Below are 57,671 nucleotides of genomic sequence, written 5' to 3'. Positions count from 1 at the left end.
CTAATTTGGTAGCTATAGAAAAAGAGGATTTAATTATAGATATATATTGTTAGCATAACTATCAATATTTATATTTGGTTACAATATTATAAATTAAAAAAGTTTATATATACTAACACACATACACATGAAAAGAATATACTAATTAAAAGGGGTATTTTAAGGCAAGAGTTTCGAAGTAGTTAAAGATTAATATATGGTTTAAAATAAATCATAAGTTAAAAATACTAACAATTACTTCATTACCTCCTTCGTAAAAGCTTTTACCAAATATTAAAATTTTAGTAATATTCTTTGATAACTATAATTAGTCGGTCTTAGGATCTAGAAACATTATAGATAAATTATAGGAGTTTATTATGAAAAAAAATAAAGTATTAGTAGGCGCACTCTCAATCACATTATTAACAAATACAATTTTACCAGCAACAAAAATAGCTAAAAATACAAGTCCAGTAATTTCAAGTGTAGCATATGCTGCAGAATCAAGTCAAGCAGATCAAGCACAACAAAAATTAGATCACTTAGGAGACTTAATAAAAGGCTTAGAAAATATAGCTGGTGGACTTGCAGGAGACCAATTAAGTTGGTTAAAAGAATTAAAACATGCTTATGAAGTAATAAACAAGATACTAACTAAAGGAATAGGAAGTATTTCAGAGATTAGAAACAAGATTATTCCTAGAATTGATCTTTTAATAAATGTAGCTGAAACAATAACAGCTGATGCTACAGAACTTGCTGACAGTGAACAACAAGCTCATGTTATAATAGGATTTTCTGTAACACGTGCTTTACTAAAAGCAACAGATTTATTTGAAAATGCAGAAGGTTTGAAGAAAGCTTCTGACAATTTAACAGCATCTTTAGAAAAAGCTCGTGAAATTCCAAAATTAACAGATAACTCAAAAAGAACTCACTATACTCTTGAACAATTAGATAGAGCTATAGCTAGAGCTAAAGAAATCAGAAATAAAGAATTACGTAATAAATTAGATCCAACTGAACTTTCAGAAGTTGATATGGTAATAAGAAAAGCTCAAGATGTTAGAAGAAATAGAGTTGCTACTGTTGGCGAAGTAAAAGCAATGACAGAAGAACTTAATAACAAAATTGACGAAGCTTACAAAGCAATTCCTGAAGGTGAAAGAACTGCAAATAAATCTTCAAAAGCAGGTCTTCAAAAAGATATCCAAACTGCAAAAAATCTACGTGATTTTAGATTAAAAGGAAAAGTAGAATCTGTAGTTATTGCAGAATTAAATAGAGAAATTTCAAATGCTAATAGAGTTTTAAACAATAGCAGATCAACATTAAATGAAGTTGCTGCAGCTGATGAAGCTATTTTAGCAGCTATAGAAAAAGCACAATCTAAATTAGAAGCTATTCCAGCGAAAGAAGAAACTCCAGAGAAACCAGCTGTTGAAGAAGAAACTTCAACAGAAGAAGTAGTAACTCCTGAAGAAGAAAATACTGAGGAAACTTCAGAGGAAGAAACCTCAGAAGCACCAGCTGAAGATGAAGCAAGTGCTGAAGAAGAGAATGAAGAAGTTCCTGCTGAAGAAGCTGAAACAGTTGAACAACCAGTTTTTGAAGAAGCTGAATAATTTCCAATTAAATATACAAAAAAGGCTCTACACACTAGAGCTTTTTTTGTATTATAGACTTAAATTATATTTTAACCTAAAATAAACAGTTATTGATTTATTAATCAATCTCCATAACTATTGGAGTATGGTCTTGTCTGTCTCCAGAGTCAATCATGTCACTTCTTTTAACTTTGTCTTTGATTCTATCGCTAACTAAAAAGTAGTCAATCCTCCAACCTGAGTTATTAATTTTACTTGTCTTAACCCTTTGTGCCCACCAAGTATATTTGCCTTCTATATCACCGTTGATATATCTAAATGTATCAGTAAATCCTTTTTTTAATAGATTTGTAAATCCTTCTCTTTCTTCATCAGTAAATCCCGCTGACATATGGTTGTTTTCTGGATGAGCTAGGTCTATTTCTTTATGAGCTACATTAAAATCACCTGTAGCTATTACTGGCTTTTCTTCATCTAGATTGGATATATATTCTGCAAATTTTTTATCCCATTCTTGTCTTAGAGGAAGTCTTACTAATTCATTCCCGGCATTTGGTGTATAAACTTGAATGAAATAATAATCTTCAAACTCCAAACTTACAATCCTACCTTCAAGGTCCATTGGTTCTGGAGCATTTATAAATGGGAAATCAGTATTTACATCTAGATCTTTTTTATAAAGAGTCATACATCCAGCATATGATTTTCTGGCACCTTCTTGAGAATTTACATTAACATATGAATAATCTGGAAAAAATTCTGCTAGTCTTTCTTTATGTTTTTTACTAAGTCCAGTTCGCGGAAGCTTGGTTTCTTGTAATGCTATCACGTCAGGATCTTCTTTTTTTATAGTTTTGAAAACCTCACGTGTCATAACTGCCCTGTTTGAATCACTTGTTAAAGCAGCATTTAGTGAGTCTATATTCCATGAAATAAATTTCAAATTAATCTCCTTTTTTAAGTTTTGGGTATATGTAATATTATAGAGGATGTACTAGTAAATTCAAGATTTCTTTACATCGATTTAACAAGCTAGATGTTATGATTAAGAAAATATAAGGAGGAATATATGAATAAGAAAGTTTTAAGTGCTGGCTTATGCGCTTGCCTAGTATTAGGAATATATACTAATGCTGATGCAAGTGAAACAAATATGTCAAAAGAGTCTCCAGTAGAAAGTCAAGAAACTAATGAAATCCATAATTATCTTTTCAAAGTAAGTGAAGTAAATGATAAAGAAGTTAAACTTAATTATACAGGTGAATCTACTAAAGATGCTACTGAAATAGATTTAGAAAGTGAAAAATCGCTAATACTTGATAAAAGCATGTTTGAAGATAATACCGAAAAAAAAGATATTTACCAAATTAAGAGCAGTAAAGACTTAAAAGATTTGATGAAAGATAATATCAAAAAAGAAGATATTAAGCTTGTCACTAAATATGAGAAACCGGTAAATATGGATGTAGATAAGTTACCTAAAGATAGTAAAGAAGCTATCTTTGAAGTAAAAGATTTAGGTGATGAAGATTCACAAACAGCTACTGTATTTGAAGTAGATAATCCAGATAACCTTTATACGTTATCCTACGATGATTTAAGAGATGAAGAAGTTAAAGTTGGAGATCAATATAAAATATATTCTGATGGTGTAGTTTTGGAGTCTTATCCAGCTCAATTTGGGAAAATCTACAGGGTAGAAAAACAAGAACAAAAAAATCCTAAAGCTGAAGATAATGATAAAAAAATGGACAAAACTCTAGAATTTGAAGTTACTGAAATAAATGATGGAGTTGCTACTGTTGCTGAGGTAGGAAATAAAGATAATATTTATACTATAAGTTTTAAAGAACTAAAAGATAAAAATCCAGAAGTTGGTGATAAATATAAAATTCACTGGAATGGAATTTCTATGAAATCTTATCCAGCTCAATTTGGAGAAATATTTGATGTAGAAAAAATCAATAACGAAGCTGAAACAAATAAAGATGAGCTTAAGAAAGCTATAGCTGAAGCCGAAAAAATTAATTTAAAAGATAAGGATTACACTAGTGAGGATATAGATATATTTAAACAAGCTTATGATGAAGCTGTTAAGGTAAATGAAGATTCTTCAGCTAGCAAAGAAGCTATTGATAATGCAAAAGATAATCTTAATAAAGCAATAGAAACTTTAAAAGCAAGAAAACAAGAAGAGAATAAAAAAACAGATAATAAAAATATTGATAAAGAAAAGAAAGATAAGCCAGTAGAAGAAAAAGTAGGGGATAAAAAAGAACCTAAAACTATAGAAGCTAAAAAAATAGAAGATAAGGCTAAAAAAAATAATGATAAGAAAGTAGGTTTTGGAAATCCTAGGACAGGCATAGAATCAGTTGCTCCTCTTTTAGGAGTAATTGCTGTTGCTGGTGGTTTACTTAAAAAAAGTGAAAAATAGAATATTATAGTTAAAATGCAGGTAGAATAACTACCTGCATTTATTTTGTTCTTCTTTCTATGCTATAATAATCTTATGAAACTTACAGCATATGAAAATATTAGACTTGATAAATATATATCTGATGAGTTTGAAGAAATTCCTCGTGAAAAGATAAAAAAATTTATCAAGGATAAGAAAATAAAAGTTAATATGGAAAACAAAAAGCCTAGCTATAAATTAGAGTTAGATGATGAAATATATATAGATGATGAGATTTTTGACATTCCAGCTATAGAGGCTGAGGATATAAATCTTAATATTGTATATGAAAATGATAATTATGCAATCATAGATAAAGATAGCAATGTAATCGTTCATCCAGCAGGTTCTATTATAAGAGGAACATTAGTAAACGGATTGTTATATAAGTATGGTTACGACGGACTTTCCCATATAGGAGGTGATGATAGGCCGGGTATTGTCCATAGGCTTGACAAAGATACTACAGGACTTATGGTTATAGCAAAAAATAATGAATCTTATAAATATCTTAAATCTCTTTTTGAAAAAAGACTTGTCGATAAGGAGTATTTAGCTATTGTTCATGGAAATTTTGAAAATAAAAAAGGTAGGATAGAAACTTTTATGGACAGAGATAGTAAAGATCGTAGGAAGATGGCAGTAAAACCTAGTGGACGTAAGGCTATTTCTGAGTATGAGGTAATAAAGGAAGTAGCAGGATACTCATTAGTAAAGGTGCACATAATAACTGGTCGCACCCATCAAATTAGGGTTCATATGACATATCTTAACCATCCTCTAGTGGGGGATCCTGTTTATGGGAATGTAAAAAATAAATTTAATTTAGACCATCAATTACTTCATTGCACTTATTTGGGATTTACTGATCAGAATGGGGAATATGTAAACTTTTCTGCAAGACCCCATCAAACTTTTCTTAAATATCAAAATGTCTTAGGACTTGGAGAATAAAATGTATTCAAAAACTAACACTTGTTCACTATTAGGCCTATCTGGTCATTTAGTAGAGGTAGAAAGTGATATAACAAATGGTTTGCCTAAATTTTTGATAGTAGGCTTGCCAGATTCCACAATTTCAGAATCAAAAGAAAGGGTAAGAGTAGCTATAAATAATTCTGGCTATTCCTTTCCTCCTGGAAGAATAACTGTAAACTTATCGCCAGCTGACCTTAAGAAAGAAGGAACACAACTAGACTTACCCATAGCAGTTTCCCTTCTAAGTTCTATGGGAGTTATCACTTATCCTTACGATGACTATGTATTTTTAGGGGAATTATCTCTAGACGGAAGAATTGTTCCAGTAAGAGGTGCACTAGCCATGGTTATTTCTATGCGTGAGCTTGGTTTTAAGAAATTTATAGTGGCAGACGATAATAAGGATGAATGTGCAATCATAAAAGATATAGACATATTGCCATTTAAAAACTTAAATGATTTAGTAGCTTTTTTAAATAAAGAAAAAAAAGTAAAGTCATATGAACTTGATTTATCTAAGGTAAACAATGAAGTTTATTATGACGTTGATTTTGCAGATATAAAAGGTCAAGAGAGTTTAAAAAGAGCTTTACAAATAGCGGCAGCAGGCAATCACAATGTGTTAATGATAGGGCCACCAGGAAGTGGGAAGACTTTTTCAGCAAAACATTTGCCTACAATTCTTCCAGATATGAGCTTTGATGAAAAGGTAGAAGTAACAAAAATTTACTCAATCATGGGACTTTTGGATAAAGGGAGTTTAGTTAACGAAAGGCCTTTTAGAAGCCCACATCATTCTGCAAGCGAAGTTGCTCTAATAGGAGGAGGCCATTCTATACCTAAACCTGGGGAAATATCTCTTGCTCATCGTGGAGTCCTATTTTTAGATGAATTTCCGGAATTTAATAAAAAAACAATAGAAGCACTTAGGGAGCCATTAGAAAACCGTGAAATAAATATTTCTCGTGCTCAAGCAAGTCTAAAGTATCCATCAGATTTTATACTAATAACCGCCATGAATCCTTGTCCTTGTGGAAATTATGGTAACCCATTAAAAGAGTGCACTTGTTCGCAAAATGAGATTAGAAGGTACTTAAATAAAATATCAGCACCTATATTAGATAGGATTGACATACATATAGAGATATCACCTGTAAAATACGAGGACTTAAGAGGGAATGCACCATCCAAATCCTCTAAAGAGCTAAAAGAAGAAGTAACAAGAGCTCGTATGATTCAACAAGCTAGATACAGAAATGAAAATGTTACATCTAACTCTCAATTATCTACAAATCAAATGAAAAAGTATATAAAACTTAGTCCAGAAGTAGAAAAAACAGCAAAACTTGCCTTTGATAAATATAACTTTTCAGTAAGAAGTTTTAATAAAATCATAAAAATGACAAGAACTATAGCAGATTTAGAAGGAAATTCTGAAATTGAACAAAAGCACCTACTAGAAGCAGTTAGATATAGATCATTAGATGATAAATATTGGAGTAACTAAATTAATAGAATATATAAATTCATTTATTAGGAGGGACTATGACTTTAAATGATATTATAGCAGCTTTAATTGTAGTAATTAATAGTATTCCTCAGGCACTTCTAGCCATTTCTGTAGGTTTTTCTGCTTTTCCAACTTCACTTGGTTTTGCTGTTGGAGTAATATCCTGTATGATTTTACAATCTCCAATTCCAATTTCTATGCAGGCAGAAACAATTGCTCTAGCTGGTTCTTATGGAGATAATATTAGAGAGAAATTATCAGTAGTATTTTGGTCAGGTATTATAATGACAATACATGGTATTACTGGAAGTCTAAATTTTATTGTAGACTTAGCAGGAGATTATGTATTAAATGGGATGATGGCAGGAGTAGGTTTAATACTTGCAAAAATTGCAATTGATGGCTTAAAACTTGATATAAAATGGTTAGCTTAATTTCCATAATATCAGCATTAACTACTTATTTTATTTCTGGAAGAAATCTTGTTTATACAATAATAATTTCTGTAATAGTTTCTTCGAGTTATGCAAATGTAATGAAAATGGAAATAGGGAAAGATATAAAAAAAGAAGAGAGAAGACTCTCAGTAAAAAAAACAGTTTTAAGTAAAAAAGTAATAAGAGGAGCTCTTTCTTTAGCTTGCTTGACAATAGTAGCGAATATAGCTTTTGGAAATATTACTGTATCTCTTGGGGATTGAAATTTAACTGCAAACATTGATCAATTAACAATTTATTCAGGACTTGCTGATTCAATTTCTTCACTTTTCGGTGGAGCGCCAGTAGAAGCAATAATTTCTGCAACAGGGGCAAGTGATAATCCAGTTAATTCAGGGATTTTGATGATGGCTATTCTTGGAATAATAATGTTCATGGGATTTTTGTCAAAGCTTGGAAAGTATGTTCCAGGAGAATCAATTCATGGATTTTTATTTGTATTAGGTGCCTTAGTTACTGTTCCAACAAATGCCAATCTTGCCTTTGCAGCAGGCGGTGATACAATGTTAGTTGCAGGAATAGCTATGGCTACCACTGCTGCCAGCGATCCATTTGTAGGTCTTGCGGCAGGTGTTATACTTAAATTGATAATTTTATAGGAGATGTTATGGATTATTATAAATTAAATGTATGTGGACTAGAAAGAAATTTACCAATTATACAAATATCAGATTGTTTAAAGATTGCGTCATTTGTTTTGCTAGGGGATACAGAACTTTCCACAAAGGCAGGATATGAATTAAGTAAAAAGATTGATTGTGACATAATCCTTACAGCAGAGGCAAAAGGCATAGAACTTGCTCACGAGATAGCAAGAAATTTAGGAGAAGAAGATTTTATAGTAGCAAGAAAATCTAAAAAGTCCTATATGAATGATCCAATAAATGTAGAAGTAAATTCTATAACAACTAAAAATACTCAAAAACTATTTTTGGATTCTAAAGATGCTGAGAAAATAAAAGGAAAGAGGATAGCTTTAGTAGACGATGTAATATCAACTGGAGAATCTATGAGTGCATTAGAAGCTTTGGTAGAAAAAGCAGGCGGAAAAGTCGTTCAAAAATTGGCAATTCTTGCAGAAGGAGACGCAGCGGATAGAGAAGATATAATATATTTAGAAAAACTTCCTATTTTTGAAAATTAGAAGTAAGTTTAAATATATTATCTTTTGTAATATAAATATTGGGGTGAAGTATGCTAGATCAACGTGATATAAATATAGATATTGACAAATTTATTTACAACCTATTTGATTTTGCTCTTAATAATAAGGCGAGTGATATTCATATAGAGCCAGAGGAAACTTATGCCAGAGTTAGAGTAAGGATTGATGGTAGACTCAATGAGATATTACATGTAAATAAGGATAATTATGGAAAACTTATATCAAAGTTAAAATTATTATCTAATATGGATATAAGTGAGCATAGGAGACCTCAAGATAGTAGTCTCAAGTTAGATGTTTATCAGAATATAGACTTTAGGGTATCTTCTATAGGAACTATCAACGGAGAAAAATTAGTTATACGAATACTTTCTTTAGAAAATCATAAGAATAATGCCAATCTCTTAGGATTTAATGAAAAATCTAAAGTAAGTTTAAGAAATGCTCTAAAAAAGAGAAGTGGCATGCTTATATTTTCAGGACCAACAGGTTCAGGTAAGTCTACAAGTCTTTATTCACTTTTAGATAGCTTAAAAAATGAATATGAAAATATAATAACGATAGAGGACCCTGTAGAATACAATATTGAAGGTATAAATCAAATTAATGTAAATGAAAAAATAGATTTTACTTTTTCTAAAGCGTTAAGATCTATATTAAGACAAGACCCTGATATAATATTGGTTGGAGAAATAAGAGATTATGAAACAGCACAGATAGCTATAAGAGCAGCTATTACAGGCCACTTGGTCCTTACAACACTACATACTAATAATGCTCTATCTTCAATAATTAGGTTAAAGGATTTAGGAATAGAAGATTATCTTTTATCATCAGCTATAAACACAGTAGCTAGTCAAAGATTGGTTAGAAAACTTTGCGATTGCAAAAAAAGTTATCATATGACAGATGTGGAATATGCGATAGCTAGTAAATATATGGACGTTGATAGAAATCAAGTAGTTTATAGGGCAAATGGCTGTGATAAGTGTAATGAAGGATATAGGAATAGAGAAGCAGTTGAAGAAGTATTTACGCTTACAGATGAATTTAGAGATATGATTAGAAACGATAAGATAGATTTAGTTAGTGTGAGTGAGTATGCTAAGAAAAATAACTTTGAATCCATGTTTTATAATGGATTAAAAAAAGTTTTTGATGGTACTACTAGCTTTGATGAACTTATCAATGTAATGTATGATCAAATATGATTTATAATTTTTCTCTTGCAAAACTTCAATAGTTTTTATATAATATCAGCTAGACAGTTCGAAACCATCCTGTCTATAAACAAAACTAGGGAATCTAAAAGGATAGGTATGTCCATTTATAGTTTTTCCTAGAGATGTTAAAGCATCTCTTTTTTAATGCGATTTTTAAGGAGGAATTATGAGAAAAGAAGATGATATGAAAGATATAACTCTTTTGGGTAATCAAGATAATAAATACCCAGATGACTATGCTCCAGAAGTACTTGAAGTATTTGATAATAAGCATCCTGATAATGATTACTTTGTAAAATTCAACTGTCCTGAGTTTACTTCACTATGTCCTATAACAGGCCAACCAGATTTTGCAACTATATACATATCATATGTACCAAGTGAAAAAATGGTTGAGAGCAAGTCTTTAAAATTATATTTATTTAGTTTTAGAAATCACGGAGATTTCCACGAAGATTGTATGAATATAATTATGAAAGATTTGATAAAATTAATGGCCCCAAAATACATAGAAGTATGGGGTAAGTTTACTCCAAGAGGGGGTATTTCTATAGACCCATATTGTAACTATGGGAAAAAAGGTACTAAGTGGGAAGAAATAGCCTTTAATAGACTAGCAAACCATGACCTATATCCAGAAAAGGTGGATAATAGATAAGTTTATGGAAAAAAATAAAGATAATACTATAGACAAGTCTTTAAAATATAGACTTTATCTATGGAGCTTTTATTCAGTTTCTATAGTGATGAAAAATATTTTTGCAACTAAGACTTTTAGAATTGGATATATGCAAGCCCCAACTGGTTATATTTTTGAACCGATAAGTTTCATAGCCCAGGATGTTGAAACAGAAACAAAAGGATACAAGTCTGCTAAAGTAATGATAATATTAGGCTTTGTTTTAAACCTCATAGTAGCCTTAGCAGGCCAGCTTGCTATTTTACTTCCAAATGCAAGTGGACCTACTATACAATCGTCATTTGAAGTTATACTTGGCAATATGCCTAGGCTTTTTGTAGCAAGCTTAACCGCATATCTTGTAGGCGGTACTTTAAATTCTAAGATCATGGATAATCTCAGAAAACGTAACGATAATAGTTTATTTTTCAGAGCTATAACTTCTACAATTGTAGGACAATTTGCAGATAATATAATTTTTACAACTCTTGCTTTTGCTGGAACTATGCCATATGGACAAATAGTTAGCATGTCCTTATCAATGACGGTTCTAGAAACGCTTTATGAGATAGTTTTTTATCCTATTACAAAATTTACAATTACAAAGATAAAAGAAATTGAAGGATAAAAAAGCTGCTAGGGATACGATTTACTAATTTTAGTTATTTGTATACCAAGCAGCTTTTTCGCTATTTCAAATTATTTTTATTTAATTCATAAATGTATTTTAGACCATTAAGTCCTAAAGTTGTATCTTTTTTTATATCAAACTTACTATTAATTAATAAATCGGAATGTACACCAGTGGTCAATATTACGGTATTAGATTTTTTTAATTCATATTGATCTACAATATTATTGACAATTCCCAAAACCGCATTTTGATATCCATAATATATACCGCTTTGGATTGAGCTAATAGTATTATTTCCTAAAAATTTATCAGGCTTTTTTATCTCCACTTGAGGTAATTTTGCACTTTGTCTGTGAAGTGAATCTTCAAATAAATCTATACCTGGTAAGATTAATCCTCCCAAGAATTCTTTTTTTGAATTAATATAATCAACTGTAGTAATACTTGAAGCTGATATTACTATAATATCACCATCATAAGTTTTACTAGCTGCAACAGCCCTTATAATCCTATCTGAACCAACCTCTTTTGGACTCTCACATTTTATATTAAGTCCAGTCTTAACTCCTGAAGATATTAATATCGGTTTTTTATTGGTAATCTTTTGGGAAATTTCTTCATAGCGAATTGACAGCTCTGGAACTACTGAAGAGATTATTATATCATCAATATCGCTTAAATTTATTTTTTTATCTAATAATATTAACTTTATCGTAAGTTTGGTTTCTTCAATAGATCTATTTTTATCTGTTACTATTGAAAAGCTATCGAGCATTTGATCAAAATTAAATATTCCAAATTTAGTAAATTTATTATCTATATCAATTGCAAGTAACACCTTACCTCCTTGATCTTTTTACAGCTTTAACAACTGCAGTTGTTATTATAACTGAGAAAATAGCCTCTGGAATACCAGATGTAACTGAAACTCCAAGTATTGCAGATTTTGCATTTTCTAAAGGTATATTTAGCGCTTCTACATATTTTTGTGCATAAATTAAATATATACCACCTAATACTAAAATTGTATTGGTCATAGATCCTACAAAAGCTCCTATTGCTACTGGAAAATCTAGGGATGAAGATTTTCTTGAATAGATAAACAAAGCTATGCTTATCAAAAGTAATATAACTACTATAGTTATATTTAATGGAGAAGCACCTGTTTTAATATCTTTATATAGGACATATACTAAAGCTAAAGATATAAGTATCCAAATAACTCTGGCTATGGTTTTAGAATTTTTAGTACTTGCTTTTTTTACTCCATTATAGGCGTAATAAGAAGTTATACCGATTAATATTCTAGGAAGTATTGATATAAGTGGGTTATAGAATACAAAAGAAATTGGACCTGGTCTTAAAAATGCGTTTGCTAGTGATGATATACCAAAAATAAGCCCAACTAAAGCCCCTACTAAAGGTCCTTCTACTATGGCTGCAATAATTACAGGTATATGCATGGTTGTAGCATTTATTATCCCAAGTGGTATTAGTCCAAGTGGTGTTAATCCAAGTACAATTGTAATTGCACCAAGTACTGAAGCTGTTACTAGCTTCTTGTTATCTAGTTTTGTGTTTTTCATTTTTCCTCCTGATACGGTTCTATTTGATACCGTTCTTTGCACTAAAAGATGCTTAACTAATTATTATATTTACAAAAAAGTGATTTGATTAAAAGCTTGGATCTATTAAAGTATCCTGCAATATCACTTATATTGTATTATCCACATAAATTATATCACAAATTTACTTTTGGTAAAGCATATGGATATATAAATAACTTATTTTTTAAGCTATTTTACAAAAATAAACACAATTAAAAATGGTATAATACCATTAGACTTTATAAAGAGGTTATTATGGAAGATATAAACATACCAAATCATGTTGCGATAATATTAGACGGAAATGGTCGTTGGGCGACAAAGAGAAATAAGCCTAGGACTTTTGGCCATAAAAATGGGGCTGATAATGTCGTAGATATTGCAATTCATGCAAAAAAAAGAGGAATTAAATATTTAACAGTTTATGCCTTTTCTACAGAGAACTGGAAAAGACCAGCAAAGGAAGTGGACTATCTAATGAAACTTATGATCAAGTTTATTAATGATAAGATAGATCAGTTAATGGAGGAAGATTGTAAACTAAATTTTTTAGGAAACTTATCGATTCTTCCCAAAACTACTAGAGATGCTATAGTAAGGGGAATTAATAAAACTAAAAATAATAAGTCATTATTTGTAAACATTGCTGTAAACTATGGTGGCAGAGATGATATAGTTCATGCTTTAAAAGATATAATAGATGAAGGATTTAATAAGGATGATATAAATGAGGATCTTATATCTAAGCATTTATATACTAAAGATATACCTGATCCTGATTTATTAATAAGACCAGGTGGGGAGATTCGTATTTCAAATTTTTTGATTTATCAAATAGCCTATTCAGAATTATATTTTTCTGATGTATTATGGCCAGACTTTAATGAGGAAGAATTTGATAGAGCTTTATTAGCATATTCTAATCGCAATAGACGATATGGAGATATTAAATGAATCTATTAGTGAGAACTTTGGGAGGAGCATTAATCCTTTTAATATTGTTAGCTATAACATATTTTGGACATATAAGCTTAGCTGTTGGTTTTACAATCTTTTCCTTAATTGCTATTAAGGAAATAACTAAAGCTTTTGAAAATATTGATGTAAAAGTACCAAAGATGCTATTATATGTATGTGATTTATTAATAATGGTTTTAACTATTAATAGTAATCCAGATGCTTTTAATTTAGCTATTATATTTTCTGTTATAGCTATATTAATATATATGTTATTTAACAAAAATAGAACGTTAAATGATATATTTGCTAGTATTTTTATAATAATGTATGTGCCAACTCTTATGGGAAGTATTATTAAAATTGCTGATATAAGCTATGTATGGTCACTTTATATAACTGCTTGGGGATCGGATACCTTTGCCTACTTGACTGGTTCATTAATTGGTAAAAACAAGATAAAGTCTATAGCTCACATTAGTCCTAATAAGACTTTGGAAGGATCTATTGGTGGAATTATAGGTGCTCTTATATTAAATATTATCTATGTAAAATATGCTCCTCTTAACATTAACTTAACATATGTTATTATATTTTCTATAATAGGGGCTATCTTATCTCAATTAGGTGATTTGGTAGCTTCATATATAAAACGAAAAACAGGTATAAAGGATTTTGGGAATCTTATTCCAGGTCATGGAGGTATCATGGATAGGTTTGATTCTATGGTATTCATAGCTCCTATATTTTATTTATTATCTGTTTTGTAAGGAGAATCAATGGGAACAATTATTATTGCCCTTATAATGTTTTTAGCTCTAGTAACTATTCATGAGTTTGGACATTTTATAGTGGCAAAGTTATCAGGTATAAAAGTAAATGAATTTGCAGTAGGGATGGGTCCTTCTATAAAATCATCTCAAAAAGGAGAAACAAAATACTCTCTTAGAGCTTTACCTATAGGTGGATATTGTGCTATGGAAGGAGAAGATGAAGAGTCAAATGATCCTCGTAGCTATGATAATGCACCAGCAGGTAAAAGATTTTTAACTATTCTTGCAGGCCCTATGATGAATCTTATTTTAGCTATTATTATTTTTACAATAGTAGTCTTCAATACAGGCACTAGCACAACTTATGTAGGAGGTTTTGCAAAAGATTCTTCTGCTAAGGAAGCAGGTATAAATATTGGTGATCAGATAGTAAAAATAGATGATAAGAATGTAAATGAATTTACTGACATTTCTAAGATTTTATCTGATTATTATTCAAAAAATGATAGTAAAGAGCCAATAGAAGTTGTTGCTAAGTCATCTGATGGCAATATTAAATCATATGAAATTAAACCGGTTTTTAAAAATGATATTCCGCTTTTAGGAATTACTTCAAAAATGAGAAACGTAGGATTTTTTGAATCAATTGGACTTGGCTTTAAGGAAACCTGGCGCAATATAAAGATGATTTTTAGCATTTTAGGCATGCTATTTACGGGAAAACTTTCCTTTGGAGCTTTAAGCGGACCAGTAGGAGTGGTAAAGGAGATAGGGAATCAAGCTCAAAATGGAGCTATGAGTGTCCTATACTTTTTATCATATATTAGCGTAAACCTTGGAGTATTTAACTTGATACCATTTCCTGCCCTTGATGGGTCTAAGTTATTTACTAACCTTTATGAGATGATTACTAAAAAAAGGGTTAATAAAAAAATTGAAGAAAAAGTTACTGTTGTTGGATTTGTGATATTAATAAGTTTAATATTAATAATCACAATTAAAGATATATTTACACTTTTTTAAGGAGATGTAATGAGAAAAGAAACTAGACAAATTTATGTAGGAGATGTTGCAGTTGGAGGCAACTCTCCTATTTCTATCCAATCAATGACTACAGCAAAGACCAGTGATATAGAAACTGTAGTTAGTCAAATAAATGCATTAGAAGATGCAGGATGTGATATTTCACGTTCAGCTGTTAATGATATGGATGATGCCAAAGCAATTTCCGAAATAAAAAGAAGAACCAATCTACCATTTGTAGCAGATATTCAATTTGACTACAAATTAGCTCTAGCGGCTGTAGAAAATGGTTGTGATTGTTTAAGATACAATCCAGGGAATATAGGTAGCGAAGATAAGGTGAGAGAAATAGTAGAAGCCTGCAAAAAGCGTAATATACCTATTAGAATTGGGGTAAACTCAGGTTCTATTTCTAGAGAAATATTAGATAAGTTTGGTGGGGTCAATGCAACTTCTTTAGTAGAAAGTGCCATGGAAGAGATTGGGATTTTAGAAGATACGGATTTTTATGATATGAAAATATCTGTAAAATCTTCTGATGTAAATACAATGATAGATGCCTATAGGAAGCTAAGTAGTTTAGTAGATTATCCACTCCATTTAGGAGTTACAGAAGCAGGTCCATTGTATCAAGCCCTTGTGAAATCATCTATTGGAATTGGATCTCTTCTAAAAGACGGCATAGGGGACACTATTCGTGTATCAATTACAGGAGATCCTGTAGAAGAAGTAAAAGCAGCAAAAACTATACTAAAATCTTTAAATCTTAGCCATGATGGTCTTGATATTGTATCATGCCCAACTTGTTCAAGAACTACGGTTAATTTAGAAGAAATAGTAGCAGAAGTTGAAGAAAAAGCGGCGGGCTTAGGTGTAGATGCAAAGATAGCTATTATGGGATGCCCTGTAAATGGACCTGGAGAAAGCAAGGAAGCAGACTATGGCATTTCCGCTGCAAATGGTATGGGATTTCTTTTTAAGAATGGTGAAACCATAAAGAAAGTTAAGGAAGATGAAATAGTAGATACTCTCTTAAAAGTATTAAAAGAAAGTCATTTAAATGAAAATTGATTTAAGCAAATTTGTAGATATTAAGGAAAATGAATATACAATTACCAACGCTGTTTATTACAGAGAGAAAAATGAGCTCAAACTTACTGTAGAATCAAATCTAAATTACTTAGAGGATAAGGTGAGAGCGGATCTAGATGATTATTTATCTTATGTGAATCTTACTATAGAGTTTGTCATGTTAGAACCTGATACAAATGATGAAATTTGCGAAGATAAAAATCCAGAGATAAATGAAGTGGAAATTATTGATGATATAGATTTAAATATTAAGCCAAGAGAAGCTTTAAATAATAGCAAAGATAATTGTAAGAATGTAAATAATCCTTGCTCTAATTTAATTGAACGAAAAGAAAAGGACTTACAAGCTAGGATAAGTCACGCTATGAGTCATACTAAGGAAGAGAAAAAAATAGATGTTCCAGTCGATGGATTAGATTATGGAAGAAAAATTAAGAATGATCCGATTGTTATAGATGATATTTATGATAAAAAGGGGATAACCGTTTCTTTAATAGGAACGGTTTATGGTCTTGATGTATTTGAAACTCGTAATCACTCATTTATATACACCTTTGACCTAGAAGACAATACAGATGCTATTAGTTGTAAGATTTTTGTTTCTCAAAATAAAAAAGATTGTTTAAATCTATTGGCTAATGGTATAGCTGTTCAAGTAGAAGGTGTACTAAACTATGATGATTACGCTCATGATGATGTATTTACAATCAACTCATTAAAGGATGCTGTCGTTAGTAAGAAGATAGATACAGCTTATGAAAAGAGAATAGAGCTAGAGTTACATACTAAAATGACCAACCTAGATGGTTTTGTAGATAATAAGGACATAGTTAGTATTCTTGATGATTGGGAATGGGATGGTCTAGGGATTACTGATACAGAAACTCTTCAAGCTTTGCCAGATCTTTATGATGCTATAAGTAAAACAGGTAAAAAAATGCTTCCAGGAGCTGAACTTTTGCTTGTAGAAGATGAGCTTAGGATCCTAACAAATCTATCTGATAAAAAAATTCCTGAAACTAGTGATATTAAAGATCAAGAATTTGTTGTATTCGATTTAGAAACTACAGGACTTTCAAGATTTAAAGATAAGATAACAGAAATAGGTGCTGTTAGAGTTAAAAATGGAGAAATTACTGAAGAATTTAATGAGCTAGTAAATCCTGAACAGATAATACCAGAAAAAGTAGTAGAACTAACAGGCATTACTAATGAAATGGTAATGGATAAGCCTAAGATAGATAAGATATTGCCAAAGTTTTTAGAATTTGCAGGAGATACAATCTTAGTTGGTCAGAATTCGGATTTTGATATAGGGTTTGTAAAAGAGAATTCTAAGCAATTAGGATTAGATTTTGCTCCAATTTACATGGATACTTTACCTATGGCAAGAGCTTTGTTTACTGATATGGGTAGGTTTTCACTTGATAAAATAGCGAGAAAATTAAATATACCAGCCTTTAATCACCATAGGGCAAGTGATGATGCTCGTGCTACAGCCCAAATTTTTATAAAAATGTATGATATGATAATGAATCAGGACTTAAATTTAGCTAATATAAATACATTGAATACAGAGTACCCTAAGTCTAAATTCGAGAATTTTTCAACCATAGTATTTGCTAAAGATGAAACAGGTCTCAAAAATTTATATAAGTTAATTTCAAAATCTAGAATGGAGAACTTTAATACTGAAGCTAGAACTCCTATTTCAATTTTAAAAGAGTACAGAGAAGGTATTTTAATAGGTAGTGGTGGACATGATGGTATACTTTTTAGATCATTATTAAACGACTATCCAGAAGAAAAGATTAGTGAATTATTAGAGTTATTTGATTTTTTGCAGGTAGAACCACTTGGGATTTTTGCAGATGAAATTACAAATGGACGAATTAGAGATTACAATCAAGTAATTGAGATTAATAAAAAAATCATAGATCTAGGGAGAAAGCATAATAAATTGGTAGTGGCAACGGGTGGAGTAAGGTATTTAATGCCAGATGATTATATGCTAAGAAATATCTTACATAAAGGACAATATTTTAGATATCATGAGAATGAGCCTTTATATTATTTAAGAACAACTAATGAAATGCTTGAAGGGTTTTCTTATTTAGATAAGGACCTTGCCCATGAACTTGTCATAACTAATCCTAAAATAATAGCCGATGAGATTAAGGATATCAGACCAATCCCTCCAGGAACTTTTCCTCCGAAGATAGATGGATCTGATGAAAAGCTTAGAGAAACCTGTTATAATAAGGCGAAATCAATATATGGAGAGCCATTGCCTAAGATTGTAGAAGATCGTCTAGAAAAAGAACTTAATTCTATAATCTTTAATGGATATGCAGTTCTTTATATAATTGCAAAAGAGCTAGTAGGAAAATCTAATGAAGATGGCTATTTGGTAGGCTCTCGTGGATCTGTAGGTTCGTCGTTTGCTGCTACTATGGCAGATATAACAGAAGTTAATCCTCTATCACCTCATTATGTTTGCCCAAAGTGTAAGCATAGTGAGTTCTTTGAAGAGGATAGGCTGGGAGCTGGAATAGATTATCCTGACAAAGATTGTCCAAAGTGTGGTACTCCTATGAATAAAGATGGACACAATATACCATTCGAAGTTTTTTTAGGTTTCGAAGGAGATAAAGAACCAGATATAGACTTAAACTTTGCTGGAGAATATCAGCCTATAATCCATAAATATACAGAAGAATTATTTGGTAAAGGCAAGGTATTTAGAGCTGGAACTATTGGTGCTATCCAAGATAACACTGCTTTTGGCTATATAAAAAAATATAGTGAAGAATATGGTGAAGAATTTACAAATGCTCAGATTAGAAAACTTCAAAGAGGACTTAAGGATGTAAAAAGAACCACAGGTCAACATCCAGGTGGCTTAATAGTAGTACCTAATGATATTGATATATTTGATATAACACCTATTCAATATCCTGCAGATGATCCTAATGGTGATATAAAGACAACACATTTTACTTATAATATGATGCATGAGACTTTATTAAAACTGGATCTTTTAGGTCATGATGTGCCATCAATCATACGTGCTCTGCAAGATTTGACAGGAACAGATCCTCTTAAGATAAGAATGGGCGACTCTAAAGTTATGAAGATATTTTCAACTACTGAACCTTTAGATATTAAGCACGATTTCTCGAATAATGAGATAGGAACGCTGGGTATACCAGAATTTGGTACAAATTTTGTTAGAGGAATGTTAAAGGAAGCATATCCTACTAAGTTTTCAGAGATGACAAGAATTTCAGGACTTTCTCACGGCACAGATGTGTGGAATAATAATGCTAGAGATTTAATTTCAGATAAAACTGCGAATTTTGATGAAATAATATCAACTCGTGATGATATTATGAACTCTCTTATACAAAAGGGTCTAGATAAGAAGAAGTCTTTTCAAATTATGGAGATTGTAAGGAAAGGAAGATCCCTATCAGAAGAACAACTGGAGTATATGAGAGAAAATGGAGTGCCAGAATGGTATATAGAATCTTGTCTAAAGATTAAATATCTATTCCCAAAAGCCCATGCAGTTGCATATTGTCTTATGAGTTATCGTATAGCTTATTATAAAGTTTATTATCCTGCTGCTTTTTATGCAACTTACTTTAATACAAAGCTTTCAGATTTTGTTTATTCTATTATAATTAACGGATTAGAGTCGATTCAAGTGGCTCTTAAATCATATGCTCAAAGATTTGATCTTACAGCTCGTGATGAGGGCATTAGAAAAGTTTTAGAAGTAGCTGAAGAGATGTATGCTAGAGATATAAAAATAGATAGGGCCGATCTATATAAATCTCATGCTTCTAAGTTTATTCTAAGTGAAAAGGAAGGATATATACTTCCACCACTTTCATCTGTTGATAATGTATCTGAGGCTATGGCTATTGATATAGTAAACGAAAGAGATAAAGGCGAATTCATTTCTATAGAAGATTTAAACAAAAGAACAGCTGTAAATAAAAATGCTCTAGAAAGTCTTAAGAATTTTGGAATTATAGATGGTCTAGGCGAGAAAAATCAAATGAGCTTATTTGATGGAATATTTTAAAATAGTGGTTTTTTAATGTAATTATCCTATATTATTGAATTGGTTATAAATATATTGCACAACATTATAGAGGTGTTTATGAAGATAGTATAAATAAAAAAGTAATAATTATTTTACTGATTATCCAATCTATTGTATTTGCAATACTAGTAAGCATATTTTTAGATAAGAAATATAATGAAAATTTTAAAAATATTTCAAGTGATTATAAGGAAGTTTCTTAAATAATATTGATACTAGTAAAAGCAATGAAGTGGGAAATTATATTTCAAAATTTTTAGGTAAAAAATGCTGTTTTGCTAAAAGAAGTTGAAAGCCTTGACTTTACTGGTGTAAAAATAGTTCATATTTACTGGATGGCTAGTGATTGTAAAGTTAATAAATATAAGTTAAACCCTAAATTCTGGGGAAAAACAATATGCTAAAGATAAAAGTTTTAAAACTTTAGTTAACTATGTTGGTATTAAGAGAAGTTCCCTTTAAAAGCCATAGAACCTGTTATTAATTTATTGTGCAAAGATAATATGTCATGGTTTGAAACTTCTAGTTTATTAGCAGGTGGTGAAAGAAGATCTTTTATCAAATTTAATCAAAAAGCTTATGATAAATATGTAAATAAAGATTATTATAAAAAATTTCATTTAGAAGATAATATGACAGAGTTTGTAAAAATAAAAGATTTGATAGGCGGTAGGATTCAAAGTTTAGGTCAATCTATATTAACGTTTGTATTAGTAGCTGTACTATTTACAGTAATTTGTAGAATAATCTTATATAATTTAATAACGTATATAGGGAAGTTTATCTAGAAGAAGTAAACATCAAAAAATTTCTAGGTTATAATAATAAAAAATATATAGTCCTATTTTGGCAGTGATTTTAATTGCGGCTTTTATAAATTTATTGATTGCAATAATTAAGAGATCAATTTTTGGATTTATAATTTCTCTAATAATTGGCTTGATAGAAATAGCTTTACTAAGAATGTTTACAGATAAAAATCAATTTAAAGTGATAGTAGAGTTTTTAAAATAGGGGAGAAAATTATGAAACAAAGAATATATCAAAGTTATTTGGAAATAGAAATGGAATAGATGATCTAAAATTTTCTGTTGATGAAAAAGAATTGTAGCCATAGTTGGTAAAAGCGGTTCTGGGAAGTCTACAATTTTAAACATGAATGGTATTTTAGAGACTTATGATAATGGAGAGATTTTATTCAAAGGCGAAAACTCCCTGATATAGATAGCAAAGAAGCTACTCTGCTTCGGAGAAATGAAATAAACTATATTTTCCAAACGAATGTTTTAATAAATGAAAAAATTGTTAGAGTAAGTCTTTTGATTTGTATGGAATATGCAGACTTAAAAGATGAACCAACAGGATCTTTGGATCCAATTATGAGTGAAGAAGTTTTTAAAATTATTTTATCACTAAAAGATGAATTTAATAAACAATTATTATTGTTATTCACGATATGGACTAGCTAGTAAAAGTGATAGGGTTATCAAAATAAATTAATTATACAAAAGGGGTTGTTGCAAACTACGAATAATTATCGTCCCATCATTAGAAGCTTCTATTAGTAAACTTTTTACATAGCCTGACGGTTAGTGTATACAAAATTTCCATAGAGGTTCCTTCTAATGATTTTTAGACGATTTATTAATTATGCACTATCCTCTTTAAGAATTAAGTGGTGAGAATTCAGTTGCTGTATAAAATTTTTTCTTTTTTCCGAATCCAAACACTGAAATTTCAACTTCTGGATAATTCATTAGTAAGGATTCTAACCTAGGATCGTAGTATGTTGTGACTAGTTTGGAAGTTTCTTTTTTTAACATATCTTCGTTTTTTCCTTTTGGACTTATTCTAAGATTTATAGATCCAAGATCACAGCAACCCATCCCTCTTTCTACATCTTCTCTGATAAAAATTTTATCTATATTATTTTTTCTTATATAATCCTTAGCTTTGTCAGTATATATAAATTTCATAAATTTTCCTTTGAAAAAGGGAGAGCAAACTCTCCCAAAGACAAGTATCTAATTAATTTAATACAATAGCTGCAATACGGTCTTTATTTTTCTTTGCTTTTTTAACTGTAAGAATTGCTATTACAATGCTGATAATCGCACCAATAATATAAGCTACCTTAAAGTCTGCACCAAACCCTACTCCCTTATCACTTATAATAAATGAGAATACTATAAATGTATAGAAAAGTTCAGGAATAAGTGATATCCAATAATTTTTGCCGTTATTTAATAAGTAGCTAGTTCCAGTTGCTAGAGCAAATAAGGCAACTAATTGATTAGTAAATCCGAAGTATCTCCATAATAGGTTGAATCCATTTGGATCGTTTTTAGCCCATGCTAATATTAATATAGCTGGAATAAATAATACTGCAGCTACACCAATTCTTTTAACTGGAACTTTTTGATCTATATTAAGTTCTTCAGCTACGATTAGTCTTAGTGATCTAAATGCTGTATCACCAGATGTGATTGGAAGAACTATAACACCTATGATAGCAATGAGTCCGCCGATATTGCCCATAAAGTATTTAGAAATTTCACCAACCATTAAAGTTGCTCTAGTATCTAGTGGTACTATTCCTTGAGAGAATATTACCATTGCTCCAGCAGCCCAAATCATAGCAATAACACCTTCAGCAATCATTGTTGAATAGAATGTTGCTCTATTTTCTTTTTCTGAAGCGACAGTTCTAGAAACAAGTGTTACTTGAGAACCGTGGAAACCTGAAAGTATACCACAAGCTACAGTTATAAAGAATGCAGGTATAAATTTTTGTCCAAGTGGATGCTCGCTAATATAGCCTGCTCCTGCAAATTCTAGGTGAGCTGATCCTTTTGTAAATATGCCTATAAGAACTCCAACTGCTGATACAATTAAAAACGCTCCAAATAATGGATAAATTCTACCTATAAGCTGATCGATTGGAAGAACTGTTGATAGTATGTAATATAAGAATATTATAGCGTATATAATCCAGATTCCCTTTGATCCTTCAGCTAAACCCATAACATCATTTGCGAGCAAGTCTCCAGGAGTATAAACAAATACTGTTCCTGTTAGAAGTAAAAGAATACCAATAACAACGTTGTAGACTTTTCTAACTCCATTACCTAAGTACTTACCTACAAGCTTTGGTACTTGAGCTCCACCATTTCTCATTGACATTGTTCCAACTAAAAAGTCATGTGTTGCTCCAGCTATAACACAGCCTATTGGAATTGCAATAAATGCTACTTTACCAAATAGTATACCTTGTATAGGTCCAAGAATTGGTCCAGTACCAGCTATATTAAGTAGATTTATTAGCCAGTTTTTCCATTTAGGCATGGCTACAAAATCTATTCCATCTGCCTTAGCGACAGCTGGTGTTGGTCTATCATCTAAATCTAATTGGCTTTCTACATATTTTGAGTAGAAATAGCCACCAACTAGGAGTACGACTAGACCCATTAAAAATAAAGTCATAAAATACCTCCATAAATATTGTATTTGTTTCATTATAAACAAATTATGTTCACATTGTCAACATGATTTATATTTTATTTATTATGTCGAAGCAGTACTATGACAAATTGAAGAATTAAATATTTAACAATAATTTAGCAATTGAATAAAAGCTATAAAAAGGTATAATTTATCCATATAAGAGTGGGCGTGATATCCGCTCTTTTAATATGTATAGGCAAAGGATGGTAAGATGGATTTAATCACAACACTTAGAGAAACCTTTGATGATGATATAAAAAATCTAGGATATGAATTAATAGATATTGAACTTAGAACTGGTAAAGATGGTAAAGTACTTACATTTTATATATATAGTGAACAAGGGATAACTATAGATGATTGTGAGAGAGTAAGTAACTTTCTAGATCAAAAATTAGATGATCTTGATTTAGTGAAAGGGCAGTATTACTTGGAGGTATCTTCTCCTGATCTTTCAAGATCTCTTAAAACAGATAGAGACTTAGAGATAAGTAGTAATGAGCTTTTGAAAGTTACGCTAAAGAATGGAGAATTTTTTCTAGGCTATATAGATGAAATTAAAGATGATAGTTTAGTTTTTTCTCTTAATGAGCAAGAAGAGATAGAAGTAAATAGAGAAGATATAAAACAAATTAAAATAGAGATTGTATTTTAAGGAGATCTTATGAATGAAGATTTTATACTAGCCTTAGACGAGCTAGAAAAGGATAAGAATATAGACAAGGAAGTTATCCTTGAAGCACTAGAAAAAGCTCTAATCAAAAGCTATCAAAAAAACTATGACAATGCAGAAAACGTTGATGTTATAGTTGATAAACAAACTGGTGACATTGAGGTTTTTGCATTAAGGGAAGTTGTAGATGATGTTAATGATAATATTAATCAAATTTCCTTAAAAGAAGCAAAAGAAATAGATAAAAATCTCGATATCGGAGATGTAGCTAGGATAAAAATAGCTCCTAAAAACTTTGGACGTGTAGCAGCTCAAACTGCAAGAAATATTGTTATACAAAAGATAAGAGATGCGCAAAGAGATTCAGTTTATGGTGAATATCTTGATCGTGAAAATGAAATGATTACTGGGACTATTCAAAGAGAAGATAGCTATAATCTTTATGTGAATTTAGACAAAATCGAAGGGGTAGTACCTCTTAAGGAACAAGTTGTAAGTGAAAAATACATCCCTAATGAAAGGATGAAGTTTTTAATAAAAGATGTGAAAAGTTCATCTAAAGAACCACAAATAGTTTTATCACGTTCTAGTGAGATTCTCGTAACTAGATTATTTGAATTAGAGGTTCCTGAGATTACCGAAGGAGTTATAGAAATATATTCTATAGCTCGCGAAGCGGGTTCTCGTACTAAGATAGCTGTATTTTCTAATGACGAAGCTATAGATCCAGTTGGAGCTTGTATAGGATATAAAGGAGCTCGTGTAAACTCTATAGTAGAAGAACTTCAAAATGAGAAGATTGATATAATAAACTATGATAAGTCTATAGAGGAATTTATATCAAATGCCTTATCACCAGCAGATATTGTTGAAGTTCTCATAAATGAGAAGAACAAACAATCATTGGTAGTAGTAAATGATTACCAACTTTCATTAGCCATAGGTAAAGAAGGTCAAAATGCTAGACTTGCAGCAAGGCTTACTGGCTGGAAAATAGATATAAAATCAAAAACTGATTTTGATAATATGAGCGAAGAAGAGATTGATCAAATTCTAGGTTTAAACCAAGAAGAAAATACTTTAGAAAAAACTAAAGAAGATATTGATTTAATTTGCGTTGAAGATCGTAGTGAGAATCAAGAAACTATAGATAATGCAAGTGGAAAGTTATCTGATAAAAAAGCAGATGATATAGAAAATTGTACTTTAGAAGATGCCTATAATGGTAAAGATTTATTATCAAGTCAAGACGATTTAAAAGAAATTGATCTTGATGGAGTGTATGAAGCAGAATCTGATTTAATACTACATGGGCAAGAAGATAAATCAGAAGAGGATTCTGAAATATGAAAAAAGAAAAAAAGATCCCTCAAAGAAAATGTATAAATTGCGGGAATCTTTATAATAAAAATGATCTCCTTCGAATTGTAAATAACAAAGAGATGGGAATTGTAATTGATGAAAGTGGCAAGCTTAATGGACGAGGTGCATATATTTGTAAAAATAAAGAATGCATAGAAGAAGTTAAGAAGAATAATAAGCTTAATCGTGTATTTAAACAAAAAGTAGATAAAAAAATTTACGAGGAGTTAGAAGCTTATGAAGTAAAATGAGGTGAAATAGATGGCTGATAAAAAAAGAGTTTACGAACTAGCAAAAGAACAAGGCATGCCAGCAAAAGAGATGGTTGAGTTATTAAATAAAGAATTTGGATTAGGTATAAAGTCTCATATGTCAAATGTAAGTGGTGATGACTTAGAACTTATTAGTGAATATTTTAAAGAAGAGAATAAGAAAGCAGATACTCAACAAGATCAAAAATCTAAAGAAAATAAAGATAATAAAACTGATATGAAAAAAAATAATAACAAAAAACATTCAGGTAGAGATGATTATGATGAATTAGATGATTATGATGATCATTATAAATCAAAACAAAAGTTTAACAAATCAAATAAATCTAAGAAATCTAAAAATTTCGATAAAGAAGATGATGATTTCTATGAGAATAAAAATAGAAAGAACCGTAAGAAAAAAAATAGAAAAAATAAATCAAACAAATCTAATAATCAAGCTGCTAAAGCAAATAAAGAAGAGAATAATAAGATTGAGATTCCAGAAGTTATAAATGTAGGTGCTTTTGCAGAGAAGATTGGTGAAAATTCTAATGCGGTTATAGGTAAACTTATCCAACTTGGAGTGATGGCAGGATTGAACGATCCAATTGAGTTTGAACAAGCAGAACTCATAGCAATGGATTTTGGTAAAGAAATTACTCTTGAGCAGGAATACTCAGCTATAGAAGAGCAAGAATTAGACCTTGATTATGAGGATGATAAAGAAGATCTTATAACAAGAGCTCCAGTAGTATCAGTAATGGGGCACGTAGACCATGGTAAAACAAGTATCTTAGATTCCATTAGAGATACTCATGTAACAACTGGAGAAGCAGGTGGAATTACACAACACATAGGTGCTTATTCAGTAAATTTAGAAGGTGGATCAATTACATTTTTGGATACACCAGGACACGAAGCATTCACCGAAATGAGAATGAGAGGGGCTCAATCAACAGACATTGCAATCCTAGTTGTTGCTGCAGATGATGGTGTAATGCCACAAACAGTTGAGGCTATTAACCATGCTAAGGCAGCGGATATTCCAATAATAGTAGCTGTAAATAAAATTGATAAAGAAGAAGCAAATCCAACAAGAGTAAAGCAAGAACTTATGGAACATGGTCTTGTTGCAGAAGACTGGGGTGGAGATACAATAACAGTTGAGGTTTCCGCAAAAACAGGTGCTGGCATAGATGAACTTTTAGAGATGGTTTTACTTGTCGCAGAAATGAGAGAGCTTAAAGCAAATCCTAATAGGGATGCAGTAGGTCTAATAATAGAAGCTCAATTAGATAAGGCTCGTGGATCTGTTGCCACAGTTTTAGTACAAAAAGGTACCTTACATGAAGGAGATAATGTTCTAACAGGTTCAACCTCTGGTAGGATACGTGCTATGTTCAATTCTTTAGGTGAAGCTATAAAAGAAGCTGGTCCATCAGTTCCAGTTCAAATCTTAGGATTGTCAGAAGTTCCAGAAGCAGGAGATAAATTATTTGCTGTTGAAGATGAGAAAATTGCTAGAAGTTATGCCCAAAAAGCTGAAGACCAAAAAAGAGAAGAACGTCTTATGGCTAAGGGAGCAAGCCTTGAAGATATTTCAGGATCAGCAGCAGAAGGTGAGCTAAAAGAACTTAATATAATTGTAAAAACTGATGTTAAAGGAACAGTTGATGCAGTAAGCCAATCACTTATCAAACTTTCAAATGATGAAGTTAAAGTGTCTGTAGTGGCAGGTGCAGTTGGTGGTATTACAGAATCAGATGTACTTTTAGCCCAAGCATCCAACGCTATTATCATAGGATTTAATGTACGCCCTACCCAGGGAGCTATGGAAAGAGCCAAAGATAATAATATAGAAATAAGAACTTATAGCATAATCTATGAAGCTATAGAAGAAGTAGAAAGTGCTATAAAAGGTATGCTTGATCCAGAATTTGTAGAGGAAGTACGTGGTCGTGCAGAAGTTCGTGAAACATTCAAAGTGCCATCTGTAGGAACTATAGCAGGAGTAATGGTTACAAGCGGATCAGTTCCAAGACGTGCAAATATCAGACTACTACGTGATAATGTAGTGATTTTTGATGGAGAAATCACATCTATGAAGAGATTTAAAGATGATGCCAAAGAACTTGCTAATGGCTATGAAGGTGGTATAGGTCTAAATAGATTCAATGATATCAAAGTTGGAGATGTCATGGAAGCTTACGAGGTAGTCGAAAAAGAAAGAGACTAAGATGAAAAAAATTAGAACTGAAAGAATTGGGGCGGAGATCCAAAAAGAATTATCCAAGATAATTAGGGATGATCTAAATGATCCAAGACTATCAGATACAGCAGCAGTTTCAGTAATAGAAGTGAGGGTCACAAATGACCTTTCTTTTGCTGATTGCTATATATCAGTCTTAGGTGATACATCCAAAAAAGAAGATGTCCTAGATGCTCTAAATCAGGCAAAAGGTTATATCAAGATGCTTATTGGAGATAGAATGAGACTTAGATCTATGCCAGAATTTAGATTTAAGCTAGATGAATCTATAGAGTATGGAGTTTATATGGATAAACTTATAAAAGAAACAATAGAAAAAGATGAAAGGACTCATCAAGAAGATGAAAATTAGTGGCGAGAATTTAGAAAAATTAAAATCTTTAATTGATGCTGCTGCTACTATTGGTGTAGTTTCTCATGTTAATCCTGATGGCGATAATCTAGGCTCATCTTTAGGTCTTGCTAGAATTTTAAGAAATCATGGTAAGAAAACTCAAGTAATTGGTCATGATGAAATTGACGATTATTTGAAATTTCTCCCAGATTTAAAATATTATACAAAAGATTATAAAGATTCTTATGATTTGTTATTGATTTTGGACGCATCAGAAATGGATAGAATAGGTGATGCTATTCCAGTTGCAAAAAAATCAAAAATGACTGCGGTAATAGATCATCATTTAGGTGGTAAGATTGAATCTGATTTAAACATCATTCACCCAGATTCACCAGCTACTTGCGAGCTTATATATGAAATAGCTAGTAGGCTAGAATTACCTATAGATAAAACATCAGCTACATTGCTCTATACTGGAATAGTCACAGATACGGGTAGATTTTTATATTCTAATACTAGTAAAGATACCTTAGAAATTGCTGGTCATTTATTAGAGCTTGGAGCTGATAAGGAATATATATATACTAACCTTTATCAAAACAAACCAATTAAAGTTTTACAATTTGAAAATTATCTAATATCTAAAGCAGAATTTATGACAGATAGAGTATTTGCGGTATCAAGTGCAGATGCAGTTTCCAAATTTGATGTTCAAATGGGAGATTGTGAACATGTTGCAAGTGTATTAAGGGACTTAGAAGGTATAGAAATATCCATGTTATTAAAAGAATATGGCAATGGAGAATACAAGGTATCGCTTAGATCTAAGAATGTAGATATATCTAAAACTGCCAGAGAAAACGGTGGAGGTGGTCATATAAATGCAAGTGGATTTAGCATATTCGATAATTCCTTAGAGCAAGCGGCAGAAAAAGCAAGAGAAATCTTAAAAAATATACAATGATTAGTGGAATTTTAAATGTAAATAAAGAAGTGGGAATATCTTCAAATAAATGTGTTAGCCTTGTTAAAAAAGCTCTAAATACTAGAAAAGTAGGTCATACAGGAACTTTAGATTTAGAAGCTTATGGAGTTTTACCTATAGTTATTGGTAAGGCAACTAGAGTTTCAGACTATTTGATGGATGATAAAAAAGAGTATATAACAGAGGCTGTGTTTGGTAAAAGAACTGATACACTAGATTATTCAGGAGAAGTATTAGATACTAGTGATATAGTATTTGATAAAGATCAGTTATTAGAAGTAATGGAAGGATTTAAAGGTGAAATAACCCAGATTCCTCCAATGTATTCTGCAATAAAAGTAAATGGCCAAAAATTATACGATCTTGCTCGTAATGGAGTAGAGATAGAAAGAAAAGTTAGAAAAGTCAATATCTATGAATTTGAATTATTAGAGTATGAATTTCCAAAGGCTAAGTTTAAAATAACTTGTTCTAAGGGTACCTATATTAGAACTTTAATAGATGATTTAGGAGATAAGCTTGGATCTTTTGCTTATGTAGATAGCTTATGCAGAAGCAAAGTTGGAGATTTTTTTATAGAAAATTCTGTAAAATCTCAGGATTTACTCTCTATGGATAAGGATCAATTACTTAGTAAATTAAAGCCTGTTGATTTTGCCCTAAGTAGCTATAAAAAAGTTACTTTACCAAATACATACTATAAACAAGCTATAAATGGTATGACTATGTTAGTAGAAAATTATTATGGAGATGAGCTTGTAAGAGTGTATATAGGTGATGAATTTATAGGACTTGCTAAATCTAGTATAGGTAATGATAGAAATTTTTTGAAGATGGATAAAGTATTTTATGAAAAATAATATAAAAGTTTATGACCTTGATATGGGTATGACAGATTTTGAACCTAAAGCTGTATCTTTAGGAAATTTTGATGGTATCCATAAAGGGCATCAAAAATTAATGAAAAGAAATGTAGAAGTTTCAAGAAGTCAAAATTTAGTACCTTCTGTTTTGCTTTTTAAAGAAAATAGCAAAAAAACACTAATAGATGAAAAAGAATATTTAACTTCTATAGATGATAAAATTGAAATTTTAAGTGATCTAGGGATTGACACCTTTTGTATTTTAGACTTTAATGAAGAATTTAGGTCTCTTAGTCCAAAGGACTTTATAACAAAGATTTTATATGATAAATTAAATACTAAATATGTAATTATAGGCGAAGATTATAGGTTTGGCAAGGATGCTTTAGGTGATAAAGAAATACTAAAAAAGTATGAGGATGAATATTCTTATAAAACTGAAGTCGTTGATTTTGAGCTAGATGATGGAGAAAAAATTTCATCTAGGACAATAAGAGAATTAATAAAAAAAGGTCAAGTAGAAAAAGCTAATAAATATCTTAACAGATATTATAAAATAAGAGGAGAAGTTGTTCATGGTCATAAAAGAGGGCGAACATTAAATTTTCCAACTGCAAATCTTAAAACAAATTTTTCTTACACTATTCCAGCTGATGGAGTCTACCTTACTAGGGTAAAAGTTTTAGACGAGTATCATTATGCACTATCAAATATTGGATCAAACCCTACCTTTGAAAATGATATTAGAAACATAGAAACTTATATACTTAATTTTGATAAAGATATATATGAAGAAAATATATCTATAGAATTTCTAGAGTTTTTTAGATCAGATATTAAATTTAATTCAAAAGAAGAACTTATAGAACAAATGGAAAGTGATAAAAAAAGGGCATATGAAAGCTTAGAAAAGAAGTATTTGTAATCTTTACAAATGCTTTTTTCTTGGTATAATAGATAAAGTACCTTGGCTTTGTAATCGCTACCTCGACTATTACTAGGCTATAGGCAAATAATAATTTTATAGGAGGAATTTATGTTAACACCAGAAAAAAAGACAGAACTAATTAAAGAATATCAATTAGAAGAAGGAGATACAGGTTCTCCAGAAGTACAAATAGCTATTTTAAGCTATAGAATCAAAGACTTAACAGAACACTTAAAAGCTAATCCAAAAGATCACTCTTCAAGAAGAGGACTTTTCAAGATGATTAGACGTAGAAAAGGATTATTAAACTACTTAAAAGATAATGATATCGATAGATATAGAAGCATTGTTGAAAGAGTAGGAATAAGAGGTTAATTAATGGCGGGGATTTCCCGCCTTATTTTTTAGGAGTTACAATGGAAAAAAATTACAAGTATACTTCAAATCATGGATATGAACTTGAGGTTACAATAGGAAAATTTGCAGAACAAGCTAATGGAGAATGCTACATAAAAAATGGGGAAACATCCCTACTTGTAACAGCAGTTGCTAGTGAAAAGCCAAGAGAGGGAATAGATTTTTTTCCATTAATCTGTGATTTCCAAGAAAAATTATATGCAGTAGGAAAAATTCCAGGAGGATTTTTAAAAAGAGAAGGGAAAGCTTCAGACGAGGGAACTTTAATATCTCGTCAAATGGATAGACCATTACGTCCACTTTTTCCTGAAAACTACTACAATGATGTTCAGGTTATAGCTACAGTTTTTTCAATGGATGAAGATCATAAGCCAGATTGTTTATCCACTATTGGAGCAAGTATTGCCCTTGGTATATCTGATATACCATTTGCAGGTCCTGTAGCAGCTGTGTCAGTAGGATATGTTGATGGTAAACTTATAGTAAACCCAAATGAAGAAGAAAGAAAAAATTCTAAACTTGACTTAACAGTAGCAGGAACCGCTGATGCTATAAATATGGTTGAAGCTGGGGCAAATGAACTTACAGAAGAAGAAATGCTTGAAGCTATGCTTTTAGCACATGAAGAAATAGGACAAATTTGTAAGTTTACTCAATCAATTATTGATGAAATTGGCAAAGAAAAGAATCTTGTAGAAGTTGAGCTTACATCAGAACTTGAAGAAAAAATAATAGAAGAATATTCAGATGATATTAAGTCATCTATAAGAACAACTGATAAGATGGAACGCGGAGAAGCTATATTTAATATAGAAGAAGCTGCTAAGGAAAAATACTTAGAAGAATATCCAGAATCTGAAGATGAGATTCACAGAGTAATAGATAATATAATGAAAAAGGAAGTTCGTCGTATGATTTCCATAGATAAGATTAGACCAGATGGTCGTGATCTTAAGGAGATAAGGCCACTCTCAGCTGAAGCAGGACTTATACCAAGAGTACATGGTTCAGGGCTGTTTAAGAGAGGACAAACTCAAGTATTATCAATAACAACTCTAGGTTCACCAGCAGATGTTCAAATAATTGATGGACTCAATCGAGAAGAAATTCATAAGCGCTATATGCATCAATACAATTTTCCACCATTTAGTGTAGGAGATGTAAAACCACTTAGAGCGCCAGGTCGTCGTGAAATAGGTCATGGTCATCTTGCAGAAAGAGCATTAGTTCCAGTATTACCTGAACAAAGTGATTTCCCATATACTATTCGAGTTGTATCAGAAGTATTAAGTTCTAATGGATCAAGTTCTCAAGCATCAATTTGTGGCTCAACTTTATCACTAATGGATGCAGGAGTACCAATCAAAAAGCCAGTTGCTGGTATTGCTATGGGACTTATAAAAGAAGAAGAATCAATCTCAATTCTTACAGATATACAAGGTCTAGAAGATCACTTAGGAGATATGGACTTTAAAGTTGCTGGTACTCGTGATGGAATCACAGCTTTACAAATGGATATGAAAATATCTGGTATCAGTAGAGAAATTTTAGAAGAATCATTACAAAATGCTAAGCAAGCTAGGATGCAAATCTTAGATTTGATAGAATCTACTATCAATAGTCCTCGTGAAGATATATCAGACTATGCACCAAGACTTTTCACAATAGATATAGATCCAGAAAAAGTCCGCGATGTAATAGGATCAGGTGGAAAAACTATAAATAAGATTATAGATGAAACAGGCGTAAGTATAGAAACTGAGGATGACGGACATATCACTGTAGCTGCAAATGATGGAACTAGTGGTAAAAAAGCTATAGAAATGATTAGAGCTATTGTAACTGATCCAAAAGTTGGGGATATCTATACAGGCAAAGTTACTAAGATCATGAACTTTGGAGCTTTTGTGGAAATAGCAATAGGTAAGGAAGGATTACTTCACATTTCCCAAATAGATCATGCTAGAACTGATAAAGTGGAAGATGTTTTAGCTGTAGGTGATGAAGTCAGAGTTAAGATTACGGAGATAGATAGGCAAGGAAGAATCAATCTTTCAAGAAAAGCCCTCTTAGAAAAATCCGAAAAAGAAGAAAATAAAAGGGATGCTAATCACAAAAAAGAAGCATGGCCAAGTGATGAAGATCCAAGAAATAAATAGTTAATGAAAAAAATCGGTAATTGAGTTAAAACTTGATGCCGATTTTTTTAGTGGATTTTTTATTTTAATGAGATCATAAATTGTAAGATTTATATAATATATATATTTTATATAAAATTAATGATATAATTTTCATAGGAGGATCCTATGGAAAATGTAATTGAAATTAAAGGATTAGTAAAAACATATAAGAAAATAAGAGCTGTTGATAATTTAGACCTAGATGTAAAAAAAGGTAGCATATTAGGATTGTTAGGTCCTAATGGATCGGGAAAGTCCACAACTATTAATTGTTTGTTAGCATTAATTAAAAAAGATAGTGGTAGCATAAAGATATACGGAAAAGAAATGACTCCAGAATCATACGATATAAAGAAAAAAATTGGAGTAGTCTTTCAAGATGTCGGTGTCTATGAGGAGCTAAACGTATATGAAAATATTGACTATTTTTGTGGACTATACATAAAGGATAAGGACAAAAGAAAGCAACTTATTGAAGAGACTATAGACTTAGTTGGACTTAACGAATTTTTGAAATTTAGGCCAAAAGAATTATCTGGTGGGCTTTTAAGAAGACTTAATATAGCTTGTGGAATAGCTCATGAGCCAGATATAATAATATTTGATGAGCCAACAGTAGCTGTAGATCCTCAATCTAGGAATAATATTTTGGAAGGCATAAAGAAACTAAATAAAAATGGTGCCACAATTATATACACATCCCATTACATGGATGAAGTGGAAGAGCTATGCGATTATATAGTTATTATAGATAGAGGAAAAGTCATTGCAGAAGGTAGTTCTGATAGCTTGAAAGCTATGATAGATACAAAGGAAAAAATATCATTTAGGAGTGAAAACTTAGATAATGAAATAATTGAAAAAATAAAATCAATTGATTCGCTTTTAGAAATGGATTTTAGAAATGATACTTATCATCTAAGTTTTGCCAATGGTAAAGATAATTTAATCAAACTTATAAATATACTAAATGAGAATTCAATAAATTATGATAGCCTAACAAGCCAATCTCCGTCTTTGAATGATGTATTCTTATCGCTTACAGGCAAAGGATTGAGGGACTAGTATGTTTTTGCACGAATTTAAAAAGACTTTCAAAGTATTTTTACGACAAAAATCTTTATTGTTTTGGGCTTTGATATTTCCCTTAATTTTAGGAGTATTCTTTAAATTAGGTCTTGGAAATATTGTTGGCTCCAACGATTTTAATCCAATCAAGGTAGCTATAAATGAAGATTTATTAAATGATGATAATTTTAAAGACTTTATAGATAAGATGGTCGATGAGGATTTTTTGGAAATAAATCCTTCTACTAGTGAGAAAGTTTTAGATAAAGAAGATATAACAGCTTATATTGATCAAAAAGATAAGGTAGTTGTTAAAAGGAATGGTATTTTTGAAAGTATCTTAGTAAGCTTATTAAAATATTTTAATACGAATGAGTCTATGGTTAAAGATATTATACAAAAAAATCCAAGTGCAGACTTTACAGTCCTTATAGAAGATAAAGATCATATAAATGTCAAAAAATTTAACAAGGACTTTGATCCAGTTATGACTTTTTTCTTTGCACTAATAGGTTTTCAGCTCATATATGGTTATTCTTGGGGACTTGAGATAATACACCAATATGAGGCAAATTTATCTACAATTGCAAAAAGAAATGCAATTTCTCCAGTAAATAAAAAAGTGAGTCTATTAGCTTCTTTGTGTGTGGGATTCATTCTTAATCTTATTATAGCTTTATTTACGATGTTAATATTCAACAAGATATTAGGAGTAGATTTTTCTCAAAAAACTCCTCAATTATTCTTGATTATAATTATAGGCGCTTTTGCGGGAGTATCTTTTGGTATGCTCATAGGATCTAGTAATAAAGCAAATATTGAAGTAAAAGCTGGAATAGGTCTAGGCTTGTCTTTACTTATGTCATTTTTAGCTGGGATGATGGTTTCCTATGTAAAAACATTTATTGCAGAAAAAATTCCTATCATAAATAAACTAAATCCTGTAGCATTGATAAGTGATGGAATTTACTCCTTATATTACTATGATTCACTTGATAGGTATCATAACGATATCAGTTGTCTTTTTGGTGTTACTCTGCTATTTATGATCCTAACATATATATTTACAAGAGGTAAGCAATATGATAGTATTTAAAAATTATTTTAAAATATTAAAGAGTCATATAAAGTCTTTATCGATCTATTCAATAATATTTTTAGTATTAATATTTATATTTGCAAAATCTGGGGATCCTATTGATAAGTACACTAATTTAAAGCTACCTATATATATTAATGATAAATCTGATACAGATGTCTCAAAAGCTCTTATAGATTTTATAGATAAGAGTCATGTATTGGTAGACGTAGAAGAAGATAAGATTGATGATAAGCTTTTTTATGAAGATATAGTTTGTGCAATAAGTATACCAGAAGACTTTGAGAAAACACGAATGGTTGATTTTAAAGAAGTTTATGATGATTCTTATACGATTTTTGCTAAAAATGAAATCAATTCATTTTTAAATCAAATAGGAACATTTGAAAAATCGGGTTTTTCAACTAGTCAAGCTATTGCAAAATCTAAAAAGAATTTTAGTAAAAATATAAAAGTTAGTGTTAAATCACCAGTGAAAAATCAAAAGGAAAATGTGCCTTACTTTTTTAAAATGCTTGGCTATGTTATTATGAGTCAAATTATAATGATAGTTGGAACTATTAGTCTTACTTACAATAAGCAAGCAATTAGTAAGAGAAATTTTATCTCTCCGATAAAAAAATCAAGTCAAAACTTACAATTAATCTTAGGACATATTGTATCAGGCCTAATAGTATGGTTAATATACATGATATTTTATTGCTTATTTTTTAAAGATATACATTTTTCAAAACAAACTATTCAAATGATGGTAAATGCACTTTTATTTACTGCAACTATAGGAAGTTTTGCTGTAATGATTTCAAAGCTTGCAAAAAAACAAAATACGGTCACTGGTATTATGAATGTCTTCTCCTTAGGATCATCATTCTTAACAGGAATATTTGTTCCTCAAGAATTACTTGGTAAGTTTGCAATAAAACTTGGAAAGGTATTTCCTTCTTTTTATTACGTGAAAAATATTAATTATATAATGACTCAAGATAATTTTTCACTAATAAATACAAATACTATTATTTTAATAGGTTTTTCCATAGCTTTTATAATTATAACTATTACATCTAAAACAAAAAGTATAGATACTGATACTCAATAACTAAAATAAAGGCAACTACACTATGTAGTTGTTTTTAGTCTAATTTTCAAGGTTTATTTTTTTACCCATATCATATATAATTTATAGTGAGGTAAATATGGTAAATAGTAAAAACGATGATAGAATTAGAAAAAAATCTACGAGCAAAGCTTATAAAAATAAAAAGTTTAAAAATAAAAAAAGAGAATGGAATTTTAATCCTAATATTTTTTCTGTAGTAATGATGGTATTATCAATTTTTATGTTTATTTTTATAATATCATCCAATACTGGTAAATTAGGCAATGTTATTACAAAAAGCTTTGAAAATATATTTGGAAAGCTTGGAATGGTATTACCGATTATAATATTTATTAGTTTCTTTTTTGCTTATAGAGATAAGTATAAGGAAAATATAAAAGATTTTCTACTTTTATATTTGTTATTTCTAGTGAGTTTGGCCTTTATGTCAAAAAATTTCTATAGAAATGATTTGGATTGGACTATAGAAAATAGTGTACAAAGATCGGCTACAAGTGGTGGATTAGTAGGAGGCTTTTTATCCTATTACATAATTAGCTTTATAGGTAGCTTAGGCTTAAATATTTTATTTGTGATATCAATATTTTTATTTGTAGTTGGAATTAGTCCATTAACTTATAGAGAATTTTTGCAAAAAGTTAGAAATTTTTTGATTTTAATAAAAAATAAACTAATAGACTTATTTTCTAGCATAAATGATAAAAGAAACGAAAAAAAAATAGTTAAAAATGAAGAAAAATTGGAAAAGATTGAACAAAAGCCTGTAAGTAAAACTGCTGAAAAGACTAATAAGGAAAGCCCAATTGTAGAAAAAGAATCTATAAAAAAGGATATTAAAGATCAGGCAATTAAAGAATCAGCTTCAAGAAAACCTATAAGAGCCTATGATTTTGCTAAGGAAGATGAAGTAGAAGTAAGATCATATAAGTCAAAACAAATTGAAATGAAAGATTTAAATGAAAATATAAAAAAAGATTTTGACAATTACAATTATCCGTCTATAGATCTTTTAGAAGACAGATCTGAGTCAGGAGCAATTGACGAAGGCGAAATAAAAGAAAAGGCTGTATCAATTGAGGAAACTTTAGATAGTTTTGGAATAGAAGCAAAGGTAGTTCAAATAGATGTTGGCCCAACCGTTACTTGTTATGAATTAAAACCACAAAGAGGGGTAAAGGTTAGTAAGATATTAAACCTATCTGATGATTTAGCCTTATCACTTGCTACAAGTGGTATAAGGATTCTAGCTCCTATACCAGGTAAAAGTCACGTAGGAATTGAAGTTCCTAACGATAGTAAAGAGATTGTGGGATTTAAGGAAATAATTTCTACAAAAAACTTTGCTAATTCAAAAAGCAAGATCCCGTTTGCTATGGGAAAATCTATTGCAGGAGATCCAGTTGTATCAGGAATTGAAAAAATGCCTCACTTACTTGTTTCTGGGGCTACTGGATCTGGTAAGTCAGTTTGTATCAATACCATTATAATGAGTATTTTATATAAACATTCTCCAGATGATGTAAAACTTTTGATGATTGATCCAAAAGTTGTGGAGCTATCAGTATATAATGGCATACCACATTTGATAATGCCTGTTATAACTGATCCTAAAAAAGCAAGTTCTTCTTTATTTTGGGCGATTTCTGAAATGGAAAAAAGATATAAAGCCTTTCAAAAGTACCACGTAAGAGATATAGAAGGTTATAAACAAGCAGCCCAAACTGATGAATCTATGGAAAATCTTCCCTACATAGTGGTAATAATTGACGAACTTGCAGATCTTATGATGACAGCTGCTAGTGAAGTGGAAGATTATATAATGCGTCTTGCCCAAAAATCAAGAGCTTGTGGCATTCACCTTGTTATTGCAACTCAAAGACCTACTGTAGATGTTATTACAGGTACTATAAAAGCAAATATCCCATCTAGGATATCTTTCGCTGTAACTAGTCAGACAGATTCAAGGACAATACTTGATACTGCAGGGGCAGAGAAATTACTTGGAAAAGGAGATATGCTTTATGCTCCTAGTGATTCTATGAAACCACTCAGGATACAAGGAGCTTTTGTATCTGATAAGGAAGTTTTAAGTGTAGTTGATTATATAAAACAAGAAACTAAGGTTGATTACGATCAAAGCGCTATAGAAACTGTTGAGGAAAATTCTCAAGTAAAAGAGGTAGATGATGAGGATGAATTATTAGACCAGGCAACTCAGATAATAATAGAAGAAAATACAGCATCAGTTTCTCTACTTCAAAGAAAATTAAGAGTAGGATACGCTAGAGCAGGAAGGATTATAGACCAATTGGAATCTAAGGGAATAGTAGGCCCCTATGAAGGTAGCAAACCACGCAAAGTATTAGTCGATAGAACTTATTTAGAAGGAGAGTAAGATGAACATAGCTAACAAAGTCACAACATTAAGGTTAGTATTGATACCTGTTTTTATTATTTTGTATTATATATATGGAAGAAGCAATAATTTAGCAGCGATAATATTTATATTAGCATCATTAACAGATGCCCTTGATGGACATCTAGCGCGTAGTAGAAATCTAGTAACTACTTTTGGGAAGTTTGTAGATCCTTTGGCAGATAAACTTTTAACTATGGCAGCTTTTATTGTCCTAGTAGGCGGTAATATTTTGCCAGCTTGGGCTGTAATAATTATCTTATCCCGTGAGCTAGCTATAACAGCCTTTAGGACTATTGCAGCAGACCAAGGTATAGTTATTGCAGCTAGTAAATGGGGCAAAGCAAAGACTACAAGTCAAATGCTAGCTTTAGTGATGCTTTTATTTAATAACAATACTTTAAATAATCTTGGTATATATGTATTTTATTTAGCAGTAATACTAACGATTATATCAGGTGCTGATTATATAATTAAAAATAAAAAAGTTTTGGACTTAGAAAATATATAAAAACTACGCATTTAAACTGACCTCTTAAAATTTGAACTGACCCCAAAAAGTTAGACCTAAAAACTAACTTAAGGAGGTCAGTTTTTTATATATACTGGAAAAAGTTTGCAAATGAAATTATTCTATGTTAGTATAAAAAATTGTAAACGAAACTTGCTTTAAATAAGTAAATGAATTTTGGAAGTAGTATTAAATGAAAAAAGCGAGAAAGATCCTAGCTCTAAGTATATTATTGTTCATGCTATTTGCAAACACTCTTGCACTTGCTGTGGAAGAATATGCATCTGATGGATTATGGAAATATGGCATAGGTGCAGGATTTGGATATTCAAACTATTTCCATTCCTCTAATTTACATCATTCAACCGTCGTTAATCCTAAAAAAAATAATAGCGCTAGGGGTTCTGGAGAAGCAGGAGAATGGTCAAAAGCAAGATATTATAAAGTACCACCAACTGGATTAGAATATTATTACGGTTTTGATTGATTTAAGTATATTAGGATTCTGTGATCACAGAATCCTAATATTTTTAGGTGACAAGTATGAAAAAGATTAATAAGTTAATTATATTTTTAATAACAGTATGTATTAGTATATTATGCATAAATATATACATAGTAAATGAATACCAAAGGATACGACATTTAGAAAAAGAAATAAGTCAGGATTGTATATATTTAAAAGAAGAGACAATAGAGACTGATAAATTATTAAATGAATTAAGTGAATTATCAGATAAGTATAAGGTTTCTTTTGTAAAAACTGCAAGTAGTAATAATGATTATTATAAATTATTAATGATAAACGGAGAGACTTTCCCATATGAGAGCTTTGGAGGAGAATTTAAGAAAGATGATCTTCCCAAAAACCTCCCTGTATTTATGAATATAGGCTCTCTTACTATAGCAGATATGAATAATTACTATAAAGAAACAGGGGATTCTGTAAATGGAGAATATACTATTATATCAAATGAGCCTTATGATAGAGATTCATTAGTAAAAGAATTATCAGATTTTCTATCAACAAGTCCAGAAGAATTGACCAAAAAAAGTCAGGGAAGTAGCTATTCTTATATAAATAATATATCTATATTTTCGATTGTTGCAATTTTAGTATTTTTATTAGCTTTGTTATTAGTTTCATTATATTCTCCGCTAGTAAATATGGATAAAATTGGAATTCAAAAATTATTGGGAGTAAAAGAAATAGATATTCTAAAATCTTATATGTTAGGGAGTATTCACACTATTGTTATAACAAGTATTATAATAGATATTGGAATATATATTATGAATTCCTATATACCAGATAATTTTTACACAAGCCTTATTATTATGCAGTTATCTATACTTTTAGTATATATGATAATAGGTCTTTTATTAAATAAAGTAATTAATCATATTACAATAAGTAATATGATTAAGGGTTTCGTATCTATGAAGTGGGTACATTTTATAAATTTTGCTCTTAAAATAATAGTATCAATTTTTGTTGTGGGATCATTATATATGCTATCAATGAGTTTTGACTTTACTTTCGATAGTTTAAAAAAAGCGGATTTTTATACGAGGAAAAGTCCTAACTACCTAACAGGAGAGTCTATAAACGAATCAAACGAACGATTGTTTATGAAAAGTAAAGAATATTCCAAAATACCATATGATGCCTATAAAGATATGGTAAAAAATATTGATGATGTTTGTTATATTGATTATCGAAAATTCGAACCTTATTGGAGTAATAATAGTTATGATAAAGACAAAAGCTATGATGTTTTAAATGTAAATGATAATTATATTAAAAAACTTGGTTTTAATCCTAACATTGGTGAAAATGTATTATATGTTCCATCAACTATGAAAGATGTAAACATAGAGGAAATGTTTGCTTATTACTTTTATCAAACTGATAATGTTAAAGAGATAGAAGAAGATAAATTAAAAGATATTGATATTGATATATATTATTATGATAAAGATATTGAAGCTATCACATATGACGAGGATAAGCCTTTGGTTAAAAATCCTATTATAAGCCTCGTAGATGATATGAATATGAATTTAGGTGAGATTCAAGCATTATCTAATACGGGCATTAACAATCCTATAAAGATAGAAAATACTAAGAAAAATAGAGAAATAATTGATAAGATTTATAAAAAATATAATGGAGAATATTATATGAAGTTTTCTCCTATATCATCTATTTTTAAAGATAGACTAGAAGAATATAAATCTTTTATAATTAAAGTATCGATTGCACTGATAAGTTTGATAATCCTATCCATATTTGTCTCTTTCTTTATCATACAAGGATATTTTTTAACAGAGAATAGATATCTTAATGTGACTAAGATTTTGGGTCATAGATTAATAGATAGGTTTAGGATTCTTTTTATATTGATAGGTATATTAGACCTTGTCGCCTTTATAGTATTAAGTATTTTAACTAAAAATCGACTTATCTTAGCTATTTTCTCTATTTTTATCCTTATAGATATTCTTCTAATTATAACTTTTATAAAGGTTAAGGATAACAAAAATCTTGCGGCTAAGCTTAAAGGAGTATAAAATGATAAAAATAAAAAATTTATCCAAATCATTTGATGATCATATGGTCTTAGATAATATAAATTTAGACATCAAAGAAGGCGAGATGGTAGCTATACTTGGTAAATCAGGTTCTGGAAAATCTACTCTTCTTAATATAATTGGCCTTATAGAAGGTGATTATGACGGAGATTATTATTTTAAAGATAATAAAAATGTAAGAGTAAATAGTTCGAAGAGCTCAAAACTAATCAGAGAAGAAATCTCATACATATTTCAGTCATTTGCTCTTATAGAAGATGAGTCGGTGAGAGATAACTTAAAGCTTGCTCTTAAATATGTAAACAAATCAAAAGATGAAGAGGAAAATATGATTCTTGAAGCACTTGAAAAAGTAAATATGAAAGATCATATAGATAAAATAGTAGCAAGTTTGTCTGGAGGAGAGCAGCAAAGAGTTGCTTTAGCTAGAGCGATCTTAAAACCATCTAGCTTGATACTAGCAGATGAACCAACGGGTTCCTTGGATGAAAAAAATAAGGAATATGTAATGGATGTCTTAAAAGACTTAAATAAATCTGGAAAAACTGTATTAGTTGTAACTCATGATAAGTATACAGCAAGTGTGTGTCAAAGAAAGATAAATCTCTAAGCAAAAATCTTAGTGTAACTAATAAATAATCGCCTTATCATTGGAGATAAGTACACAAGCTCCAACGATTTAGGGCGATTTATTTTATGAAATATCTTATACTAATAGCTAACTAAATAAAACAATAATTATGAATGGCTAAGGAGTCATTTATAAGAAAAATCAAAGCCATTTGTTCGAGAAGTTAATAACTACTAGTTAAAAAAATTACAAGCAAAATTAAAAGTTTTGCCTTATATCAGACTTATATCTTACTTTAATAAAAGTAGAGAAATGATATAATAAAACTAATAAGGGACTATAGTTTATATAAAATATATAGGAGAAAATAAATGGATAATAATAAACAAAAGGCTTTAGACCAAGCCTTTAAGAATATTGAAAAAAAATACGGCAAAGGCTCTATAATGAAAATGGGTGAAGCTCCAAGAGTATCAGTTTCTGCTATACCAACAGGTGCTATAAATTTAGATATAGCTCTTGGAATCGGCGGCATTCCTAGAGGTAGGGTTATAGAAGTATTTGGCCCAGAATCTTCTGGTAAAACAACCCTTGCTCTTCACATGATCGCAGAAGATCAAAAAGAAGGCAATATGTGCGCATTTATAGATGCAGAGCATGCCATGGATGCAGAGTATGCTAGAAATTTGGGAGTAGATATAGATAATCTAATTTTATCTCAACCAGATACCGGAGAACAAGGCTTAGATATAGCGGAATCTCTAGTTAGATCTGGAGCAGTAGACTTAATTATTATAGATTCAGTAGCAGCTCTTGTACCTCGTGCTGAGATTGAAGGAGAAATGGGAGATAGTCACGTTGGTCTTCAGGCTAGACTTATGAGTCAAGCATTAAGAAGACTTACAGGCGTTATTTCAAAATCAAACACTACAGTAGTATTTATTAACCAATTAAGAGAAAAGGTTGGCGTAATGTTTGGGTCACCAGAAACCACAACAGGTGGACGTGCTCTTAAGTTTTATTCATCAGTTAGACTTGATATAAGAAGAATAAAAACAATAACTGAAGGAGACAATTCTATAGGCTCCCGCACTAGGGTCAAGATTGTTAAAAACAAAGTGGCTCCACCATTTAAGGTAGTAGAGTTTGATATAATGTATGGAACAGGAATTTCAAAATCTGGTGTCATACTAGATACAGCTGTAGATATGGATATTGTAGAAAAAGCAGGATCATGGTTTTCATATAATGGGGATAAACTTGGTCAAGGACGCGAAAATGTAAAAACGTATCTAGAAGAAAATAAAGATATTATGAATGAAATTGAAGGGAAGATTAGAGCAACTTTAACAGAAGAAAGTTCTGATCCAGTTGAAGACGGCAAAGATACCCAAGAAAGTCTTGATATAGAATAAATAAAAGGCGCTGTTGCAAAACTATGAATAATTATCGTCCCATAATTAGAAGGGTTTCTTAAGAAATTTTTACATAGCCTACGGATCGTGTAGGCAAAGTTTCTGTATAGGTTCTTCTAATGATTTGGGACGATTTATTCATTCTGCAATAGTTCCTTTTTGTTATAAAGTCATAAAAATGTAAGTTGGTTACTATTTCTGGAGGATAATTTAGATAAAAAAATACCTATTAGCCTAATATATTCTCCTTTTTTGTATACATCTTTAAGTAAGTCTTTGGAAATTTCATAGATATCTTCTTTTTTATAAATAGGTTCTTGTAAAGTTACTGCGCGAGTTATAGTTTTAAAGTTAGAATTTTTAAGTTTGATATTGACAGTTTTCCCCTGTAAATCTTTCTTAGCCAAATCATTCTCTATTTTTTCTGATATTTCCTTTAGATACTGATTTAATATATTAATATTATTAGTATTTTCTTTAAAAGTTCTTTCACGGCCAAGCGATTTTCTTTCTCTAGTAGGATTTACTTCTCTATTATCCACGCCTCGTATTACATTGTAAATGTATGAACCGTGCTTTCCAAAAAGATCTATTAAGAATTCTTCATTTAATTTCATAAGATCATCGATGGTATAAATACCTATATTATGAAGCTTATCTACACCATGAGAGCCTAGGCCATGAACTTTTGATATTTTTAAATCTAATAAGATTTCTGGAATATCCTTTCTACTGATTTCCTTAATACCATGAGGTTTATTCCAGTCACTTGCAAGTTTTGCTAAAAACTTATTATAAGAAATTCCAATTGAAACGTTAATTTTAGTTTTTAGTAATACTTCTTTTTGTATTTCTATGGCCAAATCTTTGGGATCGGGAGAATCTATCAAAAGATAAGCCTCATCAATAGATACTTGCTCAAAATCTTTAGCATATTTTTTTATTATATCAAAAACTTCCATGGATTTCTCTCTATAATAGGGATGATCTACAGCTATTAGAATTAAATTAGGACATAATTCTTTTGCCATAAAGACAGGCATAGCGGAATGTAAGCCAAATTCACGAGCTTTATAGTTAGCCGTTGTAATGATTGATTTATTACTTAATCCACCTACTGCTACTGGAAATGATTTTAATTTAGGGTTTCTAATCTCCTCACAAGACGCATAAAACGCATCACAATCTATATGTAAAATATTATTCATATTATCACCATTATTACTATACTTTTTAAAACTTGGGTATAAATAAATAAAAGTTGGAAAGGATATAGCTTATATGGATGATATTAAAAAAGAATATTTAGATAAATTATCAAAAGGAGAAACAGTAGTTATTCCTCTTCACGAAGAACGTATTAAAGTAAGAAAAGAAAGAAGAGTAGTAGAAGAAATTATTATACGTCGTGAAAAGTATATTGAGATGGAGAAAATTAGAATTCCAGTTAAAAAGGAAATCATAACAGTGGATGATTCTAAGATCAGCTACGATGATATTGATAAATAAATTTAAAATGTTAAAAGCTGATAAAAAAAATTGGAGATTTATGTTTAATAAAAAAATTTAGGGGGTATATACCTACTAGAACATGTTAGACATGAGTCTAGAAAAAAAAGGAGATATATATAATGGCAAATTTTGAAACATTTAGAACAGAAGATGAATTACTAGCAAGAATTGATCAATTAAGAGCACAAGGTTTTTCTGATGACGAATTAGAAGTGATTTCCGCTAAAGAGTTTAAGAATGATAATCTTAGATATTATGGAATTTCTGATAGAGCAAACAGAGAAACATTAGATCCAGAATACAATGGTATCTATGCATACTACACAGGTGAAGATTTAGATCCAGCATACTTTGGAGATTTTGGTTTTGATAGATCAGTATCTGATGAAGCTCTTGGTGCTGTTGAAAATGGTAACTATGTATTAGCTATCGAAAGAGATAACTATCTAGAAGATCCAGAATATGTAGATAATGCTTATGAACAAAGAAAAGACTATATTGATAAAGATATACTTGATAGAGATGACCTTTCTAAACAAGATAAAATTAGACTTCATGAAGAAAGACTAAGAGTTAATAAAGAAAGAGTACAATCTGGTGAAATTGGACTTAAAAAACACGTTGTAACTGAAACTCAAGAAGTTGAAGTTCCTGTTGAAAAAGAAAGAGTAACAATCGAAAGACACGCTGTAGACGGTGATGCCGCTGAAGATGGATATAAATTTAATGAGTCAGATCAAGAAATAAAAATTCCAATTCACGAAGAAAGAGTTACAGTTGATAAAGATGCTGTAGTTACAGAGGAAGTTGAAATCAATAAAGAAAATGTAACAGAAAATCAAAAAGTTTCTGATGAAGTTAGAAAAGAAAAACTTGATGTTGTTGAAGAAGGCGACGTTAAAGAAGTTGATGACGACGAAAAACTTATCTAATTAAATTCAAAATTACAAAAGTCTAGGTTTTAACCTAGGCTTTTTTTATTTTAGCTAGCTAAAATGAGCCATTAACAGTAAAGTCATCCTATGAGAATAGATAAATTTTTAAAAAATTCAAGAATAATTAAAAGAAGACAAGTGGCAAAAGAAGCTTGTGAAAATGGAAGAGTTACTTTAAATGGAACAATTGCAAAGGCAGGTAGTATTGTAAAAGAGGGTGATATAATTGAAATTGCCTTTGGGAAAAGTAACTTAAAGGTTAAAGTAACTAATTTGATTGAAGGAGCAAAAAAATCCTCCGCAACAGAAATGTATGAGGTTGTAGATGAATAAAGCAAATTCTTATAGTAAAAGACGTAAAAAGAAAAATATAAGCTTTTTATTTACTCTAATAGCATTACTAATCATTAGCTCGATAGCTTATTATGTATCTAATGCTGCGATGAATAATGAAATAAATAGCATAAATAAAGAAATAGTATCTACTCAAAAAAAGTTAGATGCTACTAATGCAGAAATTAATAGCCTTAAAAAAGATTATGATATAAGAAATACTGATAAATTTAAAGAAAAAATAGCTAAGGAAAGGCTTGGAATGGTTAAGGGTTCAAAGCAAGCTACTGACAAAAAAGATGATGAAGAAAAAGATAATATAGAAAAAATAAAAGCTAACAACGAAGAAAAAATAAATACAAATGATTAAAAAATTTAAAGAAATCATTGAAAATTATAATTTAATAGAAAAGAATGATACAATAATAATTGGCTCAAGTGGAGGACCAGATAGTCAGTTTTTAACTTATATGTTAAATGAAATAAAAGCTGAGTATAATCTTAACTTGATATTAGCACATCTTAATCATTTGCATAGAAAAGAAGCTAGTAAAGATGAAAATTTGGTAAAAGCAACTGCTAAAGAACTTGATATAGAATTTCAAGTAAAAATAGCTAGCATGGATGAATATGCAAGAAAAAATAAAATTTCAGCAGAAGATGCAGGTAGAAGGCTTAGATATGCTTTTTTTAATGAAATAGCTAGAAAATATCCTGGAGCTAAAATTGCCATAGCTCATAATAAAAATGATCAAGCAGAAACTATGATTATGAGGATGATTAGAGGTACAGGTATAGATGGCCTTTGTGCCATGAATTACAAATCTTCTAACATTATAAGACCTATTTTATCTATGGAAAAAAGAGATATTATAAATTATCTTGATCAAAATAATATAAGTTATGCTTATGATAAGACCAATGGGGAAAATGATTATACAAGAAATTATATAAGGAATGAAATAATTCCTAAAATGGAAAATATTAATCCTCAAGTTGTGGATAATTTATATAATTTATCTGAGCTTTTGAAAAATGATTTGGATATTATTGAGTCTAGAGTTGATAATGCCTGTGATAATGTTATAAAAAGTGTAGGAAAATACAATATCAGTTTTGACAAAAATGGCTTTGAAGCTCTAGAAGATTCTCTAAAGTCTAGAGTTTTGAGGAGAGCTATTCTTAAACTTAAAGGTGACTTAAAAGATATTTCTAAAGAAAATATTGAGCAATTTATAAGCATAACTAGTCTGGGCAATGGCAAGAAAAGTGTAAAAGATAGCTTGATTTTTATCAAAAATTATAAAACTTATGATTTATATATAGATCAAAGTAATAATTTAAATAAAACTATAGAGTTATTAAGTCCTGATAAAAAAACATATTTTAATGGACTTATATTTAATGTTACTTTGGTTGATAAGGTCACAAAAACGGATAAATATACGGCTTATTTTGATTATGACAAAGTTGATTTTCCACTTACAATAAGATATAGGAAAAATGGAGATAAATTTAAACCCTATGGTATGAATAATAATAAAAAGTTAAAGGACTTTTTCATTGATGAAAAAGTAGATAGAAATTTACGTGATAAGATTCCATTAATTATATCTAATGATGAAATCATATGGATAGTAGGTCATAGGGTATCCAATGATTTTAAACTAGATAAAACGACAAATAATATTTTAAAAATTGAGGTAGAAAATGATAAGTGATATTAACCAACTAATTGAAAAAGTTTTAATAGATGAAGATACTCTTAATCTTAGAATAAGAAAACTGGCATCATATATTAATGACTACTATAAAGATGAAGATACACTTATAATGGTGGGTATTTTAAAAGGATCTGTAATTTTTATGTCAGAGCTTGCTAAGCATGTAAAAATTGATTGTAATCTTGAATTCATGGCTGTTTCTTCTTATGATGGTACTGAGTCCACTGGAAATGTAAAAATTCTAAAGGATTTAGACGTTGATATTAAAGATAAAAATGTATTATTAGTAGAGGATATAATTGATACAGGTTACACACTAAATAAACTTAAATCAAATTTAGAAAAAAGAGATCCTAAAGAAGTTAGAATAATAACATTGCTAGACAAACCTGAAAGAAGAGTGACTGAAATTAAGCCAGACTGGTATGGATTTAAGATACCTAATGAATTTGTTGTAGGTTTTGGTCTAGACTATAGTCAGAAGTATAGAAACTTACCATTTATAGGAGTTTTGAAAAGTTCAGTTTATGAAAGTGATAATAAGTAGGTCAATAAAGGCCTATTTTATTTTTTAAGGAGGAAATATGGGAAATAATATGAACAGCTTTATTTTGATTTTATATGCAGCTATTATAATATTTTTTATATATAGATTGTATAAATCATTTAGAAATAAAAAGAAGCTTACAGGAGAAATCGCGGGATTTAGCAAGAAATCAAGTCCTTTAGAGTGGTTATTAATGGGCATACTTCTCGCTACAGGAATTGTAAATTTTGTGGCAGGATATAAACAAAATAACCAAGATTCTATAATAATGGCTATTATAATGGTAGTACTTGCAATTGTATTTGGGCTTGCTCAAAGAAGCAAACTGTATATAGCTGAAAATGGAATTTTAATTAATTCAAATTTTTATAATTATAAAGAGCTTAAAAAATGGGGATTCGATAAAGAAAGTAATGATCTTGTCTTACAAGTTAAAAAAGATAGACAAACTTCAAATGAAATGACAAAAGTAAAAGCTGAAGACACAGAAGAAATCAATACTCTAATAAGAAGGTATAAGCTAAATAAATAGCTTGAATTCGATAGAATTTATCGTATTATATAAGAGTTAAATTTATTTAGTTACTTAGCCAAAAGGAGAGATGATGCTACTAGTTGTAGATATTGGAAATACCAACACTGTTTTAGGTGTTTTCAATGATAAAAAATTAGAGCTCCGTTATAGAGTGGCTACAAATTTAAAGCGTACTAGCGATGAATTGGTAGCTACCCTTTTTAATATGTTTACTATACATAATGTTGATACTGATGAAATTGATGATACTATAATCTCGTCAGTTGTACCAGATATAATGTATTCATGGCAATCATGCAACAGAAAGTTATTTGGTAAAGAGCCCATAATTATTGACTATAAGACAGATACAGGTATTACTATAGATTATGGGACTCCAAGCCAAGTTGGTGCTGATAGAATTGTAGATGCTGTTGCTGTATATAATAAATATGGTGGTCCTGCCATAATTGTTGATATGGGTACGGCTATCACTTTTGATGTAATAACATCAGATGGTAGGTATTTAGGAGGATCAATAGCTCCAGGTATCAAAATCGGACAAGAAGGTCTTTTTGGAATGACAGCTCAGCTTCCCAAAATTGAGCTAAGAGTACCAGATACGGCAATAGCAAAAACCACGCCGGAAAGTATTAATGCTGGTATAGTATATGGCTATATAGGACTGATAGATGGTCTTATTAGTCAGATTGAAAAGGAACTTCATGAAAAACATGGAGTTGTAGAAGAAATAAATGTAGTCGCAACTGGTGGATTTTCAGAGCTTATTTCTAACGAATCAAAATATATTGATATCATTGAACCAGATCTAATGTTAGATGGACTTAGAATAATCTATGACAGAATTAAAGAATAAAGAACTGATGCTAGCACCTCTTGCGGGTGTTACAGATGTTGCTTTTAGAATTATCTGCGAGAAATATGGAGCAGATAAGACTTTTACAGAAATGGTAAGTGTAAATGCACTCGCATTTGATAATAAGCAAACAGAAGAGATAATGTATATTTCTGATTTAGAAAAGAAAGCAAATATACAAATTTTTGGTCGCGACTTAGAAAAAATTGAGAAAGCTATAAAGGAAAAAATAAATCCTATTGATTCTGTTAGTGAAATTAGCTTTAATATGGGTTGTCCAGCTCCAAAAATTTTTAAAAACGGAGAAGGATCGGCCTTGATGAAAGAACCTGATCTTGTAAACAAAATTACAAAACTTTTAGTTAAATCCACTAATAAAAAAGTTAATGTAAAATTTAGAACAGGTGTTGATGATTCAAATAAAAATTATATTGAGATTGGGAAAATTTGTCAGGATAATGGTATAGATTATGTAATCCTCCATGGTAGAACTCGTGATCAACATTATCAAGGCAAAGCTAATTGGGATGATGTAAGAAAGCTAAAAGAAGCTTTATCAATTCCTGTTATAGCTAATGGGGATGTTTTTACAGTTGAAGATTTTATAAATATAATAAAAGTAACAAATGCTGATGGAGTCATGCTTGCTAGGGGTGCTATGGGTAATCCATTTTTATTTAAATACATTAAAGATTACTTAGAAAAAGGATCTTACACCAAAGTTACATCGGATCAAATTGTAGATCAGATAAGAGAGCAATATGATTTATCACTTAAATATAAGAATGAAAAACTAGTAGTTAATCAGATGAGAAAACACGTTGGTTGGTATATAAAAGGTCTTCCTGGTGCAAGTAATATAAGAGAGAAAGTAAATAAATTAAAAAGTAAAGAAGAGATTTTTTCTCTACTTGAAGAATATAAAAATGATTTAGAGGGATAAAATGGCAGAAAGTAAAGAAGTAATATTATCAAAAGAGTATTTAGAAAAATTAGAAGATGAATTGGAATATTTAAAAACTAAAAGAAGACCAGAAATAGCAGAAAAAATCAAAATTGCTAGAAGTTTTGGTGATCTTTCAGAAAATGCTGATTATGATGAAGCAAAAAATGAGCAAGGCGAAATTGAAAGCCGTATAGCAAAAGTTGAAGATATGATTAGAAATGCTAAGACTATCGAAGTTGATGTAAATTCTGATGAAGTTGGGGTTGGCAATACAGTAACAGTGTATGATGAAGAATTTGATGAAACATTGGACTATAAAATCGTAGGTACTGCTGAAAGTGACCCAGTAAAAGGCTTTATATCTAATGAATCACCAGTAGGAGCTGCTCTTTTAGGTAAGAAGAAAGATGATAGAGTAGAAGTAAATACACCTAATGGAAAAATGTATTTCACTATTAAGAACATCAAATAAGGAGAGAAAATGACTGATAACAATAAAGATTTAAATGAAATGCTTAAAATTAAAAGAGATAAACTAGAAGAACTTAAGCAAGAAGGTAAAGATCCACATGAAATAGTAAACTTTAAAGATCGTACACCTGCGGCAACTATTAAGGATAAATATGATGATTATGAAGGTAAATCTATAAGAATAGCAGGACGTATAATAGCAAAACGCGGCCATGGTAACATGAGCTTTATGGATATTCAAGATGAGTCAGGAACTATTCAAATAGTAAATCGAAAAAATGTTATCGGTGATGAGTTTAAACAAGTAAAAAAATATGATATTGGTGATATAGTTGGTATTGAAGGAGAAGTATTTAAAACTAAACAAGGTGAGATATCAATCGAAACAAAAACACCACAACTTCTTACTAAATCTTTACAAATGCTACCAGAAAAATGGCATGGCCTAAAGGATCCAGATTTAAGATATAGACAAAGGTACCTAGATCTTATAGTGAACCCAGAAGTAAAAGAAGTCTTTGTTTTAAGAAGTAGAATTATTTCTGAAATTAGAAAATTTTTAGATAGTAGAGGATTCTTAGAAGTAGAAACACCAATTCTTAATACTATTGCTGGTGGAGCAACAGCCCGTCCATTTATAACTCACCACAATACTCTAGATATAGATATGTATCTTAGAATCGCTAATGAATTATATCTAAAAAGATTAATTGTAGGTGGTTTTGATAGAGTTTATGAAATGGGTAGAATGTTCAGAAATGAAGGAATGGATGCAACTCATAACCCAGAATACACTGCAATGGAATTATACCAAGCCTATGCTGACTATGAAGATATGATGGAAATTGTGGAATCCATGATAGAAACAGTTGCAACTAATGTTTTAGGTAACACTGTAATAGAATATGATGGAAATGAAATAGAACTAAAAGCTCCTTGGAAAAGAGTCACTATGATTGATTCTATTAAAAACGAAACAGGAGTTGACTTTAACAAAATCACTACTTATGAAGATGCTGTAGCCATTGCTAAGGAAAAAGGTGTAGAAGTTAAGGAAACAAGAGGAGAAATCATCAATGAATTCTTTGAAGAATTTGTAGAAGATACCCTAATCCAACCAACATTTATCTATGACTATCCAGTAGAGATCTCTCCACTTGCAAAAAGAAAGAAAGATGATAAGTCTTTAACATATAGATTTGAAGCTTTTATCAACGGATCAGAGGTTGGAAATGCTTTCTCAGAGCTAAATGATGCAGCAGATCAAAGAGAAAGATTTGAAGCTCAAGTAGCAAAACGTGAAAATGGTGATGACGAAGCTCAAATGATGGACTATGATTTTGTAAATGCCTTAGAAGTAGGACTTCCACCAACAGGCGGCCTTGGAATTGGTATTGATAGAGTGATTATGCTTCTAACAGGTCAACATTCTATCCGTGATGTGCTATTATTCCCAACAATGAAGCCAATAGGCTTAGAAGCTTCAGGATCAAATGAGGCTAAAGCATCTACTAACAAACATATAGAAAAAAGTGATGAAATTATTGACTTTACAGGTGTTGAGGTTGAAGATTTCTATGAAGATGTGGACTTTGATACTTTTAGTAAATCTGATTTTAGAGTTGTAAAAGTGAAAAATTGTGAAGAAGTTCTAAAGTCTAAGAAATTACTTAAATTTACCTTAGATGATGGAAGTGATAGTCCAAGAACTATTCTTTCAGGAATCAAAAAATACTACACTCCAGAAGAGCTTATAGGCAAAAACTTGGTAGCGATAGTAAATCTACCACCAAGAGCAATGATGGGAGAAGAATCTCAAGGTATGCTTCTATCAGCAGTTCACAATCAAAATGGCGAAGAAGTACTAAATGTAGTAGAAGTATCAAATAGAATACCAGCTGGTGCTAAACTATATTAGTAAATACAAACCTTAAGGCTTTATGGCTTTAAGGTTTTTCTCTGCCCATTTAAGTGATTTGAACGAATGAATGTGAGCGAAATAATAAACCATATGCTATGCAGGTGGAAAAAATTAGCTTCAGCTTCAAGCCAAAATTCTTATTTAATATATAATTGTGATAACCATATGCACAATTAAAAAGGAGAATTTAAAGAACAAGAATAGTTTATTACACACAAAATGGCACTGTAATTATCATGTAGTATTTGCACCCAAATACACATATCAGAAATAATAGGATAATTAAAAGAGAAAATCTCATTAATAATACTTAATCGACATGATAATTTAAAATATAAATACGGAAAAAGACACTTTTGCTGTAGATGATATTATGAAGATACCGTAAGCCACAATGAAAAATAATAAAAGAATATATAAAATCCAATTAAAAGAAGATTACCATGGGGATCAAATTAGCTTGAAAGAATACTATGACCTGTTTATGGGTGAGTCAGCACCAAAGAGCAAATAAATAACTGCTTAAGAAGTAGCTAGTATAGTGCTGCATATGGAGAATACTCGGAGCCCAATAGGGGCGTGACGGTTTTTACCCTAATAGTCTCTGTGTATACAATTAGATTACGGTAGTTTTGAATGAAAGTGATATTTTATTTACAAATGAATAATAAACTGAAAAAGTAAATTATTTTTCTTAGGAAATAAAATCTCTTGGCAACTTATAAAATATACTGAAATAAAAAAGGCTATTGGCAATACTGCACAATGTACTAATTGAAGATATGATTCAACGATAGTCTGAATGGTTTTTTCTCTAGATTGTGCTAAAGAATACCTAGCTCAGGCAAATCCATGAAAGTAGATTAGGAAGTTGGAATAATTTTTAAGTGATTATCTTAGGAAAAATACTGGAAGAATATAGTGCAAAAAACTCCAAGTAATTTGTAGCTTAAATGAAAATCTATATTGTGCAAAATGAATTTAAGTTTAACTTGTAATTCAGAATATTAAAAAACTATTGCTTTTTTTTGTATACACGTGGTATACTACTATAAATTAATAATAGATACGTATTAATTATTAGAAAATAACTATCTTCTATATGTACTTAATTAATTTTAGAAAGGAGTATTAAAGTGAAAAAAATTTTTAGTGCAATCTTATCATTTTTTATAGTTTCATATATGGCTGTTCCAGTATTTGCTGCCAATGTATCTTATCTAGATAATGAACTTCCTGATTTTGTTCCAGCCGATGATGAAATTAACCAAGAAGTTATTGATAAATATGGTATTTCTTCTACTGATGAGTTTGGGAATGAAGTTATTATTATTCCAATGGGGCCATCGACTAATGGTGAATATATCGAATCGCAAAATGATAATCAAGATGAAGACATCGAGGGTTATGTTCATGATGGTCATGTTATACCGGACAATGTAATAGATAACGATGCTCCTCAGCTATATCATTTCAGCCTCACTCCTCATACACATGAAGTAATAAATCTTAAAAAATCAAGTGGAAAATGGAAGAAGCCAGTTACTTCTTATGCAGATCAAGGTTTTGAAATCTCAAAAGAATACAACAAATCGGTAGTAATCAATGCTTCTTTAAACTTAAACGGTGGTATTAGTAAGAAGACCGCAGAAGCTTCCATAGGTGCTAGTATTGGTGGCTCTTATACTCGTGGTTCAAGTGAAACCTATACAGCAAAGGTTCCTAAAGGATATAAAGGACGTATAGTATATTATTACGACTGTACTACATACAAATTTACCAATAAAACTACTTATGTATGGCAAAATACTACCCCACCATTAAAAACTTACGAATATAATGCTTGCTCTGCTCAAGGAGCACCTCGTAACGGATATTTTGGACTAGAGCTTATTAAACGCTAATTTGTAACTATAACAACTGACTAAATGACAAAAAGGCTGCTTCATAATTTAAAAATTTAAATATGAAGCAGCCTTTTATTTATTTAACTTTTTGTAAAAATCCTATAAATGCAATTATTAGACCAAAGACTCCTAAAAGAAAAAAAACAATAGCTATCGGTGTTACTCCATGTAATTTCCAAATATCTATAAAATAATTTGAACTATCCATAGTAAGAGGACTCACCACTGCAGCACCAACAAGAATCGCAAAGCTAATAATGCCAGTAAAAAACATAGAAATACCTAAAAGCAATAACTTAAGTGTTTTCATTTTCCCACTCTCCTTTATTTTTTTCTCTTCTATTCAAATTGAATATAAAATATCGTACGTCATTCCCTGTAAATGTCAAACAAGGAAGAGCATAGTAAATGTAATGTGAGACAAATATTGGAAGTCTTCGGACTGACTTTATTTTCTTTACCTTACATTGCTTTACTGTATAGCTTTATATTATTGCATTTTTTCATTATTCTATATTGTATCAATACTATGTATTTTCGTAATTGCCGTACTAATCACAAGAACTTTCTTTTGATTTATTAAGGAGAAGGGAATGGATCTGCCATATTTCTTTTGATAAGTTTTCTATCTGCTTATTCATTGATTCAATTTCATTTTTGTAAATAACACCAGTTGTATTAGTAGCTTTTGCAATCTGGTTTATATTATTTGTTATATTTGAAAGCAGCCATTGTAGGTTTCTAAATGGTTCTAAATCTACTACATAAATTTCTTTTTTTAATACACATTTTCTAAGAAAGTGGGACATTGTTTTGCAATTTGCAAGTTTCATTTTCTTTTCAAAAACTTCCTTTTCTTCTTTAGTTAGTTTTATTTCTATTCTTTCATCTCTAAATCTATTTGCCATTTTATTCTCCTTTATAAAATATATTTCGGGGTCTTAGGGTTCTCCCTAACAAGGTAAAAATTAAAAAAATGGAGCATTCCGTAAGATCTGCTCCATTAATTTTTCGTAAGTGTCTGTACACTTACTGTGCTTGCTCATATACTAATAGTATAAGAACAGCTTTAAGCATAGTTCTTAAAAATGAACCTAATCATCTATGATAAAATTATAGAT

59 protein-coding genes and 1 pseudogene (1 of these 60 running past the window's edge) are annotated in these 57,671 nt (G+C 30.4%); 52 read left to right on the top strand and 8 right to left on the bottom strand.

Going from position 1 to position 57,671, the window contains the following annotated elements:
- On the top strand, window positions 1-53 hold the final stretch of the coding sequence (locus tag J2Z39_RS08635) for a hypothetical protein (protein ID WP_281063115.1). It extends 70 nt beyond the left edge of the window; only the last 53 of its 123 coding nucleotides appear in the window; its start codon lies off the left edge, out of view; its stop codon occupies window positions 51-53.
- A gap of 306 nt (window positions 54-359) precedes the next feature.
- The gene (locus J2Z39_RS07740) at window positions 360-1,607 is read left to right on the top strand and encodes a CAMP factor family pore-forming toxin (RefSeq protein WP_117520632.1); all 1,248 of its coding nucleotides are present in this window, start codon (window positions 360-362) and stop codon (window positions 1,605-1,607) included.
- A 100-nt stretch (window positions 1,608-1,707) separates the two neighbouring features.
- On the opposite strand, the gene J2Z39_RS07735 is transcribed toward J2Z39_RS07740, so the two are convergent.
- Entirely contained in the window at window positions 1,708-2,532 is an 825-nt protein-coding gene (locus J2Z39_RS07735) for an exodeoxyribonuclease III (RefSeq protein ID WP_117520634.1), read from the bottom strand.
- A 126-nt stretch (window positions 2,533-2,658) separates the two neighbouring features.
- Here J2Z39_RS07735 and J2Z39_RS07730 point away from each other — a divergent pair, with 126 nt between their 5' ends.
- From J2Z39_RS07730 to J2Z39_RS07695, 10 genes are all read left to right on the top strand, one after another.
- Window positions 2,659-4,026, top strand: a complete 1,368-nt coding sequence (locus J2Z39_RS07730) for a hypothetical protein (protein ID WP_209814639.1) — start codon at window positions 2,659-2,661, stop codon at window positions 4,024-4,026.
- Between the two features lie 75 nt (window positions 4,027-4,101).
- On the top strand, window positions 4,102-5,001 hold the full coding sequence (locus J2Z39_RS07725; RefSeq protein ID WP_209814636.1) for an RluA family pseudouridine synthase: 900 nt from the start codon (window positions 4,102-4,104) through the stop codon (window positions 4,999-5,001).
- Window position 5,002: 1 nt separating this feature from the next.
- On the top strand, window positions 5,003-6,532 hold the full coding sequence (locus J2Z39_RS07720) for a YifB family Mg chelatase-like AAA ATPase (RefSeq protein WP_209814634.1): 1,530 nt from the start codon (window positions 5,003-5,005) through the stop codon (window positions 6,530-6,532).
- Between the two features lie 38 nt (window positions 6,533-6,570).
- Entirely contained in the window at window positions 6,571-6,969 is a 399-nt protein-coding gene (locus J2Z39_RS08535; protein ID WP_245325748.1) for a hypothetical protein, read from the top strand.
- Window positions 6,957-7,235, top strand: coding sequence for a hypothetical protein (locus J2Z39_RS08530; RefSeq protein WP_245325747.1), 279 nt, complete (start codon window positions 6,957-6,959; stop codon window positions 7,233-7,235). Before J2Z39_RS08535 ends, J2Z39_RS08530 begins: the two co-directional genes overlap by 13 nt.
- Window positions 7,236-7,376: 141 nt before the next feature.
- Window positions 7,377-7,631: a hypothetical protein gene (locus tag J2Z39_RS08525; RefSeq protein ID WP_245325746.1), complete on the top strand. Its 255-nt coding sequence runs from the start codon at window positions 7,377-7,379 to the stop codon at window positions 7,629-7,631.
- Window positions 7,632-7,639: 8 nt separating this feature from the next.
- Entirely contained in the window at window positions 7,640-8,176 is a 537-nt protein-coding gene (locus tag J2Z39_RS07710; protein WP_117520640.1) for a phosphoribosyltransferase family protein, read from the top strand.
- Window positions 8,177-8,226: 50 nt separating this feature from the next.
- On the top strand, window positions 8,227-9,408 hold the full coding sequence (locus J2Z39_RS07705; RefSeq protein WP_209814632.1) for a GspE/PulE family protein: 1,182 nt from the start codon (window positions 8,227-8,229) through the stop codon (window positions 9,406-9,408).
- Between the two features lie 178 nt (window positions 9,409-9,586).
- On the top strand, window positions 9,587-10,078 hold the full coding sequence (gene queF, locus J2Z39_RS07700; RefSeq protein ID WP_117520645.1) for a preQ(1) synthase: 492 nt from the start codon (window positions 9,587-9,589) through the stop codon (window positions 10,076-10,078).
- A 4-nt stretch (window positions 10,079-10,082) separates the two neighbouring features.
- Entirely contained in the window at window positions 10,083-10,727 is a 645-nt protein-coding gene (locus tag J2Z39_RS07695) for a queuosine precursor transporter (protein WP_181965109.1), read from the top strand.
- 61 nt (window positions 10,728-10,788) lie between these two features.
- Here J2Z39_RS07695 and J2Z39_RS07690 read toward each other — a convergent pair whose 3' ends face one another.
- Both J2Z39_RS07690 and J2Z39_RS07685 read right to left on the bottom strand, forming a co-directional pair.
- On the bottom strand, window positions 10,789-11,571 hold the full coding sequence (locus J2Z39_RS07690; RefSeq protein WP_209814630.1) for a type III pantothenate kinase: 783 nt from the start codon (window positions 11,569-11,571) through the stop codon (window positions 10,789-10,791).
- A gap of 1 nt (window position 11,572) precedes the next feature.
- Window positions 11,573-12,319 carry an ECF transporter S component gene (locus tag J2Z39_RS07685; RefSeq protein ID WP_117520650.1) on the bottom strand — a complete coding sequence of 249 codons (747 nt, stop codon included), beginning with the start codon at window positions 12,317-12,319 and terminating at the stop codon, window positions 11,573-11,575.
- 276 nt (window positions 12,320-12,595) lie between these two features.
- Between J2Z39_RS07685 and J2Z39_RS07680 the strand changes: the two genes are divergently transcribed.
- The 8 genes from J2Z39_RS07680 to J2Z39_RS07645 all read left to right on the top strand — a co-directional run bounded on the left by J2Z39_RS07680 (window position 12,596) and on the right by J2Z39_RS07645 (window position 21,768).
- The gene (locus J2Z39_RS07680) at window positions 12,596-13,294 is read left to right on the top strand and encodes an undecaprenyl pyrophosphate synthase (RefSeq protein ID WP_117520652.1); all 699 of its coding nucleotides are present in this window, start codon (window positions 12,596-12,598) and stop codon (window positions 13,292-13,294) included.
- Window positions 13,291-14,067, top strand: a complete 777-nt coding sequence (locus J2Z39_RS07675) for a phosphatidate cytidylyltransferase (RefSeq protein WP_117520654.1) — start codon at window positions 13,291-13,293, stop codon at window positions 14,065-14,067. Before J2Z39_RS07680 ends, J2Z39_RS07675 begins: the two co-directional genes overlap by 4 nt.
- 9 nt (window positions 14,068-14,076) lie before the next feature.
- Window positions 14,077-15,093: a M50 family metallopeptidase gene (locus J2Z39_RS07670; protein WP_209814628.1), complete on the top strand. Its 1,017-nt coding sequence runs from the start codon at window positions 14,077-14,079 to the stop codon at window positions 15,091-15,093.
- Between the two features lie 9 nt (window positions 15,094-15,102).
- Complete coding sequence (ispG, locus tag J2Z39_RS07665; protein ID WP_209814626.1) at window positions 15,103-16,164, top strand: flavodoxin-dependent (E)-4-hydroxy-3-methylbut-2-enyl-diphosphate synthase; 1,062 nt, start codon at window positions 15,103-15,105, stop codon at window positions 16,162-16,164.
- Complete coding sequence (locus J2Z39_RS07660) at window positions 16,154-20,278, top strand: PolC-type DNA polymerase III (protein WP_209814624.1); 4,125 nt, start codon at window positions 16,154-16,156, stop codon at window positions 20,276-20,278. The genes ispG and J2Z39_RS07660 overlap by 11 nt, the downstream gene beginning before the upstream one ends.
- Before the next feature lie 524 nt (window positions 20,279-20,802).
- Window positions 20,803-21,087 (top strand): hypothetical protein, encoded by a 285-nt coding sequence (locus J2Z39_RS07655; protein WP_209814622.1) that lies wholly within the window; start codon window positions 20,803-20,805, stop codon window positions 21,085-21,087.
- 316 nt (window positions 21,088-21,403) lie between these two features.
- On the top strand, window positions 21,404-21,523 hold the full coding sequence (locus J2Z39_RS08720; protein ID WP_209814647.1) for an ATP-binding cassette domain-containing protein: 120 nt from the start codon (window positions 21,404-21,406) through the stop codon (window positions 21,521-21,523).
- Window positions 21,524-21,627: 104 nt separating this feature from the next.
- Window positions 21,628-21,768 carry a hypothetical protein gene (locus J2Z39_RS07645; protein WP_209814620.1) on the top strand — a complete coding sequence of 47 codons (141 nt, stop codon included), beginning with the start codon at window positions 21,628-21,630 and terminating at the stop codon, window positions 21,766-21,768.
- 195 nt (window positions 21,769-21,963) lie between these two features.
- Here the strand turns inward: J2Z39_RS07645 and J2Z39_RS07640 are convergent, their stop codons facing one another.
- Both J2Z39_RS07640 and J2Z39_RS07635 read right to left on the bottom strand, forming a co-directional pair.
- A complete protein-coding gene (locus J2Z39_RS07640) occupies window positions 21,964-22,275 on the bottom strand; it encodes a hypothetical protein (protein WP_117520664.1) in 312 nt (103 codons plus the stop codon).
- Window positions 22,276-22,327: 52 nt separating this feature from the next.
- The gene (locus tag J2Z39_RS07635; protein ID WP_209814619.1) at window positions 22,328-23,782 is read right to left on the bottom strand and encodes a carbon starvation CstA family protein; all 1,455 of its coding nucleotides are present in this window, start codon (window positions 23,780-23,782) and stop codon (window positions 22,328-22,330) included.
- A 232-nt stretch (window positions 23,783-24,014) separates the two neighbouring features.
- Here J2Z39_RS07635 and J2Z39_RS07630 point away from each other — a divergent pair, with 232 nt between their 5' ends.
- The 19 genes from J2Z39_RS07630 to recA all read left to right on the top strand — a co-directional run bounded on the left by J2Z39_RS07630 (window position 24,015) and on the right by recA (window position 44,863).
- Window positions 24,015-24,458, top strand: a complete 444-nt coding sequence (locus J2Z39_RS07630; RefSeq protein WP_209814617.1) for a ribosome maturation factor RimP — start codon at window positions 24,015-24,017, stop codon at window positions 24,456-24,458.
- 9 nt (window positions 24,459-24,467) lie between these two features.
- Complete coding sequence (gene nusA / locus J2Z39_RS07625) at window positions 24,468-25,826, top strand: transcription termination factor NusA (RefSeq protein WP_117520670.1); 1,359 nt, start codon at window positions 24,468-24,470, stop codon at window positions 25,824-25,826.
- The gene (gene rnpM / locus J2Z39_RS07620; RefSeq protein WP_117520672.1) at window positions 25,823-26,089 is read left to right on the top strand and encodes an RNase P modulator RnpM; all 267 of its coding nucleotides are present in this window, start codon (window positions 25,823-25,825) and stop codon (window positions 26,087-26,089) included. Before nusA ends, rnpM begins: the two co-directional genes overlap by 4 nt.
- Window positions 26,090-26,099: 10 nt before the next feature.
- Window positions 26,100-28,328 (top strand): translation initiation factor IF-2, encoded by a 2,229-nt coding sequence (gene infB, locus J2Z39_RS07615; protein WP_209814615.1) that lies wholly within the window; start codon window positions 26,100-26,102, stop codon window positions 28,326-28,328.
- Window position 28,329: 1 nt separating this feature from the next.
- Window positions 28,330-28,713, top strand: a complete 384-nt coding sequence (gene rbfA / locus J2Z39_RS07610) for a 30S ribosome-binding factor RbfA (protein WP_117520676.1) — start codon at window positions 28,330-28,332, stop codon at window positions 28,711-28,713.
- The gene (locus J2Z39_RS07605) at window positions 28,703-29,662 is read left to right on the top strand and encodes a DHH family phosphoesterase (RefSeq protein ID WP_245325745.1); all 960 of its coding nucleotides are present in this window, start codon (window positions 28,703-28,705) and stop codon (window positions 29,660-29,662) included. Before rbfA ends, J2Z39_RS07605 begins: the two co-directional genes overlap by 11 nt.
- The gene (gene truB / locus J2Z39_RS07600) at window positions 29,659-30,543 is read left to right on the top strand and encodes a tRNA pseudouridine(55) synthase TruB (RefSeq protein WP_209814613.1); all 885 of its coding nucleotides are present in this window, start codon (window positions 29,659-29,661) and stop codon (window positions 30,541-30,543) included. Before J2Z39_RS07605 ends, truB begins: the two co-directional genes overlap by 4 nt.
- On the top strand, window positions 30,533-31,471 hold the full coding sequence (locus J2Z39_RS07595; protein WP_209814612.1) for a bifunctional riboflavin kinase/FAD synthetase: 939 nt from the start codon (window positions 30,533-30,535) through the stop codon (window positions 31,469-31,471). The genes truB and J2Z39_RS07595 overlap by 11 nt, the downstream gene beginning before the upstream one ends.
- 111 nt (window positions 31,472-31,582) lie before the next feature.
- Window positions 31,583-31,849 (top strand): 30S ribosomal protein S15, encoded by a 267-nt coding sequence (rpsO, locus tag J2Z39_RS07590; protein WP_117520683.1) that lies wholly within the window; start codon window positions 31,583-31,585, stop codon window positions 31,847-31,849.
- A 41-nt stretch (window positions 31,850-31,890) separates the two neighbouring features.
- A complete protein-coding gene (locus J2Z39_RS07585) occupies window positions 31,891-34,050 on the top strand; it encodes a polyribonucleotide nucleotidyltransferase (RefSeq protein WP_117520685.1) in 2,160 nt (719 codons plus the stop codon).
- 147 nt (window positions 34,051-34,197) lie between these two features.
- Window positions 34,198-35,136, top strand: coding sequence for an ABC transporter ATP-binding protein (locus J2Z39_RS07580; RefSeq protein ID WP_117520687.1), 939 nt, complete (start codon window positions 34,198-34,200; stop codon window positions 35,134-35,136).
- A 1-nt stretch (window position 35,137) separates the two neighbouring features.
- The gene (locus J2Z39_RS07575) at window positions 35,138-36,235 is read left to right on the top strand and encodes an ABC transporter permease (protein ID WP_117520689.1); all 1,098 of its coding nucleotides are present in this window, start codon (window positions 35,138-35,140) and stop codon (window positions 36,233-36,235) included.
- Window positions 36,222-37,334, top strand: a complete 1,113-nt coding sequence (locus tag J2Z39_RS07570; protein WP_209814611.1) for an ABC transporter permease — start codon at window positions 36,222-36,224, stop codon at window positions 37,332-37,334. The genes J2Z39_RS07575 and J2Z39_RS07570 overlap by 14 nt, the downstream gene beginning before the upstream one ends.
- Window positions 37,335-37,431: 97 nt before the next feature.
- Complete coding sequence (locus tag J2Z39_RS07565; protein ID WP_209814610.1) at window positions 37,432-39,750, top strand: DNA translocase FtsK; 2,319 nt, start codon at window positions 37,432-37,434, stop codon at window positions 39,748-39,750.
- Window position 39,751: 1 nt separating this feature from the next.
- On the top strand, window positions 39,752-40,282 hold the full coding sequence (gene pgsA, locus J2Z39_RS07560; RefSeq protein WP_209814609.1) for a CDP-diacylglycerol--glycerol-3-phosphate 3-phosphatidyltransferase: 531 nt from the start codon (window positions 39,752-39,754) through the stop codon (window positions 40,280-40,282).
- Window positions 40,283-40,475: 193 nt separating this feature from the next.
- Window positions 40,476-40,769 (top strand): lactococcin 972 family bacteriocin, encoded by a 294-nt coding sequence (locus J2Z39_RS07555; protein WP_209814608.1) that lies wholly within the window; start codon window positions 40,476-40,478, stop codon window positions 40,767-40,769.
- Window positions 40,770-40,825: 56 nt separating this feature from the next.
- Entirely contained in the window at window positions 40,826-42,856 is a 2,031-nt protein-coding gene (locus tag J2Z39_RS07550) for a DUF1430 domain-containing protein (protein WP_209814607.1), read from the top strand.
- 1 nt (window position 42,857) lies between these two features.
- Window positions 42,858-43,487 carry a putative bacteriocin export ABC transporter gene (locus J2Z39_RS07545; protein ID WP_117520701.1) on the top strand — a complete coding sequence of 210 codons (630 nt, stop codon included), beginning with the start codon at window positions 42,858-42,860 and terminating at the stop codon, window positions 43,485-43,487.
- Between the two features lie 332 nt (window positions 43,488-43,819).
- Window positions 43,820-44,863, top strand: coding sequence for a recombinase RecA (recA, locus tag J2Z39_RS07540; RefSeq protein ID WP_117520703.1), 1,044 nt, complete (start codon window positions 43,820-43,822; stop codon window positions 44,861-44,863).
- 170 nt (window positions 44,864-45,033) lie between these two features.
- On the opposite strand, the gene J2Z39_RS07535 is transcribed toward recA, so the two are convergent.
- Window positions 45,034-46,071, bottom strand: coding sequence for a DNA polymerase IV (locus J2Z39_RS07535; protein WP_209814606.1), 1,038 nt, complete (start codon window positions 46,069-46,071; stop codon window positions 45,034-45,036).
- Between the two features lie 73 nt (window positions 46,072-46,144).
- On the opposite strand from J2Z39_RS07535, the gene J2Z39_RS07530 reads away from it, so the two are divergent.
- From J2Z39_RS07530 to J2Z39_RS07470, 13 genes and pseudogenes are all read left to right on the top strand, one after another.
- Window positions 46,145-46,372, top strand: a complete 228-nt coding sequence (locus tag J2Z39_RS07530) for a DUF2382 domain-containing protein (protein ID WP_117520707.1) — start codon at window positions 46,145-46,147, stop codon at window positions 46,370-46,372.
- A gap of 122 nt (window positions 46,373-46,494) precedes the next feature.
- The gene (locus J2Z39_RS07525) at window positions 46,495-47,307 is read left to right on the top strand and encodes a YsnF/AvaK domain-containing protein (protein ID WP_117520709.1); all 813 of its coding nucleotides are present in this window, start codon (window positions 46,495-46,497) and stop codon (window positions 47,305-47,307) included.
- Between the two features lie 90 nt (window positions 47,308-47,397).
- Window positions 47,398-47,643, top strand: coding sequence for an RNA-binding S4 domain-containing protein (locus J2Z39_RS07520; protein WP_117520711.1), 246 nt, complete (start codon window positions 47,398-47,400; stop codon window positions 47,641-47,643).
- Complete coding sequence (locus tag J2Z39_RS07515; RefSeq protein WP_209814603.1) at window positions 47,636-48,013, top strand: FtsB family cell division protein; 378 nt, start codon at window positions 47,636-47,638, stop codon at window positions 48,011-48,013. The genes J2Z39_RS07520 and J2Z39_RS07515 overlap by 8 nt, the downstream gene beginning before the upstream one ends.
- A complete protein-coding gene (gene tilS / locus J2Z39_RS07510; RefSeq protein ID WP_117520715.1) occupies window positions 48,006-49,364 on the top strand; it encodes a tRNA lysidine(34) synthetase TilS in 1,359 nt (452 codons plus the stop codon). The genes J2Z39_RS07515 and tilS overlap by 8 nt, the downstream gene beginning before the upstream one ends.
- Window positions 49,354-49,914 (top strand): hypoxanthine phosphoribosyltransferase, encoded by a 561-nt coding sequence (gene hpt, locus J2Z39_RS07505; RefSeq protein ID WP_209814602.1) that lies wholly within the window; start codon window positions 49,354-49,356, stop codon window positions 49,912-49,914. Before tilS ends, hpt begins: the two co-directional genes overlap by 11 nt.
- A gap of 37 nt (window positions 49,915-49,951) precedes the next feature.
- Complete coding sequence (locus J2Z39_RS07500) at window positions 49,952-50,446, top strand: DUF986 family protein (RefSeq protein ID WP_117520719.1); 495 nt, start codon at window positions 49,952-49,954, stop codon at window positions 50,444-50,446.
- A gap of 73 nt (window positions 50,447-50,519) precedes the next feature.
- On the top strand, window positions 50,520-51,305 hold the full coding sequence (locus tag J2Z39_RS07495; protein ID WP_209814600.1) for a type III pantothenate kinase: 786 nt from the start codon (window positions 50,520-50,522) through the stop codon (window positions 51,303-51,305).
- Window positions 51,286-52,248, top strand: coding sequence for a tRNA dihydrouridine synthase DusB (dusB, locus tag J2Z39_RS07490; protein ID WP_209814598.1), 963 nt, complete (start codon window positions 51,286-51,288; stop codon window positions 52,246-52,248). Before J2Z39_RS07495 ends, dusB begins: the two co-directional genes overlap by 20 nt.
- Before the next feature lies 1 nt (window position 52,249).
- Window positions 52,250-52,723, top strand: coding sequence for a transcription elongation factor GreA (gene greA, locus J2Z39_RS07485; protein ID WP_117520725.1), 474 nt, complete (start codon window positions 52,250-52,252; stop codon window positions 52,721-52,723).
- A 9-nt stretch (window positions 52,724-52,732) separates the two neighbouring features.
- A complete protein-coding gene (gene lysS, locus J2Z39_RS07480; RefSeq protein WP_117520727.1) occupies window positions 52,733-54,640 on the top strand; it encodes a lysine--tRNA ligase in 1,908 nt (635 codons plus the stop codon).
- Window positions 54,641-54,916: 276 nt separating this feature from the next.
- A pseudogene (locus tag J2Z39_RS07475) lies at window positions 54,917-55,157 on the top strand (transposase); the annotation flags it as partial.
- 622 nt (window positions 55,158-55,779) lie between these two features.
- Window positions 55,780-56,547 carry a hypothetical protein gene (locus J2Z39_RS07470; protein WP_117520729.1) on the top strand — a complete coding sequence of 256 codons (768 nt, stop codon included), beginning with the start codon at window positions 55,780-55,782 and terminating at the stop codon, window positions 56,545-56,547.
- Between the two features lie 79 nt (window positions 56,548-56,626).
- On the opposite strand, the gene J2Z39_RS07465 is transcribed toward J2Z39_RS07470, so the two are convergent.
- Window positions 56,627-56,860 (bottom strand): hypothetical protein, encoded by a 234-nt coding sequence (locus tag J2Z39_RS07465; protein WP_117520731.1) that lies wholly within the window; start codon window positions 56,858-56,860, stop codon window positions 56,627-56,629.
- A 241-nt stretch (window positions 56,861-57,101) separates the two neighbouring features.
- Window positions 57,102-57,458, bottom strand: a complete 357-nt coding sequence (locus tag J2Z39_RS07460) for a plasmid mobilization protein (protein ID WP_209814596.1) — start codon at window positions 57,456-57,458, stop codon at window positions 57,102-57,104.
- Window positions 57,459-57,671 lie beyond the last annotated feature (213 nt).

Origin of the sequence: Anaerococcus nagyae, from assembly GCF_017874535.1 — a bacterium.
GTDB lineage: Bacteria > Bacillota > Clostridia > Tissierellales > Peptoniphilaceae > Anaerococcus > Anaerococcus nagyae.
This window is presented reverse-complemented; position numbering and strand designations above follow the sequence as displayed.

Excerpts from the sequence above, each read along its gene's own strand:
- J2Z39_RS08535 (WP_245325748.1), top strand. The coding sequence starts at position 6,571 with ATGACTTTAAATGATATTATAGCAGCTTTAATTGTAGTAATTAATAGT.
- J2Z39_RS07725 (WP_209814636.1), top strand. The coding sequence starts at position 4,102 with ATGAAACTTACAGCATATGAAAATATTAGACTTGATAAATATATATCT.
- J2Z39_RS07495 (WP_209814600.1), top strand. The coding sequence starts at position 50,520 with ATGCTACTAGTTGTAGATATTGGAAATACCAACACTGTTTTAGGTGTT.
- pgsA (WP_209814609.1), top strand. The coding sequence starts at position 39,752 with ATGAACATAGCTAACAAAGTCACAACATTAAGGTTAGTATTGATACCT.
- J2Z39_RS07705 (WP_209814632.1), top strand. The coding sequence starts at position 8,227 with ATGCTAGATCAACGTGATATAAATATAGATATTGACAAATTTATTTAC.
- J2Z39_RS07595 (WP_209814612.1), top strand. The coding sequence starts at position 30,533 with ATGAAAAATAATATAAAAGTTTATGACCTTGATATGGGTATGACAGAT.
- dusB (WP_209814598.1), top strand. The coding sequence starts at position 51,286 with ATGACAGAATTAAAGAATAAAGAACTGATGCTAGCACCTCTTGCGGGT.
- J2Z39_RS07685 (WP_117520650.1), bottom strand. The coding sequence starts at position 12,319 with ATGAAAAACACAAAACTAGATAACAAGAAGCTAGTAACAGCTTCAGTA.
- J2Z39_RS08530 (WP_245325747.1), top strand. The coding sequence starts at position 6,957 with ATGGTTAGCTTAATTTCCATAATATCAGCATTAACTACTTATTTTATT.
- tilS (WP_117520715.1), top strand. The coding sequence starts at position 48,006 with ATGATTAAAAAATTTAAAGAAATCATTGAAAATTATAATTTAATAGAA.
- rnpM (WP_117520672.1), top strand. The coding sequence starts at position 25,823 with ATGAAAAAAGAAAAAAAGATCCCTCAAAGAAAATGTATAAATTGCGGG.
- J2Z39_RS08525 (WP_245325746.1), top strand. The coding sequence starts at position 7,377 with ATGATGGCTATTCTTGGAATAATAATGTTCATGGGATTTTTGTCAAAG.
- J2Z39_RS07460 (WP_209814596.1), bottom strand. The coding sequence starts at position 57,458 with ATGGCAAATAGATTTAGAGATGAAAGAATAGAAATAAAACTAACTAAA.
- J2Z39_RS07500 (WP_117520719.1), top strand. The coding sequence starts at position 49,952 with ATGGGAAATAATATGAACAGCTTTATTTTGATTTTATATGCAGCTATT.
- J2Z39_RS07675 (WP_117520654.1), top strand. The coding sequence starts at position 13,291 with ATGAATCTATTAGTGAGAACTTTGGGAGGAGCATTAATCCTTTTAATA.
- J2Z39_RS07525 (WP_117520709.1), top strand. The coding sequence starts at position 46,495 with ATGGCAAATTTTGAAACATTTAGAACAGAAGATGAATTACTAGCAAGA.
- J2Z39_RS07730 (WP_209814639.1), top strand. The coding sequence starts at position 2,659 with ATGAATAAGAAAGTTTTAAGTGCTGGCTTATGCGCTTGCCTAGTATTA.
- J2Z39_RS07680 (WP_117520652.1), top strand. The coding sequence starts at position 12,596 with ATGGAAGATATAAACATACCAAATCATGTTGCGATAATATTAGACGGA.
- J2Z39_RS07740 (WP_117520632.1), top strand. The coding sequence starts at position 360 with ATGAAAAAAAATAAAGTATTAGTAGGCGCACTCTCAATCACATTATTA.
- lysS (WP_117520727.1), top strand. The coding sequence starts at position 52,733 with ATGACTGATAACAATAAAGATTTAAATGAAATGCTTAAAATTAAAAGA.
- J2Z39_RS07710 (WP_117520640.1), top strand. The coding sequence starts at position 7,640 with ATGGATTATTATAAATTAAATGTATGTGGACTAGAAAGAAATTTACCA.
- J2Z39_RS07585 (WP_117520685.1), top strand. The coding sequence starts at position 31,891 with ATGGAAAAAAATTACAAGTATACTTCAAATCATGGATATGAACTTGAG.
- J2Z39_RS07530 (WP_117520707.1), top strand. The coding sequence starts at position 46,145 with ATGGATGATATTAAAAAAGAATATTTAGATAAATTATCAAAAGGAGAA.
- recA (WP_117520703.1), top strand. The coding sequence starts at position 43,820 with ATGGATAATAATAAACAAAAGGCTTTAGACCAAGCCTTTAAGAATATT.
- J2Z39_RS07555 (WP_209814608.1), top strand. The coding sequence starts at position 40,476 with ATGAAAAAAGCGAGAAAGATCCTAGCTCTAAGTATATTATTGTTCATG.
- greA (WP_117520725.1), top strand. The coding sequence starts at position 52,250 with ATGGCAGAAAGTAAAGAAGTAATATTATCAAAAGAGTATTTAGAAAAA.
- queF (WP_117520645.1), top strand. The coding sequence starts at position 9,587 with ATGAGAAAAGAAGATGATATGAAAGATATAACTCTTTTGGGTAATCAA.
- J2Z39_RS07660 (WP_209814624.1), top strand. The coding sequence starts at position 16,154 with ATGAAAATTGATTTAAGCAAATTTGTAGATATTAAGGAAAATGAATAT.
- infB (WP_209814615.1), top strand. The coding sequence starts at position 26,100 with ATGGCTGATAAAAAAAGAGTTTACGAACTAGCAAAAGAACAAGGCATG.
- J2Z39_RS07655 (WP_209814622.1), top strand. The coding sequence starts at position 20,803 with ATGTCATGGTTTGAAACTTCTAGTTTATTAGCAGGTGGTGAAAGAAGA.
- J2Z39_RS07535 (WP_209814606.1), bottom strand. The coding sequence starts at position 46,071 with ATGAATAATATTTTACATATAGATTGTGATGCGTTTTATGCGTCTTGT.
- J2Z39_RS07465 (WP_117520731.1), bottom strand. The coding sequence starts at position 56,860 with ATGAAAACACTTAAGTTATTGCTTTTAGGTATTTCTATGTTTTTTACT.
- J2Z39_RS07575 (WP_117520689.1), top strand. The coding sequence starts at position 35,138 with ATGTTTTTGCACGAATTTAAAAAGACTTTCAAAGTATTTTTACGACAA.
- J2Z39_RS07565 (WP_209814610.1), top strand. The coding sequence starts at position 37,432 with ATGGTAAATAGTAAAAACGATGATAGAATTAGAAAAAAATCTACGAGC.
- hpt (WP_209814602.1), top strand. The coding sequence starts at position 49,354 with ATGATAAGTGATATTAACCAACTAATTGAAAAAGTTTTAATAGATGAA.
- J2Z39_RS07550 (WP_209814607.1), top strand. The coding sequence starts at position 40,826 with ATGAAAAAGATTAATAAGTTAATTATATTTTTAATAACAGTATGTATT.
- J2Z39_RS07515 (WP_209814603.1), top strand. The coding sequence starts at position 47,636 with ATGAATAAAGCAAATTCTTATAGTAAAAGACGTAAAAAGAAAAATATA.
- ispG (WP_209814626.1), top strand. The coding sequence starts at position 15,103 with ATGAGAAAAGAAACTAGACAAATTTATGTAGGAGATGTTGCAGTTGGA.
- J2Z39_RS07520 (WP_117520711.1), top strand. The coding sequence starts at position 47,398 with ATGAGAATAGATAAATTTTTAAAAAATTCAAGAATAATTAAAAGAAGA.
- J2Z39_RS07605 (WP_245325745.1), top strand. The coding sequence starts at position 28,703 with ATGAAAATTAGTGGCGAGAATTTAGAAAAATTAAAATCTTTAATTGAT.
- rbfA (WP_117520676.1), top strand. The coding sequence starts at position 28,330 with ATGAAAAAAATTAGAACTGAAAGAATTGGGGCGGAGATCCAAAAAGAA.
- nusA (WP_117520670.1), top strand. The coding sequence starts at position 24,468 with ATGAATGAAGATTTTATACTAGCCTTAGACGAGCTAGAAAAGGATAAG.
- J2Z39_RS07695 (WP_181965109.1), top strand. The coding sequence starts at position 10,083 with ATGGAAAAAAATAAAGATAATACTATAGACAAGTCTTTAAAATATAGA.
- J2Z39_RS07640 (WP_117520664.1), bottom strand. The coding sequence starts at position 22,275 with ATGAAATTTATATATACTGACAAAGCTAAGGATTATATAAGAAAAAAT.
- J2Z39_RS07635 (WP_209814619.1), bottom strand. The coding sequence starts at position 23,782 with ATGACTTTATTTTTAATGGGTCTAGTCGTACTCCTAGTTGGTGGCTAT.
- J2Z39_RS07630 (WP_209814617.1), top strand. The coding sequence starts at position 24,015 with ATGGATTTAATCACAACACTTAGAGAAACCTTTGATGATGATATAAAA.
- J2Z39_RS07545 (WP_117520701.1), top strand. The coding sequence starts at position 42,858 with ATGATAAAAATAAAAAATTTATCCAAATCATTTGATGATCATATGGTC.
- J2Z39_RS07645 (WP_209814620.1), top strand. The coding sequence starts at position 21,628 with ATGGAATATGCAGACTTAAAAGATGAACCAACAGGATCTTTGGATCCA.
- J2Z39_RS07720 (WP_209814634.1), top strand. The coding sequence starts at position 5,003 with ATGTATTCAAAAACTAACACTTGTTCACTATTAGGCCTATCTGGTCAT.
- rpsO (WP_117520683.1), top strand. The coding sequence starts at position 31,583 with ATGTTAACACCAGAAAAAAAGACAGAACTAATTAAAGAATATCAATTA.
- J2Z39_RS07580 (WP_117520687.1), top strand. The coding sequence starts at position 34,198 with ATGGAAAATGTAATTGAAATTAAAGGATTAGTAAAAACATATAAGAAA.
- truB (WP_209814613.1), top strand. The coding sequence starts at position 29,659 with ATGATTAGTGGAATTTTAAATGTAAATAAAGAAGTGGGAATATCTTCA.
- J2Z39_RS07670 (WP_209814628.1), top strand. The coding sequence starts at position 14,077 with ATGGGAACAATTATTATTGCCCTTATAATGTTTTTAGCTCTAGTAACT.
- J2Z39_RS07570 (WP_209814611.1), top strand. The coding sequence starts at position 36,222 with ATGATAGTATTTAAAAATTATTTTAAAATATTAAAGAGTCATATAAAG.